Genomic DNA, 57,671 nt, shown 5'->3' with positions numbered 1-57,671 from the left:
GACCAGTTCACTGACGCGCAGGCCGGCCGCATACATCAGCTCAAGCATCGCGCGGTCGCGCAGGCCCAGCGGCGTGGCGATATCGGGCGCAGCCAGCAGCGCCTCGATCTGCGTCTCGGTCAGCGCCTTGGGCAGCGAGCGCGGCAGGCGTGGCGGGTCCAGCAATGCAGTGGGGTCGTCGCCGCGCACGCCATCACGCAGACACAGGCCGTAGAACGCACGCAGGGTCGACAGCAGCCGGGCATTGCTGCGCGGCGAATAGCGCGCCTCGGTGCGCCAGCGCAGATAGTCGAACAACACCGCCCGATCGACACCCAGCAAGCCGCCGCCGGCACCGTCGCGCCAACGCGCCAGCCCTTCCAGGTCGCGCCGGTAACTGTCCAGGGTCTGCCGCGCCACGCCCTGCTCGGCCCACAACCGGTCCAGAAAGCGTTCGATGGCGGCGGCATCGGCGGCCTGCACCGGCGGCAGGTGTTGCGCCAGTTGGCGGCGTTCGGCGGGACTGCTGGCTGACATCGCAACAGCATAGAGCGTGGCATGCGTTTTGCGGCGCGCCGTGTCCGCCAGGAGCGGGATTTGGCAACGCAGACTGCCTCGACATGCCACACGCCGCGTGGCTCTCAGCGCGACACCCAGGCCCCGCCTGGCACGGGATTGCCGCAGCGCGACGTTGCTCGCTCGCCTGCGCCGGCTATGCTCGCAGCATGACTTCGCCCCCCGCACCGCGCAGCGCGCGCGCACCTGCCCTGGTGGTCTGGCGACTGCTGGCCATGTGCTACGACGCCTGGCCGGTGCTCGCGCTGTGGATGCTGATCTCCGCCGCGTTCACGTTGGGATTTACGCTTGCCGGGCATCCGGCCCGCGAGAACATTGCCCCCTTCAGCGGCTGGCAATGGCTGTTGTGGCTGTGCTGCTGGATCGCGGCCGGGGTCTACGCCACCGTCAGCTGGCGACGTGGTGGCCAGACCCTGGGCATGCGTCCGTGGCGCTTGTCGCTGGTCGGGCCGCAAGCCTCGTGGCGCGCACTATGGATCCGCTATGCCGTTGGTACGCTGTCGCTGGCCCTGGCTGGCGTCGGATTCTGGTGGGCCTGGCTGGACCGCGATCGGCTGGCCTGGCACGACCGTGCCAGCGGCACCCGGCTGCAGCGCACGCCCAAGCGCTGAAACGCCTGGGCCGGCAGCTTGCCGACCTCCCCGGCAAGCAGTGCTGGAATGCGGCCGCCGTGCAAAGCCCTGGCAGCCACACGCGCAAACCGGTACCACCGGTTAGCGCAGGCAGCGCACGGTTCCGAAGACGCTGAACCGGCGCAGCCGCGTCAGCTGCTGCGCCGTCGGAACAACCACACCGACACGCCCAGCATCACCATCGGCGGCAGCGCATAGGCGATGCGGTAGTCCAGCTTGAGGGCACCGGCCATGCGGCCGAAGAACAGCTGCAGCAGCCAGAACCCCAGCGCGAACAGGATGCCCAGGAACAGGCGCTTGCCCAGCCCGCCGCTGCGCAGCGAACCGAACGAGAACGGGATCGCCGCCATGCACAGCGCCAGCACGTTGAGCGGGTAGAACCAGCGGCTCCAGTACTGATCTTCGTAGTCGCGCGCATCCAGGCCGTTGCGGCGGCGGTATTCGATGCTCTGCTGCAGATCGCGCGCAGACAGGTTGCGCGGCTTGGCCAGCCCGGCCGCCAGCGCTGCCGGGCTGAGCTGCGACTGCCACGCCAGCTCGGGGAAGGTTTCGCGCTGCACCGAGCGTTCCTGGAAGGTATCGCGGCGCACCTGGCGCAGCGTCCAGGTCCCGTTGCGATTCTCGGCCAACGCCGCGTAGGTCAGCTGCGCCAGACGGCCGCCGGCATCGAGGTGATACAGCCGCACATCGTGCAGATCCAATGCGGTGCCGCCGCCGTCGAGCAGCTTCTCTTCGCCGCTCAGCGCATTGAGGAAGGTGTCGCCCTCGCGCGCCCACAGGCCGGAATAGCGCGCCATTGCCATGTCGCTGTTGTAGCGGGCGCTGGTTTTCAGGGTATCGGCCTGGTTCTGTGCCCACGGCCCCACGGTCTCGCCGCTGATCACCATGGTGGCGGTCAGCAGCGCCATGGCCGCCACCACCGAAGCCGACATGCGCTTGCGCGACACGCCGAGTGCGCGCAGCGCGGTGAGTTCGGACGTCGCCGCCAGCTGGCCCAGGCCCATCAAGGCGCCGATCACCGCCGCGGTCGGAAACAAGGTGTAGGCCCGGCGCGGCACCGTGTAGGCCACATACGCGATCGCGTGTCCAAAGGTGTAGGCACCCTGGCCGATGTTCTTGGCCTCGCTGGCAAAGGCATTGACCAGGTCCAGGCCCAGCAGCACCGCCCACGTGAGCAACACGGTGAACAGCACCGCACGCCCGACGTACCAGTCATGCACCCGCGGCATCAGCCTCATGCGCGCACCCTCGGCCGACGCACGCGGCCATCGCGCGCATACGCCCAGATCGCCACCGCCAGCAGCGGCAAGGTCAGCCACCACAGACCGAGCGCAGCCGGGGTCTTGCCATTGGCGATCCACTGGGTGCCGACGATCATCAGATTGGTGCCCACCATGTAAGCCAGGAAGGCCAGCATGATCCGGCCGTAACGCTGTTGCCGCGGCGCGCTGCGCGACAGCGGCAGGGTCAGCAGCGCGAAGGCCAGCGCCAGCAATGGCGGCGCCAGGCGCTCATGCAGCTGCGCGCGCGCCGCCGGGCGCTGGTCCGAGAGCAGCTGCGTGGTCCACATCACTTCCGGATCGTTGGCATCGTGCACCTGGGCCCGGTCGGGCAAGGCCACGTCGTTGCTGGCGAACTTCATCAAACGGTAGTCCAGGGTGTTGCCGGCGGCCGGGCCTTCGATGCGGTAGCCGTCCTCCAGGCGCAGGTAACGGTCGGCCTTGCCTTCGAAGAACATCGCGCCGCGGTCGGCGGTGACCACGTCGATGCGGTCGTCCTTCTGGCGCTGCAGGAACACCTTGCCCAGGCCCTTGCCGTCGGCCGAGATCGTGGTCAGGTAGACCACCCCGCCGCCGGACAGCGGCGTGAACTTGCCCGATTCCAGGCCGGCCATCACGATGCTGCGGTTGGCGTCCTCCAGCATGGTCTCGGCGGTGCGGCTGGCCCAGGGGCCCAGCCACAGCGAGCACAACCCGATCACCACCACGACCGGCACCACCAGCATCAACATCGGCCGCAACATGCGCCGCGGGCCCACGCCGATGGCGGTGATGACCGCCATTTCTGAATCGCGGTACAGCCGCGCCAGTGCCAATAACAGCCCCAGCATCAGCGCCAGCGGCAGGATGATCGGCAGGTACGCCACGAATTGCAGGCCCACCTGGGACAGCAGCAAGCGAGCAGGGATGCGGCCATCGGCGATATTGCCGAGGATATCCACCAGCACACCGCCCACGCTGACGACCAGCAGCACGATCAAGGTGGCCAGGAAGCTCTGGGTGAAATCGCTAAGCAGGTATCGATCGAGCTTCGGCATGGGGTGGGCTTGTTTTAAACTCTCGGATTCGTTCGCGGCGGCGCCAGCCTAGTCCGGTTGGCGTAAACAGCCCGCGATTGTACGGATTTGCCTACGGAATCTGATCAATGGCCCTGCAATTCACCCTGAACCAAGACGCGCCGGCAAGCGCCGCCGTCGACTGCATCGTGGTTGGCGTGTTCGCCGACAAGACCCTGTCGCCCGCCGCCCAGGCGCTGGACAGTGCCAGCCAGGGCCGTCTGACGGCCCTGGTGGCACGTGGCGACGTGGCTGCCAAGACCGGCACCACCAGCCTGCTGCACGACCTGCCGGGCGTTGCCGCCCCGCGCGTGCTGGTGGTGGGCCTGGGCGAGGCCGGCAAGTTCGGCGTGGCGCCGTACCTCAAGGCGGTGGGCGATGCGACCCGCGCGCTGAAGACCGGCCCGGTCGGCACCGCCCTGCTCACCCTGACCGAATTGCCGGTCAAGGCGCGCGACAGCGCCTGGAACATCCGCCAGGCGATCATCGTCAGCGACCATGCCGCCTACCGCTACACCGCCACGCTGGGCAAGAAGAAGGTCGACGAGACCGGCCTGACCACGCTGGCGATCGCCGGCGACGACGCCCGTGCCCTGGCCGTGGGCGTGGCCACCGCCGAGGGCGTGGAATTCGCCCGCGAGCTGGGCAACCTGCCGCCGAACTATTGCACCCCGGCCTACCTGGCCGAGACCGCGGCCGCCTTCGCCGGCAAGTTCCCCGGCGCCGAGGCCGAGATCCTGGACGAGACGCAGATGGAGTCGCTGGGCATGGGCTCGCTGCTGTCGGTGGCGCGTGGCTCGGCCAACCGCCCGCGGCTGATCGTGCTGAAGTGGAACGGCGGCGGCGACGCGCGCCCCTATGTGCTGGTCGGCAAGGGCATCACCTTCGACACCGGCGGCGTCAACCTCAAGACGCAGGGCGGCATCGAGGAAATGAAGTACGACATGTGCGGCGGCGCCAACGTCATCGGCACCTTCGTGGCCACGGTCAAGGCCGAGCTGCCGATCAACCTGGTGGTGGTGGTGCCGGCGGTGGAGAACGCCATCGACGGCAATGCCTATCGCCCCTCCGACGTGATCACCAGCATGTCCGGCAAGACCATCGAGGTCGGCAACACCGACGCCGAAGGCCGCCTGATCCTGTGCGATGCGCTGACCTACGCCGAGCGCTTCAACCCCGAAGCCCTGGTGGACGTGGCCACGCTGACCGGCGCCTGCATGGTGGCGCTGGGTCACCAGACCGCCGGCCTGATGAGCAAGCACGACGACCTGGCCAACGAACTGCTGGCCGCCGGCGAGCACGTGTTCGACCGCGCCTGGCGCCTGCCGCTGTGGGACGAGTACCAGGGCCTGCTGGATTCCACCTTCGCCGACGTCTACAACATCGGCGGCCGCTGGGGCGGCGCGATCACCGCCGGCTGCTTCCTGTCGCGCTTCACCGAGAACCAGCGCTGGGCACATCTGGACATCGCCGGCGTCGCCAGCGACGAAGGCAAGCGCGGCATGGCCACCGGACGCCCGGTGGGGCTGTTGACGCAGTGGTTGCTGGACCGCGCCGCAGGTGGGAATTGAGAATCGGGAATAGGGAATCGTGAAATCCCTTTCCTCTCAGTCACCTCCGCGACCTTCGAGGTCGCGGCGATGCCGTGACCATTCCCGATTCCCCTCTCCCGAATCCCTGCCCTGATGCCCCGTGCCGACTTCTACCTGATCGCCAAACCGCGCTTCCTCAACGAACCGCTGCGGCTGGTCTGCGAGCTGGCGCGCAAGGCCAACGACGCCAACCTGCCCACGCTGATCCTGGCGCGCGACGCCGCGCAGGCCGAGGCATTGGACGACCTGCTGTGGGCATTCGACGACGAGGCCTACATCCCGCACCAGATTGCCGGCACCGACGAGGAAGACGAGCTGGCGCCGGTACTGATCGCCTCCCCGGAGTTCGATGCTCCCTCGCGCCCGCTGGTGATCAACCTGCGCGACGATCCCTACCTGGGCGCCTGCGACCGCGTGCTGGAAGTCGTCCCCGCCGACCCGGCGGCCCGCGAACCGCTGCGCGAACGCTGGAAGCAGTACAAGGCCCTGGGCCTGGAACTGACCAAGTACGACATGTGAGAGGGGCGGGGATTGGGGAGTTGGGATTGGGGATTCGTAAAAGCAGATTTTTGCGTCTCCAAGGACTGCATCCAATGACTAATCCCAAACGTTCGACCTTCGCTCCACGGCACCACCACTGACGTTGATGACTGGATGCCGGCGGTTCTCGCCGGCCCCATGACGCAACCAATCCCGAATCCCGAACAACGAATCCCCGCCCCACTATGACCACCCTCGCCTCCAGCTACGACCCCTCTTCCTTCGAATCGCGCCTGTACGCGCAGTGGGAGGCTGCCGGGTATTTCGTGCCGTCCGGCCAGGGTGAGCCGTATACGGTGCTGCTGCCGCCGCCGAATGTGACCGGTACGCTGCACATGGGCCATGCGTTCCAGCAGACGCTGATGGATGCATTGGTGCGCTATCACCGCATGCGCGGCTTCGACACGCTGTGGCAGGTGGGCACCGACCATGCCGGCATCGCCACCGAGATGGTGGTGTCGCGCAACCTGGCGCTGGAAGGCAAGGGCGAAACGCGCGACTCGCTGGGGCGCGAGGGCTTCATCGCCAAGGTGTGGGAGTGGAAGGCCGAATCCGGCGACACCATCGAGCGCCAGATGCGCCGCCTGGGCACCTCCAGCGACTGGTCGCGCAGCACCTTCACCATGGACCCGCAGCCGTCGGCCGCGGTCAACGAAGCGTTCGTGCGCTGGTACGAGCAGGGCCTGATCTATCGCGGCCAGCGCCTGGTCAACTGGGACCCGGTGCTGAAGACCGCGATCTCCGACCTGGAGGTGGAAAACGTCGAGGAAGACGGCTTCCTGTGGTCGATCCGCTATCCGCTGGCCGATGGCGTGACCTACGAGCACGTCGAGCACGATGCCGACGGCGCCGAGACGCTGCGCGAGACCCGCGATTACCTGGTGGTCGCCACCACGCGCCCGGAGACCATGCTGGGCGATACCGCAGTGATGGTGCATCCGGAAGACCCACGCTATGCCACGCTGCACGGCGCCCGCATCGTGCTGCCGCTGACCGGCCGGCAAGTGCCGGTGATCACCGACGACTATGTCGACCGCGCCTTCGGCACCGGCGTGGTCAAGGTCACGCCTGCGCATGACTTCAACGATTACCAGGTGGGTGTGCGGCACAACCTGCCGATGATCAACATCCTCACGCCAGAAGCAAAGATCATTGGTCTTTCTAGCTATCGTGAGCGTCGTGATGCTGAAAACCCCCGTGACCCAATTCTGACTCTGGATCGCGACGCCCTGCCTTTCGATATAGGAATTCCGGAGAAATACTGGAACCTTGATCGCTACGAAGCTCGCAAGCTTGTCCTAGCTGATTTGGAGGACGAAGGTCGACTGGTCGAAACCAAGCCACACAAGCTGCAGGTGCCGCGCGGCGACCGTACCGGCCAGGTGATCGAGCCGTATCTCACCGACCAGTGGTTCGTGAAGATGGACGCGCTGGCCAAGCGCGGCCTGGAGCTGGTCGAAAGCGGCCAGGTCAAGTTCGTCCCGCCGAACTGGATCAATACCTATCGCCACTGGATGGAGAACATCCAGGATTGGTGCATCAGCCGTCAGCTGTGGTGGGGGCATCGCATTCCGGCGTGGTTCGACGAGGCAGGCAAGTGCTATGTCGGCCATGACGAAGCCGAGGTGCGCGCGAAACACGGCCTGGGTGCCGACGTCGCGCTGCACCAGGACAGCGACGTGCTGGAAACCTGGTTCTCCTCGCAACTGTGGCCGTTCTCCACGCTGGGCTGGCCGGACGCGAACGCGATGGCCGAGCGCGGTTTCGCGCGCTATCTGCCGTCGTCGGTGCTGGTCACCGGCTTCGACATCATCTTCTTCTGGGTGGCGCGCATGATCATGGCCACCGACAGCTTCACCGGCCAGGTGCCGTTCCGCGATGTCTATATCACCGGCCTGATCCGCGATGCGCAGGGCCAGAAGATGTCCAAGTCCAAGGGCAACGTGCTCGACCCGCTGGACATCATCGACGGCATCAGCATCGAAGACCTGGTTGCCAAGCGCACCACCGGGCTGATGCAGCCACGCATGGCCGACAAGATCGAAAAAGCCACGCGCAAGGAGTTCCCGGACGGCATCATCGCCCATGGTGCCGACGCGTTGCGCTTCACCATCGCCGCACTCGCCACGCATGGCCGCGACATCAAGTTCGATCTGGGCCGCGCCGAAGGCTACAAGAACTTCTGCAACAAGCTGTGGAACGCCACGCGCTTTGTGCTGATGAACACCGAAGGCGCGCGCTTTGCCGGCGTGCCGCAGCCGCGTACCGAAGCCGAGCAATGGATTCTGGCGCGCCTGGACAAGGTGACTGCAGAAACCCACGCACACTACGCCAGCTACCGCTTCGATCTGCTGACGCAATCGCTGTACGAGTTCGCCTGGAATGCGTTCTGCGACTGGTTCGTCGAACTGGCCAAGCCCGCGCTCAACGGCCAGGACAGCGAGGCAGCCGCCAGCACGCGCCACACACTGCTGTACGTGCTCGAAGCGCTGCTGCGCCTGCTGCACCCACTCACCCCGTTCGTCACCGAGGAACTGTGGCAGCAGGTCGCACCGCGCCTGGGCATCAGCGCGGCCACGATCTCGTTGCAGGCATTCCCGCAGGCCGGCGATGTCGACACTGCGGGCTACACCAGCGCAGAGGCGGATGTCGAATGGCTGCAGTCGATGGTGTCGGCACTGCGTCGTGTGCGCAGCGAGTTGAACGTACCGCCGTCCAAGCAGGTGCGCCTGCTGCTGCAAGCCGGCACTGCCGACGATCGCGCCCGTGTCGGCCGCTTCGCCTCGCAGCTGTCGTTCCTGCTCAAGCTCGAAGCGATCGACTGGCTCGACGCCGGCCAGGACACACCTCCGTCGGCCACGGCCATCGTCGGCGAGCTCACCCTGCTGGTGCCGCTGGAAGGCCTGGTCGACATGGATGCCGAACGCACGCGCCTGGACAAGGAAATCAAGCGCGTGGAAGCCGAGATCGGCAAGTGCAATGGCAAGCTGGGCAACGCCACCTTCGTGCAGAACGCACCGGCCGTGGTGGTCGAGCAGGAACGCGCGCGCCTGAACGACTGGACCACGCAGCTGACCGGCCTGCGCGAGCAACGCGCCAAGCTCTAGGACCACCAATCACTGTTGGCCGAGACGGGGTCAACAGCCTGGTTAGTCGAGGGCGCGGTGCCCTCACCGCGTGCGGGACACGCCGTGAACCCGCCCCTGGGAGCTCGGTGGCGGCATCCATGCCGCTACACAGTCCCGCAACGGACAAGAACACCGCACCAGAGAGTCGGTCGGCGCCCATCTGAAAAGCTGTCTGTCGTGCGGTGTGCATTAGACGCGGGGCCGATACGTCACGATCGAACAGGGCGCATCCAGCACTGCTCTTCCATGCACACCGACCGTCTCGACTGGCCCTTGCCCGGCCATCGTCGCGGGACCTTGAGCGGCATGGATGCCGCGCCAGAGCCTACATGGACGTACTTGCGGCGTGTCCTGCGATGGTGGGCGGGCAAGGGCCCTGCAGCCAACGCGCAGCGTCGAGTGCGCGGTGCCCTCACCGCTCGTGAACCCGTCCCTGGGGGCTCGGTGGCGGCATCCATGCCGCCACACGGTCCCGCAACCGGCAAGGACACCACGCCAGACAGTTGGTCGGCTGCTTTACTGAAAACCATGCACACCGATCATCTCGACTGGTCCTTGCCCGCCAACCGTCGCGGGACCTTACGCGGCATCGATGCCGCGTAATGGTGGGCGGGCAAGGGCCCTGCATGGATCCTGCGCCCGGCTGCGCAGAGAACTGAAGACGCGTGATGCTGCGCGCACGCGCCACGGCGTCGAAACAGCGTATGTCGCCGGACAATGAGACATCGATAAGGACATTACGCAAACGCACAACGCCCACAGTGCTGCGGGCGTTATGGAAAGACGTGCAACGCTGCACGCATCGCGGCGTTGCGTACCGCAGGGGCCTTACAGCTTGCCCGCCCCGGCCTTTGCCTTGACGTCTGCCGCCACCTTGGTGGCGGCCAGCAGGCTGTAGGTATACGGCGGCTTCCAGCCGATGTTGCTGTTCCACGAGCAATTCAGCGCCTTGCCGTTGATCAGCGAACCCTGGTCACGATACACGCTGCCCTTGTAGTCGCCGGCGATCTTGTCGCAGCTGCTCACACCACCGATGTCGAACGCATTTGCAGTACCCGTCTTGCGGGCACTGCATTTGCGTGGTGCATTGATAAGGCTTACAGCTTTCCGGCGCCGGCCTTCGCCTTGACGTCCGCAGCGACCTTGTCGGCCGACAGCAGGCTATAGGTGTACGGCGGTGTCCAGCCGATGTTGCTGTTCCACGAGCACGTCAGCGCCTTGCCGTTGAGCAGTGAGCCTTGATCGCGATAGACGCTGCCGCCGTAGTCGGCCGCAATCTTGTCGCAGCTGCTCACTCCACTGATGTCGAACACGTTGCGCTCGGAGAAGATCTTCGACTCCTTGCCCACGCCATGCGCATGCGAGAACGGGTAGACCTTATTGCTGGTGCTGCCGACGTGGTAGTTGTTGTACAGATGCACCTGCCCGAAGCGCACCCGCGGTGCGCGTGCGGAGATGTTCTCGAACAAGGTGTTGTGGATGGTCACCTTGAGCTTGCCGCTGTCGGTGCTGGAGGCGCTGTCGCTGGAACCGATCAGGTCGTTCTTCTCGTGCGACTTGAACGCCGAGTAGGAAATGGTGACGAAGTTGGCGCCCTTCTTGACGTCCATCGCGCCATCGTGATGCTGCTTGGGACGACCGTTGGCGGTGCCGTTCTGATCGTCGGTACGACGACCGTCGGTGAAGGTGACATGGTCCACCCACACATTGGTTGCGCCCTCGACCGTCAGGCCGTCGTACTCGGCATTCCAGTTGCCGGCGCTGCCGTCATCCGGGTCCCAGACCGGCTGCGGATCCCACGGATTTTCGATGGTGAGATTGCGGATGATGACGTCGTTGGCCTTGACGTAGAAATAGCCTTCGCGGATCTCCGCATTGCTGGTGATGCCGATCAGCGTGGTCTTGGTGGGGATGTCCAACCGCGCGCGGCTCTTCATGTCCGAGGTCGTGGTGTACGGCTTGCCTTCGCTGATATCGATGATGCCGCTGATCTTGATGATGCGCCCGTTGCTGCCCACGCTGGCTTTCAGCGCGCTCTTCAGCTCGGCGGCAGTCTTGACCGTGTAGATGTTGGCTGCGGCCGCTTTGGAACCGCCCTTGGTCCCTCCGTTCTGTGTTGCCCAACCAGTGGTTGCAACTTCCAGTGCAGGATCGGCGCAGGCAACGCCAACAACCAGCAACGACCCGACAAACAGCGACGCGGCGGCCGCCGTTGAAAATTTCGGCTTCATCTTGATCTCTCCCTCGGATAGGTTCGATGCGCCGCGCGGCGGCACACCCCTCGTCTAGCAGGCGCGGAACATACTTTTCATCTCTGTAATGTTCAGTTCCGCGACGCCGATACTAGGAGCATCGCAATGGCTTGTATCTAGCCGATGCATCGATGTGCACGCGCAGTCACGCAAACGGTTGCGGGACATCCAGGAGAAGACAAAACGCTGTAATCAAGACACGCAGAGACAGGCATGAGGACACTGCAGCGCAGCATGCTCTGCATCGCAACGCAGACCGACACAGCTCCAGCACGGTGTGCCGCCGCCATCACATGCATGCATGTTTTTTTTCGGCGCGCACGGCAATTGCATCGCTATCGCAGTGCGCCTGGCACATGGACACAGTCGATTGGCGCTGCTGGAAAACACGGATGGCACGTGGCGGCATGATCACCGTCGCGGCTGCCGGTGCGCCCTGCCGGATGGCGCCGCGCAGGCGACACCTCGGGCGATGCAAATGGGAAAAACATTCACCCTGTTGCGATCGATTGCAGCGATGCGCAACAGCTCGGCGCACAGCGGGTGCGTTGCCTGATGACCTGATCGTGGTGCGTCACCACAACGCCGCTTCTGGGGCGAAACAGCAAGGCGCCGGCACAATCGCCTGGCGGCTATGCAGGAGCCGGGCTGGTGTCTCGGGCGGTGACGCGTGCCTCACAGATGCAACCGCGCGACGCGTATCAGGTGCGTCGGGGCAGAACCAGCCGGACGCGGGAGAACGCTTCCATCAGCCTCGGCCGATGAGGCTCAGGAGAACCCTTCGAAGGACAACTCGATCGCCATCACCAGCGCATCTTCGCGGCCGGTGTTGGAGGGGTAGTAGCGTGGGCGCCGCCCGATCTCATTGAAGCCTTCGGAGTGATACAGCGCAATCGCCGACGGATTGGATGGGCGCACTTCCAGAAACGCGCGCCGCGCGCCGCGATCGCAGGCACCCTTGATCAGCGCGCGCAACAGCACGCGGCCATGCCCGCGGGATTGCGCCTCCGGTGCGATGCAGACATTGAGCACGTGCGCCTCGTCGGCAGCGATGCTGATCACTCCGTAGCCAATGACCTGCCCGCCCTGCTCCATCACCCAGCCCGGATAGCCGGCCTGCAGGCAGTCGCGAAAGATGCTGCGCGTCCACGGGAACGGATAGGCCCGATGTTCGATGTCCATCACCACATCCAGATCGCTCTCGCGCATGGCGCGCAGCGAGGTGGGCAGCGGCGCGTTCAAGGCGCTCATGCCGGGTTCCGACGCCGCCGCAGCGCGCGCAGTTGCGGCCACAGCGCGCGCTTGGCGGCCGGGTTGCCGCGCAGCTCGGCCAGCGGCCAGGACGCCATCAAGGCTTGCGTATTCGGATCGCCGGGGTTGCAGCCGGAGGCGCGCAGCAACGCCATCTGCAGGCGATCGGGCATGCCGACCCGGCTGCGCCGCGGCGGCGCTGCCGGCGCAGTCGTGACTGCATCCGGCGCGTGGGCCGGCGCCACCGGTGCGCTGCGGCGGACCGCCGGCGCTACCGCTGGCGCCGGCATTGGTGGCGTGCGCTCCACGCGCGGCGGTGCAGCCGCCGGCGCACGCTCGATCGTCTCCTCAGGCACCGCCGCCGCGTCCACGGTGTCGCGGTCCAGATAGACGGTGTGTCCCAACGCCTGCAGATACGACACCTGCAGATCGGACCACATCGGCTCGGAGGCCAATTGACTCATGGCATCTGGCTCATGGCAGCTCGGGCGTACGCCGCCAGCGCCGCCACAGCCACATCACCGGCCCGGACAGTGCATACAGCACGCCGATCACCAGCAGCGAACGGGCCAGATCGATCACCAGCAGCGCGATCACCACCGTGGCGATCGCCAGCGCCAGGAACGGCACACGGTCGGCACGCGGACCACGCGCGCCGCCCTTGAAACTCCAGAACCGGATCCGGCTGACCATCAGCAAGGCCGATACCACCGTGACCGCCAGCGCCAGGTAACGCAGCTGCTCGCCATCGAAACCCAGGCTGTCGTCGGCAAACGCCCAGACGAAGGACATCATCAAGCCGGCGGCGGCCGGGCTGGCCAGGCCGATGAACCAGCGCTTGTCGACCACCCCCACTTGCGTGTTGAAGCGCGCCAGGCGCAGTGCCGCGCAGGCCGCATACAGAAACGCGGCCGACCAGCCGACCCGGCCCATCACGTTGCTGTCGTACTTCAGCGCCGACAGCGACCAGTGATACATCACCAGCGCCGGGGCCATGCCGAAGCTGACCAGATCGGCCAGCGAGTCGTACTGCACGCCGAACTCGCTGCTGGTATTGGTCAGGCGCGCGACCCGGCCGTCCAGCCCGTCCATCACCGCGGCCACGAACACCGCCATGGCGGCCTGGACGAATTGCCCGTTGGCGGCGGCGATGATGGCGTAGAAACCGGAAAACAGCCCGGCGGTGGTGAACAGGTTCGGCAGCAGGTAGATCGTGCGCGAGCGCGGGGGCGGTCTCATCTCATCCATCCGGCAAGTGTAGGGCCTGAGGTCCATCCGGCGGTAGCGCGCCGGCGGCGTGCAGCCTCACTTGCCAGCGCCGGCCGCGGATGCTGCAATCGCCGCGGGAATCATCCAGGGGAAGCCACATGCACCTATCGTCCGGGCTTTGCGCCCTGTTGATGCTGGTCAGCGCCGCCGCCGGCGCGACCGATCTGTACAAATGGAAGGACGCCAAGGGCGTCACCCACTACACCGAAACCCCGCCACCGTCCGGCCAGCGCTACGAAGCGCGCCGGATCGATGCACGCAGCGGCACCGCCGCCATCGCCGCGCCGGACACCACCACGCCCGAATCGGCCGACTGCCTGACTGCACGCCGCAACCTGGAGCTGCTCAGCGGCAAGGGCGAGGTCACCATGGGCGCCGGCGCCGATGGCAAGCCCGGCACCCCGCTGGACCCGGATGCCCGCGTGGCGCAACGCAACCTCGCCGAAGCGGCCGCCAAGGCCTATTGCAAGCCGGCAGCGAGCGGCACTCCGGCCTCCTGAGCCGGCCCGGGAGCGGCCACCTACCGGCCCATGCGTCCGGCCGATCGGCCGGCGCCACTGACCGGCAGGGCGCGAGACTGGCAAACTATGGGCTTTCCGCCCAAGCGAAGCCCGATGCGTCTTTCCCAGTTCCACCTGCACACCACCAAGGAAACCCCGGCCGACGCCGAGTTGGTCAGCCACCGTCTGATGCTGCGCGCGGGCATGATCCGCAAGCTGGCCTCCGGGCTGTACACCTGGTCGCCACTGGGTCTGCGCGTGCTGCGCAAGGTCGAGGCCATCGTGCGCGAGGAAATGAACCGCGCCGGGGCGGTGGAAGTGCTGTTCCCCACCATCCAGCCGCGCGAACTGTGGGATGCCACCGGCCGTTGGGAAAAGTTCGGCGGGCAGTTGCTCAAGATCAAGGATCGCAAGGAACAGGAGTTCTGCTACAGCCCGACCGCCGAAGAGGCCGCGGCCGAATTCGCGCGCCAGGAAATCAACAGCTACAAGCAGTTGCCGCTGAACTTCTTCCAGATCCAGACCAAGTTCCGCGATGAGATCCGTCCACGCTTCGGCGTGATGCGCGCGCGCGAATTCCTGATGAAGGACGCCTACTCCTTCCATCTCACCGATGCCGACATGGCGCGCGAATACGACAACATGCGCGCGGCCTACACCCGCATCTTCACCCGGCTGGGGCTGGAATTCCGCGCCGTGCAGGCCGACTCCGGCGCGATCGGCGGCGATGCCTCGCAGGAATTCCACGTCATTGCCGCTTCCGGCGAAGACTCGCTGGCATTCTCCACCGGCTCCGATTACGCCGCCAACGTGGAAACCGCCAGCGCCGCCCTGCCCGCCCCGCGCGCCGAGGCTGGCGAGGCGATGCGCCAGGTCGCAACGCCCACCCAGAAGACCTGCGAAGACGTCGCCGGGTTGCTGGGCATCACGCTGCAGCGCACGGTCAAGTCGGTGGCGGTGATGACCGAGGCCGGCTTCGTGCTGGTGCTGGTGCGCGGCGATCACGCCGTCAACGAGATCAAGCTCGGCAAGGTCGCCGGCCTGGCCGGCTACCGCCTGGCCAACGAGACCGAGATCCGCGACCACCTCGGCTGCGAGCCGGGCTTCCTGGGCCCGGTGAACACCGCCCGCCCGGTGCGCGTGGTGGCCGACCGCGATGTCGCGGCGATGGCCGATTTCGTGGTCGGTGCCAACGTGCCCGGCGAACACCTGGCAGGGGTCAACTGGGGCCGCGACCTGCCCGAACCTGACACCGTTGCCGATGTGCGCAACGTCATCGACGGCGAACGCGCGGCCGATGGCGGCGAACTGCGTCTGGCGCGCGGGATCGAGGTGGGCCATGTGTTCCAGCTCGGCGACCAGTATGCGCAGGCACTGCAGGCCACCGTGATCGACGAGAACGGCAAGCCCGCGGTGATGAAGATGGGCTGCTACGGCATCGGCATTTCGCGCATCGTGGCTGCGGCGATCGAGCAGAACCATGACGATGCCGGCATTGTCTGGCCCGCACCGATGGCACCGTGGCAGGTGGCGATCTGCATCATCAACCCCAAGCAGGATGCACAGGTGGTTGCCGCCGCCCAGGCATTGCTGGACGAATTGATCGCCGCGGGGATCGACGCGGTGCTGGACGATCGCGGCCTGCGCCCGGGCGCCATGTTTGCCGATATGGAACTGCTGGGCATTCCGCATCGGGTGGTGGTCTCCGAACGCGGATTGGCCGCCGGCACATTTGAATATTGTGCCCGCACTGCAGAGGCAGCAGAAAACCTGGATAAGGCCGGGTTATTCTCCCGCCTGGGTTGTTGATCAAATCAGCCGAAACTACTTGGATTGGATGAACACAAGGCGCCGAATTATTTCGGCGCATTTGTCACCCGGGTTTTCTGACATTATGATGGCCAGCGCTGCCACGGACCGGCATTCTTTTCTCTCTCATCCTCCGGAGTAGTGATGTCGATCGATCTTAGCGGCCTGTCGGCCAAGCAGTTGGGTGCCCTGATCAAAAACGCGAAGAAGCAGCAGACCGTGGTTGCCAAGCGCGCTCCGATTGCCAAGGTCCGCACGCAACTGACCCGCGCGGCAAAAGCCCAGGGTTATTCCATCGAAGAATTGTTCGGCACCAGCGCCGGCCCGGGTCGTCCTGCTGCCGCTGCCAAGCCGGGCCCGCGCGCCGGCCGCAAGCTGGGCAAGGTTCCGCCCAAGTATCGCAACCCCGCCAACCCCCAGGAAGCCTGGACCGGCCGCGGCAAGCAGCCGCGCTGGCTGGCCGAACTGACCGCCGCCGGCAAGAAAGTCGAAGACTTTCTGATCAGCAAGGTCAGCACCAAGAAGACTCCGGCCAAGAAGGCCGCCCCGCGCAAGGCCGCCACCAAACGCGCGCCCAAGAAGTCCAAGGCCGCCTGATTCACAGCAATAAAACCCCCGGCATTGCCGGGGTTTTTATTGCGCGTTTTTTATCTGTCATAAATTCTTGCGGGCCGGAATCAACAGATTGCCGAACAGCAATCCGGCCATCAAGGCCATCACGATATTGGTCACCGCCAATAGTGCGGCCTGCCCGACACTGACATCCTGTTGCTGTACCAGGGTCAGAAAGCCACGCAAGCTGACACTGCCCGGAACCAGCATGATGATGCCGGGCAAACGGATCAATGCACCGGGTTTTTGCACCACCCGCCCGAACAGATTACCGGCGGCGGTCAATGCCATCGCCGATGCAAAGACACCGGCCGGACCACCCCAGGCATGTCCGGCATAACGCGCAATGACATACCCGGACATGGCCGCTGCCATGATCCATAAATAATCGCGCCGATTGGCCTTGAACAACACCGCAAATGCATAAGCGGTCACCAGCAGCGAGGCCCATTCCACCCAGCTGGCCTGCGGGCGCAATGCGGCCACCTGCGGATGCAGGCCGACCACCTGGGTCAGCGTCACCGCGATCACCGCACCGACGGTGAGCTTGAGCACCGTGGTCACCGCACCGGCCAGCCGCGCCGTGCCCGAGACCCAGTGCTGGCTGGCCAGCTCGTTGAAGGCATTGGTCAACGACATGCCGGGCAGCAGCACCACCAGCGAGGCGATGATCACCGTATTGAGGTTCAACGGCCCGAGCAACGACGCCACCACCGCGGCCACGACCCCGGCCAACAGCCCGGCCAGCGCCTCGCCGGCCTCCTTGGTCGCCGGCCGCTTGTCGGTGTACTGGGTCAGCAGGCCGATCGACATCCCGATCGCACCGGCGGTGGCGATGTCCAGCCAGGGCAGTTTCCACAGCCCTGCCACGCCGGCGGCGGCCAGCCCGAATGCCAGCACCTGCATGGTCTTGCCGCGCCGATCGACCTCGCGGTCCAGCCGCCGCAGCGCGGTGTGGCCCTGCGCGATGCTCATGCGCCCGTTGGCCACGCTGTCGGCCACGTAATCGGCCACGCTGAGCTTGTACAGGTCATTCTCGCCCGGGGCCAGCCGGATCACCCGGGTGATGTCGCTGGAGCCGATGGCCTTGGTCGGATCGCTGAAGCTCAAGATGATCCCGGTGGGATTGGACCAGGGCTCGCAGTCCAGGCCCAGCTTCTGCGACAGTCCGACCACGGCGGCCTCCAGACGCTGCGCGGTGGTGCCGTAGGAATGCAGGCGTCCGGCGATTTCCGAAACAAAGGCGACGCGCTGGGCATAGGTGGCGCTGGCGGACGGTTGGACGACGGTGGCAGCGGACATGCGTGGCGGGTCGGATCGGAGAAACGCCGTCTGGCGAGGCCGCCAGTGTATGCCGCAGCGCCCCTGGCCGGCGTGCCGATCGTCTGTGCCGGGACCACAAGTGCGAAGCGTCCCCATCATTCGCTCACGCCGGGCGCGGTATGCTGGCGCCACGGACAGGCCACCCATGATCAAACCGCAACCTCCCCGCATCGACCAAGACTCGCAGGATCAGACCCAGCTCCGCCTCGCCGGCAGTTGGGTGCTGGCAACCGCCCTGTCCCAGGCAGAACAGCTGCAGGCCGTGCCCGACGGGGTGCGCCGCATCGACGCGCGCGGCATCGGCCAACTGGATTCGGCCGGCGTGCTGCAGTTGCTGCGCTTCGCCGGCCGCATGGGCCTGAAGGAAGATGCGATCGATTTCCGCGATGAGCACCAGGCCCTGGTGTGCACCATCGAGGAACTCAACGACGAACGCCCCAAGCCCAAACGCGACTACGGCTTTGTCGCCGCGCTGGACCGTCTGGGCCGCACCACCCATGGCGTCGGCCAGGGCATCCTGGAACTGAACAGTTTTCTGGGCGAGAACCTGGTCAAGATCGGGCGGCTGATCCACGAGCCGCGCCGCTTCCGCCTGACCGCCACCGTGCACCACATGGAGCAGGTCGGCCTGGATGCGGTGCCGCTGGTGGTGCTGCTGTCGTATCTGGTTGGCGCGGTGATCGCGTTCCTGGGCTCGACCATCCTGCGCGACTTCGGCGCGGAAATTTATGTGGTGGAGCTGGTGTCCATCGCCTTTCTGCGCGAGTTCGCGGTGCTGCTGACCGCCATCGTGCTGGCCGGGCGCACTGCCAGCGCCTTCACCGCGCAGATCGGTGCGATGAAATCACGCGAGGAAGTGGACGCGATCCGCACCCTGGGCCTGGACCCGATCGACCTGCTGGTGATCCCGCGCCTGCTCGCGCTGATCTTCACCCTGCCGCTGCTGACCTTCATCGCGATGATCGCCGGCCTGGCCGGCGGCGTCACCGTGGGCGCGTTCGACCTGGACATTCCGCCGCAGATGTACCTGGCGCGCATGCACGACACCATCCAGTTGCGGCATTTCCTGGTCGGGCTGTCCAAGGCGCCGCTGTTTGCGCTGGTGATCGGCCTGATCGGCTGCCTGGAAGGCCTGAAGGTCAGCGGCACCGCGCAATCGGTGGGCGAGCGCACCACCTCCTCGGTGGTGCAGACGATTTCCTTGGTAATCATCCTCGACGCGGTCGCCGCGCTGTGGTTCATGAAGATGGGGTGGTGATGGAGCCGGGATTGGACATTCGGGATTCGGGATTCGTGCAAGGCAGAAGCGCAGCTGGCGCCCTGACACCCGGGAGAGCTGTGCTGTGACCCATCCCGAATCCCCACTCCCCAATCCCGGCACAGAGGCCGAGGCCGACGACGACCAGCTGGCGATTTCCGTGCGCGGGCTGACCAACCGTTTCGGCAGCCAGGTCGTGCACGAGGACCTGGATCTGGACGTGCGGCGCGGCGAGATCCTTGGCGTGGTCGGCGGCTCGGGCACCGGCAAGTCGGTGCTGATGCGCAGCATCCTGGGCCTGCGCGAGCCGGATGCCGGCAGCATCCAGGTCCTGGGAGCGGATGCGCGCTCGGGCCGCTTCGCCGACCGCCAGCACATCACCCGCAATACCGGCGTGCTGTTCCAGGACGGCGCGCTGTTCTCGTCGATGACCGTCGGCGAAAACGTGCAGGTGCCGCTGAAGGAGCATCACGGCGAGTTTCCGGAGCGCTGGTATTTCGAGCTGGCGCTGCTGAAGATCAAGCTGGCCGGCCTGCCGGCCGATGCGCTGGACAAACTGCCCTCGCAGCTGTCCGGCGGCATGCGCAAGCGCGCCGGCCTGGCGCGGGCGCTGGCGCTGGATCCGCCGCTGCTGTTCCTGGACGAGCCCACTGCCGGGCTGGACCCGATCGGCGCAGCTGCCTTCGACCGCCTGATCCGCACCTTGCAGCAGGCATTGGGCCTGACCGTGTTCCTGATTACCCATGACCTGGATACGCTGTACGCCATCTGCGACCGCATCGCGGTGCTGGCCGATCACAAGGTGATTGCCAACGCGCCGCTGGCCGAGATCGAACAGGTCGACCACCCCTGGATCCAGGAATACTTCCACGGTCCGCGCGCCCGCGCCGCGCGCGCGGCCAAGACCGACTCCACCGAGACCGCCTGAGCATGGAAACCAAAGCCAATTACGTCCTGATCGGCGCCTTCACCATCGTGGCAGGCCTGGCCCTGCTGCTGTTCGGGCTGTGGGCCGCAAAGTATTCCTCCGACCGCACCTGGCAGCAGTACCGGGTGGTGTTCCGTGAGGCGGTGACCGGCCTGTCGGTCGGCAGCCCGGTGCAGTACAACGGCATCGCGGTCGGCTCGATCACCGAGCTGACGCTGGCGCCGAACGACCCGCGCCAGGTGGTCGCGCACGTGCGGGTGAACTCCACCACGCCGATCAAGAGCGATACGCGTGCCAAGCTGGCCATCACCAGCCTGACCGGCCCGTCGATCATCCAGCTCTCCGGCGGCACACCCGAGGCACCGTCGCTGACCACCATCGACAAAAGCGACGCGCCGATCATCCAGACCACGCCGTCGGCGCTGCAGAACATCACCGATACCGCCAACCGCATCGTCGAGCGCATGGACCAGATGCTCTCGGACAAGAACGTGGCCAGCATCACTGCCACCTTGCAGAACCTGGAAAAGATCAGCGGCGGCATCGCCGATCGCGACGAAGGCATGCAGGCGCTGATCGTCAGCGCGCGCGATGCCGCACGCAATCTGGACACCACCCTGACCACCACCAACGGCACCATCAAGCGGCTGGACCAGAACCTGGTGCAGCAGCTGCCGGGCATCCTGGAGAAGCTCGATGCCACCCTGGTCAAGCTGGATTCGGCTGCCGGCAACGCCGACAACATCCTTGGCGAGAACCGCGCGGCCATCAACAGCTTTGCCAACGACGGGCTGGGCCAGCTCGGGCCCACGCTGACCGAATTGCGCGGCCTGATCCGCGACCTGCGCCGGGTCAGCGACAAACTGGACAACAACCCTGCGCGCTACCTGCTCGGCCGCGACGCACCCAAGGAGTTCGAACCGAAATGACTGCCATGCGCCTGTTGCGTCCCGTGTTGTGCGTCTCCCTGCTGGCGCTGGGCGGCTGCTCGCTGCTGACCGGCGGCGACCAGAAGCCGGCCACCATCTACGCGCCGACCGTGCGGGTGACACCCAATCCGTCCTGGCCGCAGGTGACCTGGCAACTGGCGGTGGCCAAGCCGAGCGCGGCGCGCATCATCGACAGCCCGCGCATCAACGTGCGCCCGACCCCGAGCGAATTGCAGGTCTACCACGGCGCAGGCTGGGCGCAGCCGGCCACCGATATGCTCGAAGACAGCGTAGTGCGCGCATTCGAGGACTCCGGCAAGATCGCCGCGGTCGCCCGCATCGGCACCGGCATCCGCTCCGACTACAAGCTGGCGATCGACCTGCGCCGCTTCGAGTCCGATTACGCCGGCCAGGCGCTGCCCTCGGCCACCATCGAACTCAATGCCAAGCTGCTGCACGCCGCCGACCAGCGCGTGGTGGCCTCGCGCACCTTCCTGGTGGCACGCCCGTCCAGCGGCACCGACACGGCGGCAGTGGCAGCGGCATTCGAACAGGCGATGACGCAGGTCACCACCGAACTGGTTGGCTGGACCCTGCTCAATGGCCAGCAGGATAGTCAGCGCTTGCCGCGTCCGCTGTCACCGCGACAGCCGGACTAGCGCTTGGGGCCACGCGGGGCAATCTGGCGAAACGTCAGATTGATGCGCTCGCCGACCGGTTTTGCGGTGCGCGGCAACGCATGCTTGTAGTGGCGCTGGGTATCGCCTCCCATCAGCAGCAAATCGCCGTGCCCCAGTTCCAGCGCCTGCTTCAACGCCCCATCGTCGCGATGCCTGAAGGCAAAGCGCCGCGTCGCGCCCAGGCTCAGCGAAGCGATCAACGGCTGCGCGCCCAACTCCGGCTCGTCGTCGCTGTGCCAGCCCATCGCATCGTTGCCGCTGCGGTAACGGTTGGCCAGCACGCTGTTGAATGGCGCCCCGGTCTCGGCCTGCAGGCGCGCGCGTAGAGGCTGCAATACCTCCAGCCACGGCTGCGGCGCGAACTGCGTGCCCGAGTAGCGGTAGCTGGCGTCCGCATCGCCGATCCAACTGCTCAGACGCGGCGAATCCACCGTCCGCCCGAACATGCGGATGCGATGCACCTCCCACTGCACCTGCGTCAGCAGCACCTGCAGCAGCGCATCGGCCTGCGCGCGCGGCAACCAGCCGCGGTACCAGGCGATCTCTGCATGCGGCAATGCAACCCGAATCTTCATGTTTCAAACGCTAGCACGCTCCGGCTGCGTGGAGGCTGGGCGGTACGGATGAATCGATCCGATTTGCCGCCGTCACATCGAATCCCGGAAAATGCGCGGTAGCCATCGAGCCAACGGGAGCGGAGCAATGTCGGAAGCAGGAGTCGGCGCAAGTGCGCCAGAGACGGTCGAGCGCGACGTGATGGAGTACGACGTCGTCACCGTCGGCGCCGGCCCGGCCGGGCTGGCTTTTGCGATCCGGCTCAAGCAGCTGGATCCGGCCATCAGCGTCTGCGTGATCGAAAAATCCAGCACCATCGGTGCGCATATCCTGTCCGGCGCGGTGATCGAGCCGGGCCCGCTGGATGCCTTGCTGCCGGGCTGGCGCGACAACCCGCCGCCGATCTGCGTGGCCGCCACCGACGACGAGTTCTGGTTCCTCGGCAAGGACAGCGCGCGCAAGTTCCCGGTGGTGCCGCCGGGCATGCGCAACCACGGCAACTTCATCGTCAGCCTGGGCGCAATGTGCGCCTGGCTGGCGCCGCAGGCCGAAGCATTGGGCGTGGAGATTTACCCGGGCTTTGCCGCTGCCGAAACGCTGCACGACGACAACGACCAGGTCATCGGCGTACGTATCGGCGACATGGGCGTGGCCAAGGATGGATCGCACAAGCCCGGTTACACCGCCGGCATCGACATCCGTGCCAAGGTCACCGTGCTGGCCGAAGGCGCACGCGGGCACCTGACCAAGCGCCTGCTCAAGCGCTTCGACCTCACCGCCGACGCCGACCCGCAGGGCTACTCGATCGGCATCAAGGAACTGTGGCAGGTACCGGAGGGGCGCGTCAGCCCCGGCAAGATCGTGCATACGCTGGGCTGGCCGGCCGACAACCGCACCTACGGCGGCAGCTTCCTGTATCACCTGGACAACAACCAGATCGCGCTCGGTTATGTGAGCGGGCTGGACTACAGCGACCCGCAATACCAGCCATGGGAAGCCTTTCAGCAATGGAAGAACCACGCGCTGATCAAGCCGTTGCTGGAAGGCGGCAGCATCCTCTCGGCCGGCGCGCGCGCCATCGTCACCGGCGGCTGGCAGTCGCTGCCGAAGGTGGAAATGCCCGGCGCCCTGTTGATCGGCGACACTGCCGGCCTGCTCAACGTGCCCAAGATCAAGGGCACCCACCAGGCAATCCGCAGCGGCATGCTGGCCGCCGAACATCTGGTGCAATCGCAGCTGGCGCCACAAGGCTTCGACGCCAAGTTGCGCGCCTCCGATGCGATGGCCGAGCTCAAGCAGGTGCGCAACATCAAGCCGGGCTTCAAGAAGGGCCTGTGGTTCGGCCTGCTCAACGCCGCCTGGGAAACTGCGCTCAAGGGCGCCTCACCATGGACACTGAAGAACAAGCCCGACTGGTCGGCATTGCACAAGATCGGCGAGTACGAGCAACCCGCGCGCCACTACGGCACGCGCGAGCTCGCTCCGCGCGACCGGCTGCAGGCGGTGTACTTCGCTGCCACCGAGCACGACGAAGACCAGCCCGTGCATCTGAAGGTACTCGATACCGACGTGTGCGCTACCCGCTGCGTGCAGGAATACGACAATCCCTGCACCCGCTTCTGCCCGGCCAACGTCTACGAAATGGTCGCAGACGCCGGCAGCCCGTCCGGCAAGCGCCTGCAGATCAACGCTGCCAACTGCGTGCACTGCAAGACCTGCGACATCAAGGACCCGTACGAGATCATCACCTGGGTCACGCCGGAGGGTGGTTCGGGCCCGAACTACCAGAATCTGTGAGCAACTGTCGGCATACCGCGTGAGCGGCAGTCTCTCCAAACTCCTGGCCGCGGCACGTCGCTCGGTAGAGCTCCATGGCGGCGGTTTCGCCGGCGTAGCCGCGGTCGCAATACGGGCCTTCAAGGTCATCCGCGCCCTGGGCATACGCGGCCTGCTGGGGCGGCTGCAACTGGCCGGGCGTACGCAGCCGGCGGTCCATCACCTGTCTGACCAGGAACCTTTCCTCGCGCCTGCGCCGCTGTCGCAGCTGCGGCTCAAGACTGGCGTGATGCTGCACGTCTTCTATCCCGACCTGATCGACGAATTCGCACAGTCACTCCAGCACATGCCGGTGGGCTACGACCTGCTGGTATCGGTGATGGATGAAGCCGCCGCCGTCCAGGTGCGAGACCGTTTTTCAAGGTTGCCGCGGGTGGACAAGCTCGATATCCGCATCGTGCCCAACCGTGGCCGTGACATCGCGCCGCTATTGGTGACATTTCGCGAACAGGTCCTGGCATTGGATGTCGTTGGCCATCTGCACACGAAAAAGTCGCTGTATACAGGCAGCGAGCAAGGCCAATGGCGCCGTTACCTGGTGTCATCCCTGATGGGGAGCCCGGAGCGCATCGCCTGGCAACTGGGAATGTTTCAGGCCGAGCCACGGCTTGGCATGCTCTATCCCGAGAGTTACGAGCGGGTGTTGCTGTGGGCGCATACCTGGCTCAGCAATTTCAGCGTGTGTCGCGCGCTTGCCCAGCGACTTGGATTCGACATCAGCCCCTCGGAGTACATCGATTTTCCTGCCGGATCGATGTTCTGGGCAAAGGTGGATGCACTGCGGCCGTTGTACGCGCTGGATCTGGAACTCAAGGATTTTCCGGAAGAACACGGTCAGATCGATGGCACCCTGCACCACGCAGTGGAGCGCATCTTCGTCGCTGTTGTGCGCCATCAGCAGTATCGGATTGGCATATTGCCGCAAGATGGCACGCTGGCACTCAGCGGCGAAGGTGGACGCAACTGGCAGGCGGCGTTCGAAACACCGATCGCCACGCGGTTGACCCTGTCCTCTCTTCAAGCTCGGCTGGTGTCGCTGGATATCTTCGATACCTTGGTAGTGAGGCCGTTCCTGTTTCCAGCGGGTGCGCGCGCCTATCTTGCCCATCTGGTCGCGGACCGATTCGGGGTCGGAAATTTTCTCGAACTCCGCGAGCTTGCCGAGGCAAAGGCACGCCATCAACGTGGCGCCGATATCGATCTATCAAGCATCTACACCACGCTGTCTGGCCTGCCCGGTGCGGGAGGACTTCCCATCGGTGCCTTGCAGGCACTGGAAGTGGCGCTGGAGGCCAGATTGCTGCAACCACGGCGAGGCGTGATCGCAGCGGCGGCGCACCTGCAACAACGTGGCACCCGCCTGGTTGCGCTTTCGGACATGTATCTGGATAGCACGTTGCTGCAGCAGGTCCTGCCGGCCGACGTCAGCGCGTTGCCAGCTGCCTGGTATGTGTCGTGCGAGACGGGCTGGCGCAAGGATGCTGACAGCGCCTGGAAGGAACTGCCAGGCATCGAAAACATCGAGACATCGCACTGGCTGCATGTGGGCGACAACGAACATGCAGATGTCCAGCGTCCACAGATGCACAACCTGTTGACGCCGGTGCATGTGCTTCGCCCATCCGCGCTGTTTGAGGTGGTCCCCGCCTTGCGCCCGCTCAGACCACCGTCCGGTGACGCAACGCGGTGGCAGGACCAGTTGTGGCTTGGCCTATTGGCCAACCGGTTCGCCGATCTTGCCGACCGGCACCCGGAAACCTTGATGCCGCTGCCGATGCTTTCACCGGCATCTCTCGGCTACGTGGTCATCGGCCCGCTGATCTTCGATTATCTCGCCTGGCTGATCCGCATGGCGAAGCAAGCCAATATCGAAACAATCCTGTTTTTGAGCCGAGAAGGCCACCTGCTGGAGCAGGGTTTTCAGCTAGTAAGGCAAACCTCGCCTTCGCTGCAGCAGCTTCAAGGCAAGTATCTGCTGGCATCTCGGCGGGGAACCGGAACACCCTCGCTGCATGCGCCGGATGATCTTGCAGTGCTGCTGGACAGCACCTACACCGGCACGCTGAGCGGCCTGATACAGGCGCGCCTGGGAGATGCTGCCGCAGCTGTTCTGGAACGTCGCCTGGGGCGCCCGGTCATGCAACGCGATGTCTACCTGCCGGAGATGCATGCCGAACTGCTGCAACTCATTGCCCCAGCGATCAATGACCTGCTGGCGCTCGCCGAAACTGAAAGGACGGCCTACCTGCGTTACTGGACGGCGACCGCAGGCGACGGTGCCGCCATGGTGGCCGACATAGGGTACTCCGGCACCATCCAGGCCAACCTCGCGCGATTGACCGGGCAGCCGCTGGGTGGCGCGTATTTTGCACTGAACGGGCGCGCCACGAAGATCGCTGCCCAGAGCTGGGCCGCCGCCCGCTATTTTGATGGCCGTACCGAAGGTGCTCCGGAGCAGTCGACGATCCTGCGCCATGACCTGCTTCTGGAGACACTTCTCACCGCTCCTTCGCCGCAGTTTTCCTATTTTGCAGACGCCACCAACGTTCCGACTGCGGTCTACGCCAGTGCGGAGCTGTCGCCAGCGCAATGGGCGACGATCGCACAGGTGCACGAAGGTGCATTGGCGTTCATTGCAGACGTTTGCAAGGTTGCGCAGGACGAAAGCCATCTGCTGGACTTCGATCGAGCCGCGGTCCAGATCCCGTTGCAGTGCGTCGGCTCCGGACGCTGGCAGGCGCCGTGGCTGGCGGATCTGCAACTCGACGACCGTTTCACCGGACGCGGATCGGTTCGGGCCGGATGACCTGACGGCCATCCGGCCTGGCCTCACGGTTGAGGCGTCAGAAGTGCCACGCCGGTCTTCTGGCGCAACTCCTCCAGTTCTACCCCATCGGCCGCCTCCACCAGCACCAGCCCGCCATCGGTAACATCCAATACCGCCAGGTCGGTGATGATGCGATCCACCACGCCGACGCCGGTCAATGGCAGATCGCATTCGGGCAGGATCTTGTGGCTGCCGTCCTTGGCGACGTGTTCCATCAGCACCACCACGCGCTTGACGCCAGCCACCAGGTCCATTGCGCCACCCATGCCCTTGACCATCTTGCCGGGCACCATCCAGTTGGCCAGGTCGCCGCGGTCGGTGACCTGCATCGCACCGAGAATCGCCAGATCGATGTGCCCGCCGCGGATCATCGCAAACGAGTCGTGGCTGCCGAAATAACTGGCACCGGCACGCGCAGTCACCGTCTGCTTGCCGGCATTGATCAGGTCCGCATCCACCTCGTCCTCGGTGGGAAACGGGCCGATGCCGAGCAGGCCGTTTTCCGATTGCAGCCAGACGTCCATGCCATCGGGAATGTGATTGGCCACCAGCGTCGGCAGGCCGATGCCCAGGTTGACGTAGGCGCCAACAGTCAATTCGCGCGCCGCACGTGCGGCCATCTGGTCCCTGGTCCAGGCCATCAGTGCTGTCCTTCGCGCACGGTGCGCTGTTCGATGCGTTTTTCCGGCGTGGCGTTGAGCACCAGCCGGTCGACATAGATGCCGGGCAGATGCACCTGGTCCGGATCGATCGCGCCCACTTCGACGATCTCCTCGACCTCGGCAACGCAGACGCGACCGGCCATGGCACAGGCCGGGTTGAAGTTGCGCGCGGTCTTGCGGAACACCAGATTGCCGGCCGTGTCCGCACGCCAGGCCTTGACCAGCGCGACATCGGCCTGCAGCGCGGTTTCCATCACGTACTGTTTGCCGTCGAATTCGCGGGTTTCCTTGCCCTGGGCCACGATGGTGCCGTAGCCGGTTGCGGTGTAGAACGCGGGGATTCCCGCACCGCCCGCGCGCAGACGCTCGGCCAGCGTGCCTTGCGGGTTGAACTCCAGCTCGAGTTCGCCGGCCAGATACTGCCGCTCGAATTCCTTGTTTTCGCCCACGTAGGACGAAATCATCTTGCGGATCTGTCGGGTGGCCAATAATTGACCCAGCCCGAATCCATCGACGCCGGCGTTGTTGGAAATCACGGTCAATCCGCCGACCCCGCTCTCGCGCACCGCCGCAATCAGCGCCTCCGGAATTCCGCACAAGCCAAAGCCGCCGACCGCCAGGGTCTGGCCATCGGCCAGCACCCCATCCAGCGCCGCCCCGGCATCGGCATAGCGTTTGCCGCCTGCCGCACCACGCCCACCATTGCTCATCACCGCCCTCGCCTCGCTGATGTGAAGCGGCCATTCTAGCCGCTGACTGTTCCCTGTCCCCGATCGCAATTCCGCCACACCCAAGACACGGCGCAGCCGCTAAACTCGGGATTTCCCCCACCCCAGGAATTGCCCATGACGCTACCCGCCTTCAAGGCCTACGACATTCGCGGCCGCGTGCCGGATGAACTCAACGAGGACTTGGCGCGCCGCATCGGCGTGGCATTGGCGGCGCAGCTGGAGCAAGGACCGGTGGTCCTGGGCCACGACGTGCGCCTGGCCAGCCCCGGCCTGCAGGAAGCGCTCTCGGCCGGCCTGCGCGCCAGCGGCCGCGAAGTGATCGACATCGGCCTGTGCGGCACCGAGGAGGTCTATTTCCAGACCGATCACCTCAAGGCGGCCGGCGGCGTGATGGTCACGGCCAGCCATAACCCGATGGACTACAACGGCATGAAGCTGGTGCGCGAGCAGGCGCGGCCGATCAGTTCCGACACCGGCCTGTTCGCGATTCGCGACACCGTCGCTGCCGACACCGCCGCCCCCGGCGAGCCCACGGCAAGCGAGCACAGCCGCACCGACAAGACGGCCTACCTGGAGCATCTGCTCAGCTACGTGGACCGCAGCACGCTCAAGCCGCTCAAGTTGGTGGTCAACGCCGGCAACGGCGGCGCCGGCCTGATCGTCGACCTGCTTGCACCGCAGCTGCCGTTCGAGTTCGTCCGCGTCTTCCACGAACCCGATGGCAACTTCCCCAATGGCATTCCCAACCCATTGTTGCCGGAAAACCGCGACGCCACGGCCAGGGCGGTCAAGGAACACGGCGCCGATTTCGGTATTGCCTGGGATGGCGACTTCGATCGCTGCTTCTTCTTCGATCACACCGGCCGCTTCATCGAAGGCTATTACCTGGTCGGCCTGCTGGCGCAGGCGATCCTGGCCAAGCAGCCCGGCGGCAAGGTCGTGCACGACCCGCGCCTGACCTGGAACACCGTCGAGATGGTCGAGGACGCCGGCGGTATTCCGGTGTTGTGCAAGAGCGGCCATGCCTTCATCAAGGAAAAGATGCGCAGCGAAAATGCCGTCTATGGCGGCGAGATGAGCGCGCACCATTATTTCCGTGAGTTCGCCTATGCCGACTCCGGCATGATTCCGTGGCTGTTGATCGCCGAGCTGGTGTCGCAGTCGGGTCGTTCGCTGGCGGATCTGGTCGAAGCGCGCATGCAGAAATTCCCCTGCAGCGGCGAGATCAACTTCAAGGTGGACGATGCCAAGGCGGCGGTCGCCCGCGTGATGGAGCACTACGGCGACCAGTCGCCGGAACTGGACTACACCGACGGCATCAGTGCCGATTTCGGCCAATGGCGCTTCAACCTGCGCAGCTCCAATACCGAGCCGCTGCTGCGTCTGAACGTGGAAACGCGCGGCGACGCCGCACTGCTGGAAACGCGTACGCAGGAAATTTCCAACCTGCTGCGCGGCTGATTTAACATCGTCCCCCACTTTGACGCATTGGAGTTTCCCCCGCTCATGAGCGATGTCCTTCCGATTATTCTGTCCGGCGGTTCCGGCACGCGCCTTTGGCCGTTGTCGCGCGAATCCTATCCCAAGCAGTTCCTGCCGCTGGTCGGCGAGCACAGCATGCTGCAGGCCACCTGGTTGCGTTCTGCTCCGGTGGCGGCACACGCCCCCATCGTGGTGGCCAACGAGGAGCATCGCTTCATGGCCGCCGAACAGTTGCAGCAGCTGGGCGTGAAGCCGTCGGCCATCCTGCTCGAGCCCAAGGGCCGCAATACTGCCCCGGCAATTGCCGTCGCTGCGCTGGAAGCCACCCGTAACGGTGGTGATCCGCTGCTGCTGGTGCTTCCTTCGGACCATGTCATTCGTGACGAGGCTGCTTTCCAGGCGGCAGTCACCGTCGCAGCCGCCGCCGCAGAACAGGGCAAGCTGGTCACCTTCGGCATCAAGCCGACCGCGCCTGAAACCGGTTATGGCTACATCAAGGCCGGTGCCGGCACCGGCGCCACTGCGGTCGAGCGCTTCGTCGAAAAGCCCGACCTGGCCACCGCGCAGGGGTATCTGGCCAGCGGCGAGTATTACTGGAACAGCGGCATGTTCCTGTTCCGTGCCTCGCGCTACCTGGAAGAACTGCGCAAGTTCCAGCCAGCCATTGCCGATGCCTGCCAGAAGGCGTGGGAAGGCGGCAAGCGTGATGCCGACTTCACCCGTCTGGACAAGGATGCGTTCGCCTCCAGCCCATCGGATTCGATCGACTATGCGGTGATGGAAAAGACTGCCGATGCAGTGGTGGTGCCGCTGGATGCCGGCTGGAACGATGTCGGTTCGTGGTCGTCGCTGCTGGACGTCTCCGAACAGGACGGCCAGGGCAATGCACACCACGGCGATGTCATCCAGCTGGACTGCAAGAACACCTATGCGTATGGCTCGCGCCTGATCGCCATGGTCGGCCTGGAAGACGTGGTTGTGGTGGAAACGCCAGACGCCGTTCTGGTCGGTCACCGCGATCGCATCCAGGAAGTGAAGGATGTGGTCGGCCGGATCAAGGCCGACGGTCGCTCAGAGGCGACTTGGCATCGCAAGGTCTATCGTCCTTGGGGTGCTTACGATTCGATCGACATGGGTCACCGTCACCAGGTCAAGCGCATCACCGTCAAGCCCGGTGCCGTGCTCAGCCTGCAGATGCATCACCACCGCGCCGAACACTGGATCGTCGTCAGCGGCACCGCAGAAGTCACGCGTGGCGAAGAGGTGCTGTTGCTCACCGAGAACCAGAGTACCTATATTCCGCTTGGCGTGACCCATCGCCTGCGCAATCCGGGCAAATTGCCGCTGGAACTGATCGAAGTGCAGTCCGGCAGCTATCTGGGCGAAGACGACATCGTGCGTTTCGAAGATACCTACGGGCGTACCTGATCGGTCGCTTTCGGGATTCTGCAGTACATAAGCAAACAGCCGGGGATTCCCGGCTGTTTGCGTTTGCGGCTTGAATGCGTCGGCGGAAATATCGCCACCGGCCAGAGTCGCGTATCTAGTGCCTGGCAGCGGCGATTTCGGCAATCACGCGCTGCAGGCCGACTCGCCAGTCCGGCAACACGATGTCGAAATCGCGCTGCAGTTTGTCGATCGACAGCCGCGAATATGCCGGCCGCTGTGCGGGCGTCGGGTAGTCGTCGGTCGTGATCGGCACCACACGCGGCGCGCGCGGCAACAGGCCTGCGCTGACCGCCTCCTGGAAGATCGCCTCGGCAAAGCCATGCCAGCTGGTCTGCCCCGTAGCCGTGAGGTGCCATGTCCCCGAGGTGCCTGGTCTGCGTTGGCGCAGCAACTGCGCAGTGACATCGGCGATCAGGGCCGCGGGCGTCGGTGTTCCGACCTGGTCGGCCACTACCCGCAGCTCATCGCGCTCGGCACCGACACGCAACATGGTGCGCAGGAAATTCGCGCCATGCGAGGCATACACCCATGCCGTGCGCAGGATCAGATGCTGCGCGCCGGAAGCACGGATGGCCTGCTCACCCGCAAGCTTGGTCTCGCCATACACACCCAGCGGCGAGGTCGGCGCGTCTTCGAGATACGGTGCGGTACCCCGACCGTCGAAGACGTAGTCGGTCGAGTAGTGCACCAGCGGTACGTCACGGGATGCGCACCAGGCGGCAATGACGCCAGGCGAGATCGCATTGGCGCGCAATGCGCTGGCGCGATCCTGCTCGGCGCGATCCACCGCGGTATAGGCGGCGGCATTGACCACATGCGACGGGGAAACCCGGTCCAGCAAGGCAGTTAGCGTTTGCGGTGCGTCGAAGTCCGCCGTCTCGCAGGCGCTGCCGTCAGGCAGCTGACCACTGCGTGTTGTTGCCTGCACCGAGCCATCGGCGGCCAATGCGCGCAACAGTTCCGCACCCACCTGCCCGTTCGCACCAAACACCAACGTGGTCACGGCATATACACCGGCAGTCGGTCGGCTGGCACCTCATCCAGGAACGGCGCCTTGGCGTCCTTGGCCGACAGCAATGGATCGCTGATCGGCCAATCGATACCGATCGCCGCATCGTTCCAACGCACGCCTGCATCTGCTTCCTTGACGTACACGTCGGTGCACAGATAACTGAACAACGCTTTCTCTGAAAGCACTGCAAAGCCATGTGCAAAGCCTTCAGGTATCCAGACCTGGCGTCGGTTTTCTGCGCTCAGTAAAACGGCGGTCCAACGCCCGAAGTGGGGAGAACCGGCGCGGATATCCACCGCAACGTCGTAGACCTCACCTTCAAGCACGCTCACCAGTTTGCCCTGTGGCCGAGGCCACTGGTAATGCAGACCGCGCAGCACGCCCCTGGTGGACGTGGAGACGTTACTTTGCACAAAACTCGTCGGCAGCCCATGCTGCCCGAAGCGCTCTGCATTCCATGTTTCGAAGAACTGACCGCGCTCATCGCCGAAGACCGCAGGCTCGATGACGACGCAGCCGGGCAATGTCGTTTCGATCACGTTCAATGGACGACCCCACGCTTGGCTAATGCAGTCAGATACTTGCCGTAGTCATTCTTCAACAACGGCGCCGCCAGGCGCTCCAGCTGCTCGGCATCGATCCAGCCCTGGCCAAATGCGATTTCCTCCGGGCAGCACACCTGCAGACCCTGGCGCATCTGGATGGTCTCGATGAAATTGGCCGCTTCGTGCAATGACTGGTGCGTCCCGGTATCCAGCCATGCATACCCGCGCCCCAGTGGCTCCAGGTGCAGGTTGCCGGCTTCGAGATAGCAGCGATTGAGATCGGTGATCTCCAGCTCGCCGCGCGGCGAGGGCTTCAATGCAGCCGCGTAGTCGCTGGCCTGGCCGTCATAGAAATACAGGCCGGTGACCGCGTAGTTGGAACGGGGCTTTGCCGGCTTTTCGGCAATGTCGATGACCTTGCCTTGCTGATCGAATTCGGCAACGCCGTAGCGTTCGGGATCGTTGACCCAGTAACCGAAGACGGTGGCACCCTGCTCGCGCGCATCGGCGCGGCGCAAGGTGTCGGTCAGACCATGCCCATGGAAGATATTGTCGCCCAGCACCAGGCAGCTCGGCTTGCCGTCGATGAACTCGCGACCGATCAGATAGGCCTGCGCCAGGCCGTCAGGGCTGGGTTGCACGGCATACTGGAGATTGACGCCCCACTGGGAACCGTCGCCCAGCAGCGACTGGAACAGCGCCTGCTCGTGTGGGGTGTTGATGATCAGGATGTCGCGGATGCCCGCGAGCATCAGCACGCTCAGCGGGTAGTAGATCATCGGCTTGTCGTACACCGGCAACAGCTGCTTGCTGACGCCCTTGGTGATCGGGTACAGGCGCGTGCCGGAGCCGCCCGCCAGAATGATGCCTTTACGTTGTGTCATCAGGGTGTCCTGTTGAGGCCCGCACACGCAGACATGCGCGGGCGCTTGCTAGGGGGTCGCGTCAGGCCGCGGCGCCGATCCGTTCGAGCCGGTAGCTGCCATCCAGCACGCCCTGGACCCAGGCCTGGTTGGTCAGGTACCACGCCACCGTCTGCGCGATGCCCTGCTCGAAGGTATATGCCGGCTCCCAGCCCAGCTCGTTCTTCAGCTTGGAGGCATCGATCGCGTAGCGACGATCGTGTCCGGGGCGATCGGTGACATGGGTGATCTGGCTTGCGCGCGGCTTGCCATCCGCACGCGGGCGATGCTGATCCAGCAACGCACAGATCGCCTGCACGACCTCGATGTTCTGGCGCTCGGAGTTGCCGCCCACGTTGTAGGTCTCGCCGACCTTGCCCTTGGCCAGCACGGTGCGGATCGCCTCGCAGTGGTCGCTGACGAACAACCAGTCGCGCACCTGCTTGCCATCGCCGTACACCGGCAACGGCTCGCCGGCCAGCGCCTTGGCGATCACCAGCGGAATGAGCTTTTCCGGAAAATGGTAGGGGCCGTAGTTGTTCGAGCAGTTGGTGGTCAGCACCGGCAGCCCGTAGGTGTGGTGGAACGCGCGCACCAGGTGATCGGAGGCCGCCTTGGATGCCGAATACGGGGAATTGGGTGCATACGGCGTGGTTTCGGTGAACTTGCCGGTCTCGCCCAGCGTGCCATAGACCTCGTCGGTGGACACATGCAGGAACCGAAAGGCCTCGCGGCGCGCGTCCGGCAGCGCTTTCCAGTAATCGCGCACGGCCTCGAGCAAGGCCAAGGTGCCGACCACGTTGGTCTGGATGAACGCGCCGGGGCCTTCGATCGAGCGATCCACATGGCTTTCGGCAGCGAAGTTCAGCACCGCATCCGGCTGATGTTCCTGCAGCAGCCGGGTCACCAGCGCGCCGTCACCGATGTCGCCCTTGACGAAGACATGGTCGGCATTGCCCTCCAGCGACGCCAGCGTGTTCAGGTTCCCCGCATAGGTGAGCGCGTCGAGATTGATCACGCGGACCCCGCGCGCGACTGCCTCAAGAACAAAATTTCCGCCGATAAAGCCGGCCCCGCCGGTTACTAGCCAAGTCGCCACTGTCTACCCCTCCTGGTCGCGCGCGCGCGGCGCCGCATTTTCAAACCACACAGGATATACGGTCCGGGCAATACCGGGCCTAAGCACTGCCCAAACACTGCGCCAAGCTGTTGCGCCGCAGCATCCATACGCCATCGCATGGTACTGCTTGCCCGGTTAGAATGGCCCCACTCCCGAGCCTGCCGCCGCGGCCGGGCCTTCCCGCAACAGCTGAAGGATCTCGTACACGATGAAAATCCTCGTCGCCTACAAGCGCGTGGTGGACTACAACGTCCGCATTCAGGTCAAGCCCGATGGCTCCGGTGTGGTCACCGACGGCGTCAAGCTCTCGCCGAACCCGTTCGACGAAATCGCCCTGGAGGAGGCGCTGCGCCTGCGCGACGCCGGCATCGCCACCGAGGTGGTGGTCGCCACCCTGGCGCCGGCCGATGCGGCCGCGCATCTGCGCAACGGGCTTGCCATGGGCGCCAACCGCGCCATCCACGTGGTCACCGACGCGGCGATCCAGCCGCTGACCGCCGCGCGCGCCCTGCTCAAGCTGGTCGAAAAGGAACAGCCGGACCTGGTCATCCTGGGCAAGCAGGCGATCGACGACGACGCCAACCAGACCGGTCAGATGCTCGCTACGTTGTGGGGGCGCCCACAGGCGACCTTCGCCGGCAAGCTGGTGGTCGCCGATGGCAAGGCCACGGTGACCCGCGAGGTGGACGCAGGCCTGGAAACGCTGGAAGTGGACCTGCCGGCGGTGATCACCACCGATCTGCGCCTGAACGAGCCGCGCTTCATCAAGCTGCCGGACATCATGAAAGCCAAGAGCAAGCCGCTGGAAACGCTGGCCTTTGCCGATCTTGGCGTCGCTGCGCACGACAGCCTCAGCACCACCCACTATGCGCCGCCGTCCAAGCGTAGCCGCGGGGTGATGGTCAAGGATGCCGCCGAACTGGTGGCCGCACTCAAGCAGAAGGGGTTGCTGTAATGGCCAAGGTTCTCATCGTTGCCGAACATCTCAACGGCCAGCTCAACGCGGCCACCGCCAAGACCCTGAGCGCCGCGCTGGCCGTGTCGGCCGAGGCCATCGACGTCGTCGTGCTGGCGGCCGACCCAGCCGCGGTTGCGGCGCAGGCCGCGCAGCTGGCGGGTGTTGCCCGCGTACTGACGGTGGCAAACGCCGCCAACGAACATGCCATCGCGCAGGTCCTGGGGCCGCAGATCGCCCAGCTCGCCGGCCAGGGCTACACCCACGTGTTCGGCCCCTCGACCACCTTCGGCAAGGACCTGATGCCGGTGGTGGCCGCGCTGCTGGGCGTCAACCAGGTCTCGGACCTGATGGCGGTCGAAGATGCCTACACCTTCAAGCGCCCGATCTACGCCGGCAATGCGATCATCACGGTGAAGGCACCGGCCGACCAGGTCGTGGTCGCAACCGTGCGCAGCGCCTCCTGGCCGGAAGCGGCAGCCGGTGGCAGCGCAACGATCGAGTCCGTCGCTGTGGATGCCGCGCTGCCGACCCACACCCGCTTCATCGGGCTGGCCGCAGGCAGCTCCGACCGCCCCGACCTGCAGAGCGCCAAGCGCGTGGTCTCCGGCGGCCGCGGCGTCGGCTCGGCCGAGAACTTCCAGCACATCTACAGCCTGGCCGACAAGCTCGGCGCCGCCGTGGGCGCCTCGCGTGCCGCCGTGGACGCCGGCTACGTGCCCAACGAACTGCAGGTCGGCCAGACCGGCAAGATCATCGCCCCCGAGCTGTACGTGGCGATCGGCATCAGCGGGGCGATCCAGCATCTGACCGGCATCAAGGACGCCGGCACGATCGTGGCGATCAACAAGGACCCGGAGTCGCCGATCTTCGAGATTGCCGATATCGGGTTGGTGGGGGATTTGTTCACGCTGTTGCCGGAGCTGGAACAGGCCTTGGGCTAACGGCTACTCTCAAGATTACGATGGCCGCCACGGCTGACGGTATACTGCGCCGTCAGCGTGGCGGCGCCACTCTTCGCCGCTTGCATGCCTGATGGGGACACGCCGCGGCCGAAGCAAGTGTTGGCCCGGGACGATCGTATGGCGTCGGCGGCCTTGTAGTTGTCCAGCGCTGCATCAAGGACAACGTCGATAAATGGGAATTGGTAATTAAGTGATCATCGGTAATGGCCTGCTGGCCAGATCCTTCGCAGCAGATAGGCTCGCTGAGCTCAACGCCACGGTATTCGCCTCCGGGGTGTCCAATTCATCCGAGACCGATCCGGCGGCATTCGAAAGGGAAGCACGTCTGCTGGTCAAGGCTCTGGACGAGGCGCGAGGCCGGTTTGTGTACTTCAGCACGTGCAGCGTGACAGACCCCGACCGCGCGGAAACCCATTACGTCCGCCACAAGCTGAGAATGGAACGGCTGATTGCGGAACGCGACGAGTATCTGATCCTGCGCCTGCCTCAAGTCGTGGGACGCACTGACAATCCACACACCCTGTCCAATTACCTTGCCAGTGGTATTCGCAATGCGGAGCCGCTACGCATCTGGGTCAAGGCAGTGCGCTGCCTGATCGACGTAGAAGATGTTGCCCGAGTGACCCTTCATCTGGTGGAGCGCCGCCTCGAAACCAATGCCGTGCTGGATCTGGCTCCGCCAGAAAATGTCACCCTGCTCGAGCTGGTCTCGATGCTGGAGGCCACGCTGGGCAAGAAGGCAAGCATCGACTTTGTGGACCGTGGCGGCGGTGCCATGCCTGATCCAGCGCCATTTGTTCGTTATGCAAACGCCATCGGCATTGATTCCTCTCCCGGATACATCGCTAGGCTGATTCGCAAATACTACGGAACGAGCGATGCAACCTGATATTTCCGTCGTCATCCCGGTCTATGGCAGCGCCACCATCCTGCCCACGCTTGTCGAGAAACTCGAGGAGTCGCTGACTGCGCTCACCGACAAGTTCGAAGTCGTACTGGTGTACGACTGCAGCCCGGATAACTCCTGGCAGGTCATAACAGGGCTGTGCACCTCCCGGCCCTGGTTGAAGGGAGTCCGCCTGCGCAAGAACGCGGGGCAGCACAATGCATTGATGGCTGGATTCGGTGTGGCACGCGGCCGCTACATCGTCACCATGGATGACGATCTGCAGCACTCGCCGTCCGACATCGGGCGCGTCGTGGCCGAGCTGCGAAGTGGAGCCGATGTTTGCTACGTGCAGTTCAAAAGCCGGCGGCACGCTCTCTGGAAGCGCCTCGGCAGCCAGTTCAATGACCGCATGGCGTCGTGGCTGCTCGCCAAACCTCGCGGACTGTATCTTTCGCCATTCCGCGGCTTGATCAGCGAAGTTCGTGACGAGATATTGCGCTACGGCGGCCCCTTCGTCTATGTCGATGGCCTTATCGTTCAGAGCACCAGCAATATCACCACCATTGAAGCGGAGCACCACGCCCGAAGCGACGGCAAGTCTGGATACAGCCTGCGCAAGTCGATCTCACTGTGGATGCAGATGGCGACAAGCTTCTCGATCACACCATTACGGGTAGCGTCGCTGACAGGAATCGTCTCATCCGGCCTCGGCTTTCTGTGCGCCATCGTGCTGATCCTGCAGAAGCTGCTTTGGCCGCACACCGTCATCGGCTGGACGTCATTGATCATTGCGGTATTGATCATGGGCGGCATCCAGCTACTCGCGCTGGGCGTGGTGGGCGAGTACGTAGGGCGCGTGCTGCTCAACGTCAGCAATCGTCCCCAATACATAAAGGGCCAACAGCTCAACGTAGGCCAAGAGCAAGAGACCGTGAAGTGATATCACAGCGCCATCGCGCCCTGGCCGCACGCTTTCTGCGCTTTTGCATCGTTGGTGGCGCCAGTACCGTCGCCTTCAGTGTGCTTACCTGGGTGGCTGTATCAAAGCTTGGCATGCAGCCAACCATGGCCACGGCGCTCTGCTACCTGGTGTTGGTGCCAATCAATTTCGTCGCGCACCGCAGCTTCACGTTCGTGTCCTCTGGTCATCTGAGTTCGGAAGGCTTGCGCTTCATTTTGCTGCACAGCTTCAACCTCGCCTTGTCCATCATCGGGATGGGCGTGGCTGTGAACAGTCTGCACTTGCATTACGCGTGGGGCATTGCGTTCTCGGCCGTCGTCGTGCCTGTCGTGGTGTTTCTCGTGATGAATTTCTGGGTGTTCAACCGGGACCGACGTCGCGATCACGTCTAAATCCAACCTACGCCGCAACTGCAACCAAACAAGCCATCGAATGTCCAATCCCCTAATCCGCAACGACGCTTCCCAGCGCACCATGTTGTTCATCGCTTGCTCCACAGCGATCGTCATGCTGCTTTGGCTTCCCTTCGGCTTCAACATGATGGGACATATCGAGGAATGGGATCTTCTGAACCTGTTCACTCGCCACGGCGTGTTCTACGTGGTTGGTGAGGGTGGGCCGCTTCCCAGCCACCGCATGCGGCCCCTCATGCTGTTGCCGAATGCGATCGCGTACCAACTATCGCCAAACTCCTTTTTCGCCATGCATCTGTTGCAGATGCTGGCCTTGGTGTTGAAGGGTGTTTGCGGCGGAATCCTGGGGTGGTGGCTGCTGCGCTCGCGGCTCTATGCCGTGTTGCTGGCGCTGCTGGTGGTCATTTATCCCGCAGATACAATGCAGCTGTCGTTCCGCTCCTTCCATATCAACTGGTCTGTCTTGCTGGCATTTGCCGGCGTGACAGGGATAGTGCACGCATATGGAAGTCAATTGATGGGCAAGGGCAGGGCGATCCTGGTATCGCTTGTGTCTACCGCAATGTTGGTTGTTGCAACGCTGATCTATGAAGTGGCATTGGCATACGCCATCTTGCCTCTGCTGTTGCTCTGGTGCCGATTCGGATTGGTGGAGACGGTCAGACTTCCCCTCCGTCGCTGGTATGTTTCGCTGGTCTGGTGCATAGGCATATTGGCTTGCTTAGCCTATATCTACTACGTTGCCAAGACTGGCTCGACCTACCAAGGGCATCTGTTAGAGAGCCAGGCCGGTGGCATTGCCCTGCTTAAAGAGCGCGCCCTGGTGATGTTTTACACGGGCATCGGCCGAAGCGTAGTGGGCGGTTGGATCGACGCCGGAAGGATTCTCTTCGTCGAATACCGCAGCTTCTGGTACCTGTCGGCCATTGCGTTGATGGCGTTGGCTCTGCTCCGCTACATACGCGAACCCTTTTCCGCACCACCCCCGGAAAAGCAAATCGGCGTGCGTTGGTCGCTACGGGTGCTCGTTACCGGCGTGGCATTTGCCGCCGTCGGCTATCTCCCCTTTCTTGCATCACCCGCGCATACCAGCATCAGTCAACGCACCTTCCTCTTCGCGACTCCAGGCGGAGCATTGGCCACGGTGGCTCTGGTCATGCTGTTTTCTGGAGCCCGTCGAACCCTGGCAATGGTGTTCGGCACCGTATTGATCGTACTGGGCATGGCGGCACAAATGTTCCAGTTCCATCACTACTCACAGATTTCTGATACAGAACGCAAAGTCCTCCAGGACGTGGCTGTAAGCCTGCCGGATATCGCCAACGACCGCGATCTTCTCATTCTCGATGGCTCCCACCTTATCAACAGCGTGTGGATGCTCCGGGAAAACATGATGAACGCGCTAACCTATTTGTACGGCAAGCCGATCGACGTGGTACAGATCTGCAATCAACCTGAGAACGACTGGCAACACGCAGATGAAAGAGGCCGCACCGGCCGATGCGCAGAATACCCTGACCACTGGGAGTTCAGTTCAGGCCCAGCCATTGATGGACCAGACTATACGTCGCCGCCGCAAAGCGTTCTGTATCGCGCAGACAAGAGCAGGACGCAGATCGTGCGCATTCCCGAAGAGGGCGTTGTACCGCTAAGTGATGCGCGTAAAGACGAGCTTTCGTTGCGCAACGACGCCGTTTCGCGGCGCTATCGCGCCATGCTCGCGCCGTCTCCCTGGCCTCTGGCTTTCGATCAGTTCCGCCACAGGGAACGGGAGGCAGGCTTTAGGTGGGATTTCGGCCGCTGGTGGAATTTGGACGTGCCTGCGCCGGGACGCGGATGGCAGGATGCCCAGTGGCAACATGAAGGACGTATGGAACATGCTTCATTCTCGTGGACCGTCGTTGAGAATCCATGGCTTCAATTCCAGCTAAAACCAACTGGCCGGGTTTATCGAGTTCGGGGAAAGGTCATGTCCATCGCCCCCGGCATACACCCTGAGAAGCTCGCGATTTCAGTGAACGGCCATGTGGTCCCGGTCCGCTGGATCACTTCCAATGAGTTTTATGGAGAATTGCCCTCGTCCTTCCTGAAAGATGGCAACAACAGGGCCACCTTCCTGCTTCCGGTCGACAATCACTCTTCTGGATTCGGCATGGCGTTCGATTGGATCAAATTCGCTCCGATCGAGTCGACTGACTGACCGAACGAAATATGCGTCGCCTCAGCACAACTGGCATACGGAATTCAAAATGATTGCCATCAATCGCGACATTAAGGCTGCACTTCTAGCTTCCGTCTTATGCCTGTTACTTCCAGGCTGTACGGCAAGAGAGACCGAGTCCTCCCTGGATGCTGCTTCAACCAGGTCCGCGGTTATTTCGGCAGGTGATAGGATAGGTCCTGCTGACCTGAGGCCATTTCTGACAAATGGCTGGTCAACAGATGAACCCTTCGGAGTATGGTCCGTCGGCGAGGATGCAGGCCTTTTGATGCGGATGGAAACGTCGGCAGACGCAGGCGCTCGACTGGTCATGCAGGCTGGTGGCCTTTGGGCTCCACGACGCCAATCCATGGATGTTGGTATTCGTGTGAATGGTGGCAACTGGCAGCACCAAACCCTCACAGCAGCGGCTCCAGAGCCGCAACTGATCACTATTGCCCTGCCAAAATTGGCGGCTGGCGATGAAGTCAGGGTCGAACTGCACTTCGATCGTCCAGCCTCACCAGTCGAGCTTGGAATATCTTCGGATGCGCGCGCTCTGGGCATTTCACTCAGGTCTATGCAGCTGTTGGGCCGCACACCCTAGCAGTCACTGGCCGCGGGCGGGCAAGCCAGCAAATGCAATCAGGCCTTACGTTACCTGACCCGTATCAGGTGCGCGCCTCTGCACGTGGTTGACAGCACGCGTCGCGGAATCATGTATCTCAGATCGACCATTGATCGCATGTCTACCAAGCAACCTACGTCACGTCATATCCAACGTGACGTAGGCTGTCTGGCCACATCAGTCACCGCACCTCAGACTTCTGCGTGCGCATACGCGTAGATGGATCACGAAGCCAGCCAGCTGCCAGCATTTCGCGAGGCCGAACTTCACTCAGCCTTCTTCGAGCATCCATTCCAGGGTTTTCCGCAACGGCGGAGACGTCCAGCTCCCGGTGAGCTCCTGCAGCAATCGATTATCGCCGCATAGCATCTTGACTTCATTGCTACGCACAAACTTCGGGTTCACAGAGACTTCCAACGAATGGCCAGTGATCTGTGTGCACAGGTCGATCACTTCCCGAAGGGAATAAGCCGTTCCGGAGCACACATTGACTGTACGACCGATGGCGTCGGCTGATTGCAACAGCTTGCCATAGGCCGATGCCACTGCCCTGACGTCACCGAAGTCACGCGACACATCCAGATTTCCCAACTCGATCCGTGGCTCTCGCCGGACAAAGTGCGAGACAATCTTGGGAATGAGGAAGTTTTCCGACTGCCCCCTACCCGTGTAGTTGAATGGTCGGACTACGGTGACAGGCAGCCGACCCTGCCAAAGCCGAACCACGTACTCCATGCTCAGCTTGCTGATGGAGTAATCGTTTGTTGGTGCCGGAGCAACCGACTCATCCAAACGCCCTTCCGAGGAGTTGCCATAAACATTGGCACTGCTGGCGATGAGGAGCCGCTCGAGAGAAATTTCAGCCTCTTCCACTGCCTGCAGCAAATGACGCGTGCCAATCAAATTTACGTTGTAGAAATCATCTGCACTCCCGTGACCGACAAACGCAAGCGCAGCCAAGTGAATGATAATGTCCGGACGGGTAGTCTTCAGCACCTCACGCAAGGCATCCTGATCGAGCAGGTTGACTTGATAATGACGGTCGACAGAGGCCAGGCCGCTAGCCCAGTCCGGTGCGGAGTGATCGGAGCCGCCAAGCCCCAGCACCTCGCAGCCTAAATTTTTCAGTTCATCAGCCACATAGCGGCCGGTGAAACCGGACGCGCCAGTGACTAGAACCCGCTTACCGTTCAGATCAGAACGAGAAGCCATGCGCGTTCCTCTTGAGATCGGCCTCGACCATCATCTGGCAGAGCTGCTCCAGCGTGGTTTCAGGCTTCCAGCCGAGGACGCGCGTTGCCTTCTCGGGATCGCCGATCAACAGATCCACTTCTGCAGGACGGTGGAATTTCGCATTGATGCGCATCACCACCTTGCCGGTAGCGACATCCACTGCAGTTTCATCTGCATCCTTGCCGCGGAATTCGACGTCGATTCCGGCCCCCTTGAAGGCCATGCTGACAAAATCACGGACGGTTTCAGTGCGATTTGTCGCCAGAACAAAGGTATCCGGCTCATCGGCCTGAAGCATGCGCCACATCCCTTCCACGTACTCGCGCGCAAAACCCCAATCGCGCTTGGCATCCAGATTGCCCAGCTCCAGGCATTCCAAGCGTCCAAGTTTGATCTTGGCCACCGAGTCAGTGATCTTGCGCGTCACAAATTCGCGGCCGCGCAGCGGGCTTTCATGATTGAACAGAATTCCGCTGGAGCCGAAGATGCCATAGCTCTCACGGTAATTGACCGTCATCCAATGCGCGTACAGCTTGGCAACGCCATAAGGGCTGCGAGGATAGAACGGCGTGCTTTCGATCTGCGGGACCGCCTGCACCTTGCCGAACATTTCCGATGTCGAGGCCTGGTAAAACCGGATGTCCTTGTTCACCTGCCGAATGGCTTCCAGCAGGTGGACCGGGCCGATGCCGGTGATGTGCGCGGTCGTCGTCGGCTGGTCGAACGATACGCCCACGAAACTTTGGGCCGCCAGGTTGTAAACCTCGGTGGCGCCCGTGCTCTCGAGCATGCGGATACTCGAACCGAGGTCGGTCAGGTCGTACTCGATCAGATGCAAATTAGGGTGATTTGCAATTCCCACCTCTTCGATCCGCCAGAAATTGACCGAACTGGTACGGCGGTATGTGCCGAACACGCGGTAGCCCTTATCCAACAACAGCTGGGCCAGGTAGGCACCGTCTTGGCCGGAAATGCCGGTAATCAACGCAGTTTTCATCATCCCTCTCTTGGTTACTTATAAGTTACGGAATCGAGCCGGGATTGAACGCGGCTCGTTCCGATGATCATTGAGTCTCAGCGCGTGGCCAAAGGCTTTCCGCCCGCACCACAAACCGTTTCCTTGCCCTGGTCCTGGCACGAAGTCAGGGGGCCATAGTCGAGCGAATCCACCTTGAAGTCGCTGTACCACGCCACCGATTCCTGGACGAGGCCGAATCGCAGCGTTTTCCCGATCACCGCCTGGCTGGGCACATCTGCGACCACTTCAGCGGAGCCACCCGCCGGAATGCCCTCGGCAGGAAGCGGAGCGCGCAGGAAGTCCCGGTTCGAGACATTGCCGGAATCATCCACTAGGGAGATGGCGAGATTGACCGGCAGTGTGCCCTTTGAGTTGATGGCGACCTTACCCGAATTGGTGACAGACACTGCAACCCGTACCAGCTCGCCGTTGTTGACCAGTACCGGCTCCGAGGCAATGGCGTAGCGTGCGCCAACCTGCTCCTGCGTCAACGGAGTCGACATGCCGCCTGCTTCGGTGGTCTGGGCGGCCTGCTGGGGTTCGGCCTTCGCTGGCTGTTCTGCCTCCGGGGCTTTCGAGCAGCCGGTGAACGCAATCACCGTCGCCAGGACGGCGACGGAGCCGAAGGAAACAGGAAATTTCATACTATTTTTCATGGATAAGGACCTGTGGTGGATGAGCACGCCGCTCATTATTGAGCGGCTTCTACTCGAATGAGAAGTCGGGCCGGTGAAAAGCCACGGCTTTTGAACCAGCAGACCGACTCCTGGACTAGATCAATCTCCAGGTAGTAGTCACCTGCGACTGCCGGAGCGCGGACTGTGAGATCGTGAACTGCAGAAGACATCGGCGCGACCGCATCGTGAATAAAATGGCGAGGTTGTTCGGCTACCGCCGTCGGTGTTTCGGCATGAATCCAGAAGTGTCCGAGATAAATGCCGAACGGCCGCAATGCGTGACCGAGCGGACTGAACCAGGAGTACTCGCTGTTGTTGGTCAATTCGACACGCAACGAGATTATGCTGGACGGCTCGGCAACCAGCACCTCCTGCTCAGCAACGGCAGCCTGCCCCTGAAAGGCCTCTTCCGGCAACGGCTCACTGTAGGGATAGGGTCCCACTGTTGCCCCAACCACACGCGCATGCGAATCCAGCTCCTGATCCTTCAATGCTGCCAGGGCCGGATTAACCCAGCGATCTCCGCGCAGGCTGCTCAGCACGTCGATTCGATGCAGCTCCTCGGCAAGCGGAGAATCGATGTCGACCTTCAGGCTTGCGACCGCATCAGCCACACAGTCCTTGAAATCGGAAACAACCCGATGGCGTCTCAGCAGCCGCGCATATCCTTCCGCGGCTGCATAAGGATCAAGCGCCAGCCGTCTTGATGCATCGGAACACTCTTCGGCCCAAGCGGCATAGGTTGCAGGGTCGCGCGTCAATTGACGCAGCAACGCTGCCAGAGCGTCCGGGCATTCTGCATCCGGCGCGACTTTTTTTACCGAAGCGGGCAGCTCTGCATACCAACCGTGATCCGATACGATGACGGGGAGACCCGCCTGCATCGCTTTGCATACGACAGCCGACGCCTCGCCCATCGTTGGCTGGCGCAGGGCAATCATCAGATCCGCACGCTCAAATACCTTACTGAACTGATCGTCGTCCAGATGGCCATGATTGATCAGCTGCACGTTACGCAGGTCTGCAATACTCTCCAGCTGATCGAGTACGGCTGCTTCTACCTGACCAGCGATTTCCAACGTGATCGACCCATTCAGTTCGGAGTCGATCTCCGACAGCGCCTGCACAATCCAATCGAAGCGACGATTCGTATGCCCACCGCCCAGCAACGCGATGGTGCGCAGATTGTCACGAATGCGATGCTGAGCGACCGTCGGGTACAACTGCGGCACCACCGTCACGGGGAGCCAGGGAAAGTCCTTGCCGATCTGATCGGCTGCATAGCGTGAGTGCACCACTACCTCAGTGGCCAGTTTGGTGGCCACTTGATGCAGCGGAAAACGCACCACATCTTCCCGATTCCAGACGGGCGATCCGCTACGAAGCGCCAGTTTGGCGCTCCTTATATCGGTACCGGAATACCACTTTTCCAGAAGATTGAAATAGTCGCCATTGAGAAGGCGGCCTTCTTCATTCAGAACGCCAGCAGCCATATGATGCAATACAAGGTCATGCAGATGCACGATTCCCGGCGCTGCTGCCATCAACGGAAGCATCCATCCATGGAACGCTGGATGGTTACCCATTTGGTAAACGATCGCATCCGCTCCAAGCAGTCTGTGGACGGTGTTGTTCATCCCGAGGCGAACAAGATCGGCATGTGCAATCGCATCGACCTGCAGCCCCTGATCTCGCAGCAGGTCCGACAGACCTGCCGTGTACTCTGCAATGCCTGAGCGCTCCGGAGGATGCGGCCCGACCATCGCGATGCGAAACGGCGTACTCAAAGCCGGCTCTCCACCAGATTGCTTATCACGCGATCCCAGGTAATGGAGGTACTCATGTGCTGACCAGCCTCGGCCAATGCACGCAGTTGCGCCGGTTCTTTCGCATAACAATCGAGCAGGCTTTCAGCGATCGCCTCTGGCGTGGGACTTGTGACCCAACCGCTGCCGGTGGACTCGACGATCCTGCCCACCTCACCGCTATCGTCAACCGTAATGACCGGCTTGTAGGCGGCGAAGCTCTCCAGCGTCGCAAAACCGTAGTCCTCATCCACCGGCGAGTAGAAGACCGCACGGCAGTTGGCAATCAGCTCGAGCAGCTTCTCGTCTTCCACGAAACCTGCAAGCTGGACGCGATCCGTCAGGCCCAGCTCGCGGATCAGCGGTGCCAGGGAGTGGGCATACTCGCTGGCACCGGTTCCGGCGATGACCACCTTGGCATGGGGGACATGCTTCGCGGCCCGGATCAGCAGGTCGGGACGCTTCATCACCTCAAGACGACCGATACACAGCACGTAGTCGCCATAGTCTCCCGAGGTGATGAATGGCGCCAGCTTCGACGGCGGATAGAGAACCTCAGAGCCCAGACCGCTGTATTGCTGCAGCCGATCGGTAACTGTTTGAGAAATGGTATACCGAGGCTCGATCTCCGCCAGCAGCTCCCGATCGGACGCCCGCAGGGCATCACGCACCGCCGAATCCTTCGCGGTCAGGTGGGGCTGATCGAAGCGCGTACGTTCCAGGTCATAAAGCACTCGATGCTGATGCACGAGCCAAAGCGCCTTATTGGCATGCGAGGCGGCATAGGTCGGATACTTGGTGCAAATGCACAAGTCGATTTTCTGACCATTGCTTTCGTTCAAATTCAACAACCTCCATGCGAGCATGGAAGACAGAATTTCTGTTTCTGGATACCACTTATAGGGCAACTGCACCAGCTCTGCGACGACCTGGCGCTGCTTGCCCCACAGATTGATTTGCTTGACTAGCTCTTCGTTAAGCAGCTCCGCGCCGCCTCTGACAAACGGCACTTGCGCGCCAAGCACAATAACTCTCTTCACCTACATTCCCCTTCATGATGTCCTTGCCGGTACATGGCAATCCCTGTCCTTATTTCTTCGATTTCCTGATCCGGCTACCCAACTGATCCAGCGCTGCCAGCTGCTTGTCGATGGCCACATCGGCGGGCGTTGCCACCTCGTCCTCCGCAAGCACAGGCTCTGTGCGCTCCAGCCGCTGCGGCGCATGAACCACGAGAGGTCCGCCACGCTTGGTCACCTTCATGGTGACCCATCTCAAAGGTGCTGTCACACGCCATGAGCGGCTCGTATGAAGCTCTCCGATCTGGCCCTCCAGCATATCCACTGCCAACTCAAGTTCACGAATGCGGCTACGTGCGTCCTCGAGGGCCTGCAAGCGATGGGACAGATCCAGCTGCAGCTCTTTCACCCTGCGTGCGTCCGCGGCGCCGGCAGTCTCCGACCTATTGACGCGCTGAACCAGCGAAACAATTTTCGCCTGCAGTTCGTCGATGGTTGACTGCTGCTGCGTGTTGACGCGCTCCATCTCCGACATGCTGACCTGCATGCCATCGCGCTCTTCGACCAGTCGACTGAGGTCAGCGGCAAGCAGTTCCGACAGTTCACGAACGCGTTGACGCTCTTCCAGCTCGGACTCGAGCACCGAAATCTGCGAGACGAGCCTTGCATTCTCGGCCTCCCGATCCGCCAGGCCCTTGTTGAGCTGTTTCTCCCTGTCCTCGGCTTCGGCAGTGCGCCTTTCCAGATCTTTTGCCCACTCCTGCAGTTCGCTACTCACCTTTTCCAGATCGCGGTAGCGGTTATCGGCCGTCTCTGCTTCCAGCTGAAGGGTTGCAAGCTTGTCCTGGGCCTGCTGAGCACCTACCTGCAGGCGCTCAATCAAGGATGCGCGTGCCGCGAGCTCAACACGGTCATGCTCGTTCTGCGTATAGAGGGCGCCAAGGCGCGTGTTGTAGCTCAGCAACGCCTGTTGCATGTGGCTGTAAAGCGATGTCCACTCGGGCGCATGCAATGCGACCGGTTCAGAGCGCGCCAGGCACTCTTGCAGCTCTGCAAACGTCCAGCGTGCCTGGTCTCCCCCAAATGCCTGGATGAAGGCATTGCGATAACGAGGAGGAAGCGTCATGAAGTCCAAAGCCGGCTCGCGACCGGGACTGGCCGGAACAATGCGACGTTGCAGGATCTCCTTGACCGTAATCAGGAAAGACAGCAACAAGTCGCCCAGCCAGGAGCAATCGGTGGCTTCGGCAGAAATGGCGCCGTAGTCGATCAGAATGGCCTTGCCTTCCTGCGACATCAGAACATTCCAGCAACGCACGTCATTGTGATAGAGACCCACGCGCTCGAGCATTACCAATTGCTCAAGCAATTCGGAGACTACTTTGTCCGGATCGTAGGGCGAGCCGTCGTCGATCAACTCCGAAAGCAGGCGTCCGCCGGACATCTCCCTGACGAGGAACAAATCCGATGCATCGTCCAAGGCCGCAATCAGCCGTGGTACGGGATACGATGCAGGAGGATTTCTGAGAAACTCGACCTCGTTATTGAATTCCTGCCAATTGATTTCGGCGCGCCCACCGATGCCCATCGTCATCTTCTTGACGAACACCTTGTCGCCGAAATAATAGCGCCTGCTGTACTGATGCGTTCCGCGCCCATAGGCATGCGCCTCGCCCGACCAGGAACTGAACCTGCCGACAGCCTCGCCCACGTACCAGAACTTGCTGCTGGCGAAGTACAGCGGCCTGGAAATCGAAGACAGATGGGTTGCCTGCCTCGACAACAATCTGGTGAAGGCATAATCGGTCAACAACTCCGCAGGGTCGTGCGGCAGAGAAGGCCCCCAGTACAGCGGCTCCTCACGCAATGCCAGCTCGAAGATCCCGGCGTCGGTGACCTCTGAGAGCTTGCGGCATAATCCCGCCACGCGCGCAATTCCCTGGGAATGCACCAGATGATGGAAGACACTCAGCCCCAGGACAAGGTCGTACTGGTCTGGATCAAGCCGCGCGATGACGTCTTCCACGGTCCCGTGCTCGAATGACGCAGCGAACGTCGGGTGCTCCTGGGCCAACGCCTGGCACACATCGACATTGAGATCCAGAAAATCCACACCGTGGACCTGATGCCCCTCGGCCGCCAGGCTCAATGAAAAAAATCCCTGGGCGCAGCCGAGATCCAGCACCCGCAGTGGGCGACCAAGCTCTCCCTGGAGCCTTTGCGCACATTCGCGAATCAGCACAAACCTGTCTTCGCAGCCGCGCGAACTTCCCTCCGAAAGCTCGGGGTGTCCGAAAATCGGCTGATATTTCTCAGGCAGAGCGGCCACGCGCGCGCCAATATGCATTGTTTCAGTCATGACTGATGTTCTCTGATGTGATGGTAGATCCTGACGCCGTCATGACAACGCTTCTACGATTTCGAAATCGGCCTTGAGGTCCATCATCCCCCAGAATTGCATCCCTCTTGCGACGTTCAGCACGATGGCGTCGTAACGACGATCCAGCGGCGTCAATTCCACAAGCGGGTCACCACTGGAAATGCCGAGCGAGACCAGATAGTTCGCTTCATTGAGGTCGAGAGGCATGCTGAACTTGCAGACGATGACCTGTCCCGCTTTTACCGAAATCCCGGACCGCCCCTCACTGGAAAGGAAGGAGTTGGTGCCGTAGAGGAATAGACCCTCGAGGGTTTTAATCAAAAACCCGGGCACTACACTGTCAAAATCCTGATCGAAGGCGATCTTGACGTAAAATACCGTCCTGGTACCGCTCTCTACGCGAGCAGGAAACTCCTCCCCGCCGCTGACAACGACATAATCGAGTATTCGCGCACCGCCCTGCCCCCAGCGATGTTCACCGGCATTGTAGTAAGGGCGCGTATGAAAGATATCCTCATCGCCAGCGTGCATCTGGCCTGGCGCATCATCGGCCTGTGCCTGAAGCGATGCAGGCTTCTTGCCGAACAACTCGTCCAGATAAAGGTTGGAGACCTCACGCGAGGGCCCATCGGCATGCACGCTACCGTCCTTGATCAAAATGGCACGATCGCAGTGTTTGACAACATCTCCGACCGCGTGACTGACGAGGATGAGCGTCATGCCCTCGTCCTTGTAAGACTGGATGCGCTTGAAGCACTTCGCCTGAAAATACGCATCGCCCACCGACAATGCTTCGTCGACGATGAGGACATCGGGCCGAAATGCGGTGGCCACCGCAAACGCGACGCGCACCTGCATACCGCTTGAGTAGGTGCGTACCGGCTCATCGAAGTACTCTCCGATCTCGGCAAACTCCTGTATCTCGGGCAACACCTTGTCGATTTGTTCCAATGTGTAACCCATCAGCCCGGCAGAATGTCTGGCATTCTCCCTGCCACTCAGGTCCGGATTGAAACCCATGCCGAGCTCGAGAATCGCGGCGATACGGCCATGCCGGATGATGCGTCCTTCGGTAGGTTGCGAGGTACCGGTGATCAGCTTGAGCAATGTGCTCTTTCCGGCGCCATTGCGCCCCATGATCCCGATCGACTCACCCGGAGCGACCGAAAACCCGACATTCCGCAGAACCCAGTGCTCCTCTCGCGGCTTGACCTTCAACCCGAACCAGCTGGCGGCGCGTAGCCACTCGCTACCCCAGACACGGTAGGACTTCCCCAGCCCCTCAACCATCAACACAGGGCTCATAGGGCATCCACCATTTCGGCACTCGCGCGGCGAAAAACGACCAACGACAGGACACACAGGACGAGGGTCGCCAGCATGAGCGGGACAAGCTCGATCCACGCCGGGGAACGCCCGTAAAGAAGTACTCCCTGATAAGCGCTGACAAGCGGGAACAGCGGATTGAGCTTGAAGAGTTCCTGGGTCTGCGCGGGAAGGATATCGATGGTGTAAACGATAGGCGTCACCCAGAACATTGCCTGCAGAACGACCGGCACGACCTGCCCGATGTCACGCACGAAGACATTGAAGACGCCGAGCAGCAATCCGATCGACATCGCGAAAGCCAATGTCAGCAGCATCAGCAGCGGCAGCCAGGCTGCCTGCGGCCCCAAGGTGTGCCCCAGAATCGCGAACACGATGATGATTGCCAGGAACAGCAGCAGGTTGTTCACCATGACGGTGCCGCCGGCAATGAGTGGGAGACATATCCGCGGGAAGGCCTGCTTCTTCATCAGATTGCCGTTATCCACGAACAATGAAACACACTTGCCAATGCATTCGGCAAACAGGGTCCAGCAAAGCGTTCCGGCCATCAGATACAGGGCGTAAGCAAACTTGTTATTGACGCCTGGCAGCTTCGCGGCCAGCACCTCGGAAAGAATCGTCGCAAAGATCAGCACCTGCATGAGCGGGTGGATGATCATCCACAATGCGCCGAGTTTGCTGCGCAGGAAGCGCAGACGCAGGTCATTCCTGATCGACGACAGGATGAAGTATCGGAAGGCCCATACGGACCGGATCATGTCCAACGTTGCTACCTCTGAAAGTGTTCACTACTTTGGTGAAGCGGGGTAACCAGATCGCTACATCACAGGGTCGACAAAAGCAGCCACCGTCAGTGCGCTGACGCGACCACCTTCGCAGCCCTTGCCAGCAGGTGCTCCGCTACGCTTCGGGGAGCAAGCCTTGCGCAGATATCGTCCCTGGCTGCTTCGCCCAGCCGCCGCGCCTGTGACGGGTCGTCCGCAAGCCGACGCATCGCAGCTGCGGCAGATGCGATGCGCGGCTCTGCCCAGCGCGCGCCATCCGACTCCGGATATCGGCCCGCAACCGGCACCAGGTCGTAGTCTACGAGGCAGGAGTTGCTGTCCGTCATGAACTCCATGTTGCCCGACCAGCCCGTTGCAATGACCGGCTTACCGAGTGACATGCACTCGGCAAGCCCCAACCCGAAGCCTTCGGCCCGATGCAGCGATACATACACGTCACAGCATCGCTGCAGCGCGCGCACATGCATCCTGTCGATCACCTCGTCCCGCAGCAGGATCCGCTTGTCAGCTGCGACCAGGCTCAGGAGTTCCGCCATCTGTTCGGGGTACATATGCCCATTGCTTGACTTCACGACCAGACGCACATCGTTGCGATCGACGGGAAACGCATGCCTGAATGCATTGACCACGGCCTGGGGATTTTTCCTGGCCACGAAGGAGTGGAAATCAAACGTGAAAAGAAAGACGAAGGTTTCCGGGTCCAGCCCGAAGTCGTGTCTCTGCAAACCGCTATCAGGCTGGTCAGAGAGCGGCAGCGGAAGTCGCATGATCGGTTTGTCGGTCACGCTGCGGAACGCATCCTCGATGAATCGTGAGGCCACAATGATCTCGTCCACCAGCGCAATGGCACTCAGCCAACTTGGCGGAATCACTTCAAGTTCCCAGAACCAGCACGCAATGACGTAATGCCCGTCCATGCGGGCCCGGCCGATCTTCTCGAACGCGGCTTGGAGGTAGTCGGGGTTGACGAAGACGACGGTGACCTGGTGCGGCATGCGCTGGTCGATGAGGCCATCCAGGCTCCGGTCGTCCCAGGAGTGCGCAAGTCCCATGTCCAGGTCATACAACGACACGGGAACGCGTGCGCTGATCAGCGCACGCGCATACATCCTTGCGCTCTCCGCCAGCCCGAATTCGCCACGGAGATAGCCGACAATGTTGATCCCCACCGATGGAATCCGGGTGACGGAGATATCAGCGTCCATCGGCAAGCAAGCGTCAGCGCCTTTCGCGCACAGCTCCCAGGCGGCGGTGCGCTGAAACCGCGTTTGAACCAAAGAGCGGGCGGACAGCGTGGAAGAAACGCGGTCGCGCCAACGCTGCGGGAAAATGCGATAGATACGCTGCAACCAGGACTGTTGGCGTACCCACGACTGCAGGCGAAGGCCGGCCAGCCCACTCCGCCAATACGCGAACACGTCCTGTCGTTGCGGCGAAGCAGTCATGAAGAACGAGACGCCTCAAGGGCACGTTCCAGATCCCCGCGCAAATCCCCCACATCCTCAACCCCCACGCTCAACCGCACCAGCGCGTCGCTGATGCCGAGCTGGTCGCGGCGGGCCACCGGGATGGAGGCATGGGTCATGACGGCGGGATGGTTTACCAGGCTTTCTACACCGCCCAGGGATTCGGCCAGGGTGAACAGCTCGGTCTTCTCGCAGAAACGCTTGGCCGCGTCGAAGCCGCCCTTGAGGACGATCGAGACGATGCCGCCGAAGCCGGACATCTGGCGCTGGGCCAGGGCGTGCTGCGGGTGCGAGGCCAGGCCGGGGTAGATCACCTTTTCGATCGCGGGGTGGGTATCCAGCCACTGCGCCAGCGCCAGCGCGTTGTCGCAATGCGCGCGCATGCGCAGCGGCAGGGTCTTGAGGCCGCGCAGGGCGAGGAAACTGTCGAAGGGCCCCTGCACGCCGCCGATGGAGTTCTGCAGGAAGGCCAGCTGCTCGGCCAGTTCGGCGTTGTCGCCGACCACCGCGATGCCGCCGACCATGTCCGAGTGGCCATTGAGGTACTTGGTGGCCGAGTGCACGACGATGTCGGCGCCCAGGCTGAGCGGGCGTTGCAGCATCGGCGAGGCGAAGGTGTTGTCGACCACGATCAGCAGGCCGTGCTTGCGCGCGATCGCGGCAATGGCGGCGATGTCGACCAGCTTGAGCATCGGGTTGGTCGGGGTCTCGATCCACACCATCCTGGTCTCGGGGCGGATCGCAGCTTCGAAGGCGGCCGCATCGGTCAGGTCGACGAAGCTGAAATCCAGGCCGGCGGTGCGGCGACGCACGCGCTCGAACAGGCGGAAGGTGCCGCCGTACAGGTCGTCCATCGCCACCACGTGGCTACCGGCATCCAGCAGCTCCATCACCGTGGAGGTGGCAGCCATGCCGGAGGCGAACGCGAACGCGCGCGTGCCGCCTTCCAGCGACGCGACGCAGCGCTCATAGGCAAAGCGCGTGGGGTTGTGGGTGCGCGAGTATTCAAAGCCCTGATGCTCGCCCGGGCTGGACTGCGCATAGGTGGACGTCGCATAGATCGGCGGCATCACCGCCCCGGTGCTGGGATCCGGCGACTGCCCTCCATGGATCGCCAGCGTCGCCAGCGACAGTGCGCGCTCGCCATCGTGGCTGGGTGGGGTGCGATTGGACATGGAGGTTCCCGGAAAAAGTGGCGGATTGTAGCAAGCAGGTCTGAATGGCCGGTGCCGCGCGTCTCATCCGGGCGCGCGGCGCTACCCGACACTGCCTGCGATCACTGCACGCGGCGGCGCAGGTAGTTCAGCAGGTCGATACGGGTGATCAGGCCGAGGAACTGGTTGCCGTCCATGACGATGGCGACCTGGCCGCGGTCGAACACCGGAAGCAGCGCTTCGATCGGCGAGGCGACATCCAGGCGATCGAGCTTGCTGACCATGGCGGTGGAGATCGGGTCGCGGAAGCGCGCCTCGTCACCGTACACATGCAACAGCACGTCGCTCTCGTCGACGATGCCGACCAGCTCACCGTCATCGATGACCGGCAGCTGCGAGACGTCGTACAGCTTCATGCGCTGGTAGGCGGTGGTCAACAGGTCCTTCGGCCCGACCACCACGGTGTCGCGCTTGTTGTACGGGCGCAGGATCAGGTCGCGCAGGTCGCCGTGCTGCGGACGCTCCAGGAAGCCGTTGTCCAGCATCCAGTAGTCGTTGTACATCTTGGACAGGTACTTGTTGCCGGTATCGCAGACGAACACCAGCACGCGCTTGGGCGTGGTCTGCTCGCGGCAGTACTTCAGCGCGGCGGCCAGCAGGGTGCCGGTGGACGAGCCGCCCAGGATGCCCTCCTTGGCCAGCAGCTCGCGCGCGGTGTGGAAGCTTTCCGCGTCGGTGATCGAATAGGCCTTCTTGACCCGCGAGAAGTCGGAGATATCCGGCAGGAAGTCCTCGCCGATGCCTTCGACCAGCCAGCTGCCGGATTTCTCGCTGACCGTGCCCTCTTCGATGTACTGGGTCAGGATGGAGCCGACCGGGTCGGCCAGTACCAGCTCGGTCTGCGGCGATGCGGTGGCGAACGCGCGCGACAGGCCGGTCATGGTGCCGGAACTGCCGCAGCCGAACACGATCGCGTCCAGCTTGCCGTCCATCTGCGCCAGGATTTCCGGGCCGGTGCCGAATTCGTGCGCGGCCGGGTTGTCCGGGTTGCCGAACTGGTTGATGAAGTAGGCGCCCGGGGTCTCGGCGGCGATCTTGGCGGCCAGGTCCTGGTAGTACTCCGGGTGGCCCTTGGCCACGTCCGAACGGGTGAGCACCACCTGGGCGCCCATGGCCTTGAGGTTGAAGATCTTCTCGCGGCTCATCTTGTCCGGCACCACTAGGATCAGCGTGTAGCCCTTCTGCTGGGCGACCAGTGCCAGACCCAGGCCGGTGTTGCCGGCAGTGCCTTCGACCAGGGTCGCACCAGGGCTGAGGTCGCCGCGCTGTTCGGCCGCTTCGATCATCGACAGGCCGATGCGGTCCTTGATCGATCCGCCGGGGTTGGCCGCCTCCAGCTTGAGGAACAGCTCGCAGACGCCGGTGTCCAGGTGCTGTGCCTTGACGATCGGCGTGTTGCCGATCAGTTCGAGTACGGAGGAATGGATCGCCATCGGAATATCGTCACTGCGTCGCGCGGGGCTTGGCCGCCCATTATCCGACGAACAGCTGGGGAATGCTCATTCAGACTGGAACCGATCGCGCCGGCCCGTGAACGGGCGGGCCCAACGCGCGCTGCCATGACCTGACTGTCCGGCCGCGGAGCGGACGTTGGCGCCATCTTGCCCCACCGCGTGACCCACGGGTTGCGCATAGAAAGACGCGGACGGTGGCAAGCCGACGAGGAGGCCGCCACCGCCCGCGACGGTGAACTTGTTCTAACGGTGGGGAAGGATCAGTGGGTGAGCTGGTCGTACATCCGGGTGAGCTTCTCTTTCGCCTGCAACTTCTCGCGCTTCATCTGGCCCAAGGTCACGTCGTCGATGGGGAGCACCCCGAGTTCGGCATCCATGCATTTCTTGTTCAAGAGCTTGTGGCGTTGGTACAGCTGCTTGAACTCGGGATCGGACTTGACCAATGCGTCGATTTCGGTCTGCGGTTGCCCTTCGAACATGGCGTTACCTCCTTCACTTGAAACACTTAAAACAAGAACGCCCCGGCCGCGGGCGGCACGGGGCGCTGCTTGGGGATGGAAGACTCACGGATCACAATGGCAGGCGCACTGGCGGAACCCACACGCTGCCCGCCGAATTGCGTTGATGCGTGCCCTTGCGTCACTGGCCCGGCCCTCCGTACGTCCAGGCAGCGGAGTGCTGCCCGGGAGTACGACCCTACGCCGGTCGCGGAGGGGGTTCAAGGCCGGAACGGCCGCTTTTGCCGTTCCCTGTGCCAATCAGTGACCGCGGTTCAACCAGGCGTCATGCCCGGGTTAAAAGACCTTAACTTCCAACCACTTGCATCACGGCGAGACAACGACCTCGGCAGCGCGCGTCTTGCTGGCAGCGGCCTTGGTGCCATTGACCTGCAGACGCGCGCTGGCCACGCCGGCAGCCACCAACGCGTCGCGCAGCGCTTCGGCCCGCTTCTTGGCCGTGGCCGCATCGCTGTCGTAGCCGACGATGCTGACCCGGCCCTTCTTGCCGATGTTCAGGTATTCGGCCAGCGCCTTGGCCTGCCCTGCGGCATCGCCGGACAGCGCCGCCTTGCCACCAAACGCGCCACTGCCCAGCGAAAACACTTCGCCGCGGCTGTCGAACCTGGCGGATGGCAACTTGGCCCCGGCCACCAGCTCGGCTTCTTCATGCGCCAGTTGCACGGCCTTTTGCTGGGCCGCATTGAGCTTGGCGGTCTGCTTGCCGGCCACGCTGGTCAGCGCCAGCTCGGCGTCCTGGCGGGCCAGGGTCTCCTGCTCGGCCGCCTGCCGCATGCGCTCGGCCTCCTCGGCCTGGATCTGCGCCTGCACGCGCAGACGCTCGGCCTCCTGGCGCGCACGCGAGGCGTCACGGCGGCTGGCTTCGATCAGCAGGTCGTTGCGGGTGCCCTCCAGCCGATCCAGTTCGCGCCGCGCCAGCGCGGTGCGGGCGGTGAGTTCGGCGATTTCGACCCGGCGGTCGGCCAGGAACACCAGTTCGTCGCGGTCGCGGCGCTTGGCCTCGGCCAGCGCCGCCACGCTTTGCTGCGCCTGCAGCCGCTCGTAGCGG

The 57,671-nt window shown here is 63.3% G+C and carries 50 protein-coding genes and 1 pseudogene (2 of these 51 running past the window's edge); 21 read left to right on the top strand and 30 right to left on the bottom strand.

Going from position 1 to position 57,671, the window contains the following annotated elements:
• Positions 1-516 carry the 5' portion of a site-specific tyrosine recombinase XerD gene (xerD, locus tag CPBF1521_RS18875; RefSeq protein ID WP_115677913.1) on the bottom strand. Its footprint begins 456 nt before the window's first position, so only the first 516 of its 972 coding nucleotides appear in the window; it begins with the start codon at positions 514-516; its stop codon lies off the left edge, out of view.
• Between the two features lie 188 nt (positions 517-704).
• On the opposite strand from xerD, the gene CPBF1521_RS18870 reads away from it, so the two are divergent.
• Positions 705-1,166, top strand: coding sequence for an RDD family protein (locus tag CPBF1521_RS18870; protein ID WP_115677912.1), 462 nt, complete (start codon positions 705-707; stop codon positions 1,164-1,166).
• 152 nt (positions 1,167-1,318) lie between these two features.
• On the opposite strand, the gene lptG is transcribed toward CPBF1521_RS18870, so the two are convergent.
• On the bottom strand, positions 1,319-2,425 hold the full coding sequence (gene lptG / locus CPBF1521_RS18865; protein WP_104585972.1) for an LPS export ABC transporter permease LptG: 1,107 nt from the start codon (positions 2,423-2,425) through the stop codon (positions 1,319-1,321).
• On the bottom strand, positions 2,422-3,504 hold the full coding sequence (gene lptF, locus CPBF1521_RS18860) for an LPS export ABC transporter permease LptF (protein WP_104585974.1): 1,083 nt from the start codon (positions 3,502-3,504) through the stop codon (positions 2,422-2,424). Before lptF ends, lptG begins: the two co-directional genes overlap by 4 nt.
• A gap of 107 nt (positions 3,505-3,611) precedes the next feature.
• On the opposite strand from lptF, the gene CPBF1521_RS18855 reads away from it, so the two are divergent.
• From CPBF1521_RS18855 to CPBF1521_RS18845, 3 genes are all read left to right on the top strand, one after another.
• Positions 3,612-5,093, top strand: coding sequence for a leucyl aminopeptidase (locus CPBF1521_RS18855; RefSeq protein ID WP_115677911.1), 1,482 nt, complete (start codon positions 3,612-3,614; stop codon positions 5,091-5,093).
• A gap of 114 nt (positions 5,094-5,207) precedes the next feature.
• Positions 5,208-5,633 (top strand): DNA polymerase III subunit chi, encoded by a 426-nt coding sequence (locus CPBF1521_RS18850; protein ID WP_104535058.1) that lies wholly within the window; start codon positions 5,208-5,210, stop codon positions 5,631-5,633.
• A 206-nt stretch (positions 5,634-5,839) separates the two neighbouring features.
• Complete coding sequence (locus CPBF1521_RS18845) at positions 5,840-8,761, top strand: valine--tRNA ligase (protein ID WP_115677910.1); 2,922 nt, start codon at positions 5,840-5,842, stop codon at positions 8,759-8,761.
• An 849-nt stretch (positions 8,762-9,610) separates the two neighbouring features.
• On the opposite strand, the pseudogene CPBF1521_RS18830 reads toward CPBF1521_RS18845, so the two are convergent.
• The 5 genes and pseudogenes from CPBF1521_RS18830 to pssA all read right to left on the bottom strand — a co-directional run.
• A pseudogene (locus CPBF1521_RS18830) lies at positions 9,611-9,829 on the bottom strand (pectate lyase family protein); the annotation flags it as partial.
• Between the two features lie 50 nt (positions 9,830-9,879).
• Entirely contained in the window at positions 9,880-11,013 is a 1,134-nt protein-coding gene (locus CPBF1521_RS18825) for a pectate lyase family protein (RefSeq protein ID WP_104583309.1), read from the bottom strand.
• Between the two features lie 789 nt (positions 11,014-11,802).
• Positions 11,803-12,285, bottom strand: a complete 483-nt coding sequence (gene rimI, locus CPBF1521_RS18820; protein ID WP_164739833.1) for a ribosomal protein S18-alanine N-acetyltransferase — start codon at positions 12,283-12,285, stop codon at positions 11,803-11,805.
• Complete coding sequence (locus tag CPBF1521_RS18815) at positions 12,282-12,749, bottom strand: alanine acetyltransferase (RefSeq protein WP_115677909.1); 468 nt, start codon at positions 12,747-12,749, stop codon at positions 12,282-12,284. Before CPBF1521_RS18815 ends, rimI begins: the two co-directional genes overlap by 4 nt.
• A 10-nt stretch (positions 12,750-12,759) precedes the next feature.
• Positions 12,760-13,533: a CDP-diacylglycerol--serine O-phosphatidyltransferase gene (pssA, locus tag CPBF1521_RS18810; RefSeq protein WP_104583307.1), complete on the bottom strand. Its 774-nt coding sequence runs from the start codon at positions 13,531-13,533 to the stop codon at positions 12,760-12,762.
• 119 nt (positions 13,534-13,652) lie between these two features.
• Between pssA and CPBF1521_RS18805 the strand changes: the two genes are divergently transcribed.
• From CPBF1521_RS18805 to CPBF1521_RS18795, 3 genes are all read left to right on the top strand, one after another.
• On the top strand, positions 13,653-14,054 hold the full coding sequence (locus CPBF1521_RS18805; protein WP_181901288.1) for a DUF4124 domain-containing protein: 402 nt from the start codon (positions 13,653-13,655) through the stop codon (positions 14,052-14,054).
• 114 nt (positions 14,055-14,168) lie between these two features.
• Positions 14,169-15,863, top strand: a complete 1,695-nt coding sequence (locus tag CPBF1521_RS18800) for a proline--tRNA ligase (protein ID WP_115677907.1) — start codon at positions 14,169-14,171, stop codon at positions 15,861-15,863.
• A 144-nt stretch (positions 15,864-16,007) separates the two neighbouring features.
• The gene (locus CPBF1521_RS18795; RefSeq protein ID WP_104583304.1) at positions 16,008-16,460 is read left to right on the top strand and encodes an H-NS histone family protein; all 453 of its coding nucleotides are present in this window, start codon (positions 16,008-16,010) and stop codon (positions 16,458-16,460) included.
• 57 nt (positions 16,461-16,517) lie between these two features.
• Here the strand turns inward: CPBF1521_RS18795 and CPBF1521_RS18790 are convergent, their stop codons facing one another.
• Positions 16,518-17,777, bottom strand: coding sequence for a threonine/serine exporter family protein (locus CPBF1521_RS18790; RefSeq protein WP_115677906.1), 1,260 nt, complete (start codon positions 17,775-17,777; stop codon positions 16,518-16,520).
• 49 nt (positions 17,778-17,826) lie between these two features.
• Between CPBF1521_RS18790 and CPBF1521_RS18785 the strand changes: the two genes are divergently transcribed.
• The 4 genes from CPBF1521_RS18785 (at position 17,827) to CPBF1521_RS18770 (ending at position 21,572) form a co-directional block, all read left to right on the top strand.
• The gene (locus CPBF1521_RS18785) at positions 17,827-19,056 is read left to right on the top strand and encodes an ABC transporter permease (RefSeq protein WP_180496775.1); all 1,230 of its coding nucleotides are present in this window, start codon (positions 17,827-17,829) and stop codon (positions 19,054-19,056) included.
• An 85-nt stretch (positions 19,057-19,141) separates the two neighbouring features.
• Positions 19,142-19,984 (top strand): ABC transporter ATP-binding protein, encoded by an 843-nt coding sequence (locus tag CPBF1521_RS18780; RefSeq protein WP_104649397.1) that lies wholly within the window; start codon positions 19,142-19,144, stop codon positions 19,982-19,984.
• A gap of 2 nt (positions 19,985-19,986) precedes the next feature.
• Positions 19,987-20,913: an MlaD family protein gene (locus CPBF1521_RS18775; protein ID WP_011035876.1), complete on the top strand. Its 927-nt coding sequence runs from the start codon at positions 19,987-19,989 to the stop codon at positions 20,911-20,913.
• On the top strand, positions 20,910-21,572 hold the full coding sequence (locus CPBF1521_RS18770; RefSeq protein ID WP_104583300.1) for an ABC-type transport auxiliary lipoprotein family protein: 663 nt from the start codon (positions 20,910-20,912) through the stop codon (positions 21,570-21,572). The genes CPBF1521_RS18775 and CPBF1521_RS18770 overlap by 4 nt, the downstream gene beginning before the upstream one ends.
• Here CPBF1521_RS18770 and CPBF1521_RS18765 read toward each other — a convergent pair.
• Positions 21,569-22,168, bottom strand: a complete 600-nt coding sequence (locus CPBF1521_RS18765; RefSeq protein WP_115677905.1) for an alpha-ketoglutarate-dependent dioxygenase AlkB family protein — start codon at positions 22,166-22,168, stop codon at positions 21,569-21,571. The genes CPBF1521_RS18770 and CPBF1521_RS18765 overlap by 4 nt on opposite strands.
• A 127-nt stretch (positions 22,169-22,295) precedes the next feature.
• On the opposite strand from CPBF1521_RS18765, the gene CPBF1521_RS18760 reads away from it, so the two are divergent.
• Together CPBF1521_RS18760 and CPBF1521_RS18755 are read left to right on the top strand one after the other, a co-directional pair.
• Positions 22,296-23,945 carry an electron transfer flavoprotein-ubiquinone oxidoreductase gene (locus CPBF1521_RS18760; RefSeq protein WP_115677904.1) on the top strand — a complete coding sequence of 550 codons (1,650 nt, stop codon included), beginning with the start codon at positions 22,296-22,298 and terminating at the stop codon, positions 23,943-23,945.
• 109 nt (positions 23,946-24,054) lie between these two features.
• Positions 24,055-26,790 (top strand): rhamnan synthesis F family protein, encoded by a 2,736-nt coding sequence (locus tag CPBF1521_RS18755; protein ID WP_115677967.1) that lies wholly within the window; start codon positions 24,055-24,057, stop codon positions 26,788-26,790.
• 23 nt (positions 26,791-26,813) lie between these two features.
• Here CPBF1521_RS18755 and CPBF1521_RS18750 read toward each other — a convergent pair whose 3' ends face one another.
• Positions 26,814-27,452, bottom strand: a complete 639-nt coding sequence (locus tag CPBF1521_RS18750) for a CoA transferase subunit B (RefSeq protein WP_115677903.1) — start codon at positions 27,450-27,452, stop codon at positions 26,814-26,816.
• Positions 27,452-28,183, bottom strand: a complete 732-nt coding sequence (locus CPBF1521_RS18745) for a CoA transferase subunit A (protein WP_115677902.1) — start codon at positions 28,181-28,183, stop codon at positions 27,452-27,454. Before CPBF1521_RS18745 ends, CPBF1521_RS18750 begins: the two co-directional genes overlap by 1 nt.
• 135 nt (positions 28,184-28,318) lie before the next feature.
• Here CPBF1521_RS18745 and CPBF1521_RS18740 point away from each other — a divergent pair, with 135 nt between their 5' ends.
• Both CPBF1521_RS18740 and CPBF1521_RS18735 read left to right on the top strand, forming a co-directional pair.
• Positions 28,319-29,665: a phosphohexomutase domain-containing protein gene (locus tag CPBF1521_RS18740; protein WP_104583295.1), complete on the top strand. Its 1,347-nt coding sequence runs from the start codon at positions 28,319-28,321 to the stop codon at positions 29,663-29,665.
• Between the two features lie 45 nt (positions 29,666-29,710).
• On the top strand, positions 29,711-31,114 hold the full coding sequence (locus tag CPBF1521_RS18735; protein WP_104535074.1) for a mannose-1-phosphate guanylyltransferase/mannose-6-phosphate isomerase: 1,404 nt from the start codon (positions 29,711-29,713) through the stop codon (positions 31,112-31,114).
• Positions 31,115-31,229: 115 nt separating this feature from the next.
• On the opposite strand, the gene rfbD is transcribed toward CPBF1521_RS18735, so the two are convergent.
• The 4 genes from rfbD to rfbB form a co-directional block, all read right to left on the bottom strand.
• Entirely contained in the window at positions 31,230-32,138 is a 909-nt protein-coding gene (rfbD, locus tag CPBF1521_RS18730) for a dTDP-4-dehydrorhamnose reductase (protein WP_115677901.1), read from the bottom strand.
• Entirely contained in the window at positions 32,135-32,692 is a 558-nt protein-coding gene (gene rfbC / locus CPBF1521_RS18725) for a dTDP-4-dehydrorhamnose 3,5-epimerase (protein WP_104583293.1), read from the bottom strand. The genes rfbD and rfbC overlap by 4 nt, the downstream gene beginning before the upstream one ends.
• Positions 32,689-33,576 carry a glucose-1-phosphate thymidylyltransferase RfbA gene (rfbA, locus tag CPBF1521_RS18720; protein ID WP_104583292.1) on the bottom strand — a complete coding sequence of 296 codons (888 nt, stop codon included), beginning with the start codon at positions 33,574-33,576 and terminating at the stop codon, positions 32,689-32,691. The genes rfbC and rfbA overlap by 4 nt, the downstream gene beginning before the upstream one ends.
• Positions 33,577-33,637: 61 nt before the next feature.
• Complete coding sequence (gene rfbB, locus CPBF1521_RS18715; protein ID WP_104583291.1) at positions 33,638-34,693, bottom strand: dTDP-glucose 4,6-dehydratase; 1,056 nt, start codon at positions 34,691-34,693, stop codon at positions 33,638-33,640.
• Between the two features lie 229 nt (positions 34,694-34,922).
• Between rfbB and CPBF1521_RS18710 the strand changes: the two genes are divergently transcribed.
• The 6 genes from CPBF1521_RS18710 to CPBF1521_RS18685 all read left to right on the top strand — a co-directional run bounded on the left by CPBF1521_RS18710 (position 34,923) and on the right by CPBF1521_RS18685 (position 41,097).
• The gene (locus tag CPBF1521_RS18710) at positions 34,923-35,669 is read left to right on the top strand and encodes an electron transfer flavoprotein subunit beta/FixA family protein (protein ID WP_104583290.1); all 747 of its coding nucleotides are present in this window, start codon (positions 34,923-34,925) and stop codon (positions 35,667-35,669) included.
• Positions 35,669-36,613: an electron transfer flavoprotein subunit alpha/FixB family protein gene (locus CPBF1521_RS18705; RefSeq protein ID WP_115677900.1), complete on the top strand. Its 945-nt coding sequence runs from the start codon at positions 35,669-35,671 to the stop codon at positions 36,611-36,613. The genes CPBF1521_RS18710 and CPBF1521_RS18705 overlap by 1 nt, the downstream gene beginning before the upstream one ends.
• Positions 36,614-36,824: 211 nt before the next feature.
• Positions 36,825-37,523, top strand: a complete 699-nt coding sequence (locus CPBF1521_RS18700; RefSeq protein WP_115677899.1) for an NAD-dependent epimerase/dehydratase family protein — start codon at positions 36,825-36,827, stop codon at positions 37,521-37,523.
• Entirely contained in the window at positions 37,513-38,463 is a 951-nt protein-coding gene (locus tag CPBF1521_RS18695) for a glycosyltransferase family 2 protein (RefSeq protein ID WP_115677898.1), read from the top strand. The genes CPBF1521_RS18700 and CPBF1521_RS18695 overlap by 11 nt, the downstream gene beginning before the upstream one ends.
• Positions 38,460-38,876 carry a GtrA family protein gene (locus CPBF1521_RS18690; protein ID WP_164739832.1) on the top strand — a complete coding sequence of 139 codons (417 nt, stop codon included), beginning with the start codon at positions 38,460-38,462 and terminating at the stop codon, positions 38,874-38,876. Before CPBF1521_RS18695 ends, CPBF1521_RS18690 begins: the two co-directional genes overlap by 4 nt.
• Positions 38,877-38,916: 40 nt before the next feature.
• Positions 38,917-41,097 (top strand): hypothetical protein, encoded by a 2,181-nt coding sequence (locus CPBF1521_RS18685; RefSeq protein WP_115677896.1) that lies wholly within the window; start codon positions 38,917-38,919, stop codon positions 41,095-41,097.
• A gap of 235 nt (positions 41,098-41,332) precedes the next feature.
• Here the strand turns inward: CPBF1521_RS18685 and CPBF1521_RS18680 are convergent, their stop codons facing one another.
• The 14 genes from CPBF1521_RS18680 to CPBF1521_RS18615 form a co-directional block, all read right to left on the bottom strand.
• A complete protein-coding gene (locus tag CPBF1521_RS18680) occupies positions 41,333-41,602 on the bottom strand; it encodes a hypothetical protein (RefSeq protein WP_146009944.1) in 270 nt (89 codons plus the stop codon).
• Between the two features lie 393 nt (positions 41,603-41,995).
• A complete protein-coding gene (locus tag CPBF1521_RS18675; RefSeq protein ID WP_115677895.1) occupies positions 41,996-42,937 on the bottom strand; it encodes an NAD-dependent epimerase/dehydratase family protein in 942 nt (313 codons plus the stop codon).
• Positions 42,921-43,955 carry a GDP-mannose 4,6-dehydratase gene (gmd, locus tag CPBF1521_RS18670; RefSeq protein ID WP_012439287.1) on the bottom strand — a complete coding sequence of 345 codons (1,035 nt, stop codon included), beginning with the start codon at positions 43,953-43,955 and terminating at the stop codon, positions 42,921-42,923. Before gmd ends, CPBF1521_RS18675 begins: the two co-directional genes overlap by 17 nt.
• A 77-nt stretch (positions 43,956-44,032) precedes the next feature.
• Positions 44,033-44,620 carry a glycosyltransferase gene (locus CPBF1521_RS18665; protein WP_235858485.1) on the bottom strand — a complete coding sequence of 196 codons (588 nt, stop codon included), beginning with the start codon at positions 44,618-44,620 and terminating at the stop codon, positions 44,033-44,035.
• A 47-nt stretch (positions 44,621-44,667) separates the two neighbouring features.
• Positions 44,668-46,416: a glycosyltransferase gene (locus CPBF1521_RS18660; protein ID WP_115677894.1), complete on the bottom strand. Its 1,749-nt coding sequence runs from the start codon at positions 46,414-46,416 to the stop codon at positions 44,668-44,670.
• A 20-nt stretch (positions 46,417-46,436) separates the two neighbouring features.
• Positions 46,437-47,498, bottom strand: a complete 1,062-nt coding sequence (locus CPBF1521_RS18655) for a glycosyltransferase family 4 protein (protein ID WP_104583286.1) — start codon at positions 47,496-47,498, stop codon at positions 46,437-46,439.
• Positions 47,499-47,547: 49 nt separating this feature from the next.
• Positions 47,548-49,836 (bottom strand): methyltransferase domain-containing protein, encoded by a 2,289-nt coding sequence (locus tag CPBF1521_RS18650; RefSeq protein WP_235858484.1) that lies wholly within the window; start codon positions 49,834-49,836, stop codon positions 47,548-47,550.
• 39 nt (positions 49,837-49,875) lie between these two features.
• On the bottom strand, positions 49,876-51,162 hold the full coding sequence (locus CPBF1521_RS18645) for an ABC transporter ATP-binding protein (RefSeq protein WP_102580569.1): 1,287 nt from the start codon (positions 51,160-51,162) through the stop codon (positions 49,876-49,878).
• The gene (locus CPBF1521_RS18640; protein ID WP_042827951.1) at positions 51,159-51,944 is read right to left on the bottom strand and encodes an ABC transporter permease; all 786 of its coding nucleotides are present in this window, start codon (positions 51,942-51,944) and stop codon (positions 51,159-51,161) included. The genes CPBF1521_RS18645 and CPBF1521_RS18640 overlap by 4 nt, the downstream gene beginning before the upstream one ends.
• A gap of 92 nt (positions 51,945-52,036) precedes the next feature.
• Positions 52,037-53,416, bottom strand: coding sequence for a glycosyltransferase family 4 protein (locus CPBF1521_RS18635; RefSeq protein WP_115677893.1), 1,380 nt, complete (start codon positions 53,414-53,416; stop codon positions 52,037-52,039).
• Entirely contained in the window at positions 53,413-54,612 is a 1,200-nt protein-coding gene (locus tag CPBF1521_RS18630) for a cystathionine gamma-synthase (protein WP_104583284.1), read from the bottom strand. The genes CPBF1521_RS18635 and CPBF1521_RS18630 overlap by 4 nt, the downstream gene beginning before the upstream one ends.
• A 101-nt stretch (positions 54,613-54,713) precedes the next feature.
• A complete protein-coding gene (locus CPBF1521_RS18625) occupies positions 54,714-56,084 on the bottom strand; it encodes a pyridoxal-phosphate dependent enzyme (protein WP_104583283.1) in 1,371 nt (456 codons plus the stop codon).
• A 281-nt stretch (positions 56,085-56,365) separates the two neighbouring features.
• Positions 56,366-56,584, bottom strand: a complete 219-nt coding sequence (locus CPBF1521_RS18620) for an HP1242/YdcH family protein (protein ID WP_002814034.1) — start codon at positions 56,582-56,584, stop codon at positions 56,366-56,368.
• Positions 56,585-56,929: 345 nt separating this feature from the next.
• A protein-coding gene (locus tag CPBF1521_RS18615) for a coiled-coil domain-containing protein (RefSeq protein ID WP_115677892.1) crosses the window boundary here: on the bottom strand, positions 56,930-57,671 show its 3' portion. Its footprint extends 149 nt past the window's final position; 742 of the gene's 891 nt are visible here — the last part of the coding sequence; the start codon falls outside the window, past its right edge; its stop codon occupies positions 56,930-56,932.

The organism is Xanthomonas euroxanthea (assembly GCF_900476395.1).
Lineage (GTDB): Bacteria > Pseudomonadota > Gammaproteobacteria > Xanthomonadales > Xanthomonadaceae > Xanthomonas > Xanthomonas euroxanthea.
This window is presented reverse-complemented; position numbering and strand designations above follow the sequence as displayed.

What these genes read in the sequence shown, in the direction of transcription:
- CPBF1521_RS18870 (WP_115677912.1), top strand. Translation starts at nt 705, where the DNA reads ATGACTTCGCCCCCCGCACCGCGCAGCGCGCGCGCACCTGCCCTGGTG.
- lptG (WP_104585972.1), bottom strand. Translation starts at nt 2,425, where the DNA reads ATGAGGCTGATGCCGCGGGTGCATGACTGGTACGTCGGGCGTGCGGTG.
- lptF (WP_104585974.1), bottom strand. Translation starts at nt 3,504, where the DNA reads ATGCCGAAGCTCGATCGATACCTGCTTAGCGATTTCACCCAGAGCTTC.
- CPBF1521_RS18855 (WP_115677911.1), top strand. Translation starts at nt 3,612, where the DNA reads ATGGCCCTGCAATTCACCCTGAACCAAGACGCGCCGGCAAGCGCCGCC.
- CPBF1521_RS18850 (WP_104535058.1), top strand. Translation starts at nt 5,208, where the DNA reads ATGCCCCGTGCCGACTTCTACCTGATCGCCAAACCGCGCTTCCTCAAC.
- CPBF1521_RS18845 (WP_115677910.1), top strand. Translation starts at nt 5,840, where the DNA reads ATGACCACCCTCGCCTCCAGCTACGACCCCTCTTCCTTCGAATCGCGC.
- CPBF1521_RS18825 (WP_104583309.1), bottom strand. Translation starts at nt 11,013, where the DNA reads ATGAAGCCGAAATTTTCAACGGCGGCCGCCGCGTCGCTGTTTGTCGGG.
- rimI (WP_164739833.1), bottom strand. Translation starts at nt 12,285, where the DNA reads ATGAGCGCCTTGAACGCGCCGCTGCCCACCTCGCTGCGCGCCATGCGC.
- CPBF1521_RS18815 (WP_115677909.1), bottom strand. Translation starts at nt 12,749, where the DNA reads ATGAGTCAATTGGCCTCCGAGCCGATGTGGTCCGATCTGCAGGTGTCG.
- pssA (WP_104583307.1), bottom strand. Translation starts at nt 13,533, where the DNA reads ATGGATGAGATGAGACCGCCCCCGCGCTCGCGCACGATCTACCTGCTG.
- CPBF1521_RS18805 (WP_181901288.1), top strand. Translation starts at nt 13,653, where the DNA reads ATGCACCTATCGTCCGGGCTTTGCGCCCTGTTGATGCTGGTCAGCGCC.
- CPBF1521_RS18800 (WP_115677907.1), top strand. Translation starts at nt 14,169, where the DNA reads ATGCGTCTTTCCCAGTTCCACCTGCACACCACCAAGGAAACCCCGGCC.
- CPBF1521_RS18795 (WP_104583304.1), top strand. Translation starts at nt 16,008, where the DNA reads ATGTCGATCGATCTTAGCGGCCTGTCGGCCAAGCAGTTGGGTGCCCTG.
- CPBF1521_RS18790 (WP_115677906.1), bottom strand. Translation starts at nt 17,777, where the DNA reads ATGTCCGCTGCCACCGTCGTCCAACCGTCCGCCAGCGCCACCTATGCC.
- CPBF1521_RS18785 (WP_180496775.1), top strand. Translation starts at nt 17,827, where the DNA reads ATGCCGCAGCGCCCCTGGCCGGCGTGCCGATCGTCTGTGCCGGGACCA.
- CPBF1521_RS18775 (WP_011035876.1), top strand. Translation starts at nt 19,987, where the DNA reads ATGGAAACCAAAGCCAATTACGTCCTGATCGGCGCCTTCACCATCGTG.
- CPBF1521_RS18770 (WP_104583300.1), top strand. Translation starts at nt 20,910, where the DNA reads ATGACTGCCATGCGCCTGTTGCGTCCCGTGTTGTGCGTCTCCCTGCTG.
- CPBF1521_RS18765 (WP_115677905.1), bottom strand. Translation starts at nt 22,168, where the DNA reads ATGAAGATTCGGGTTGCATTGCCGCATGCAGAGATCGCCTGGTACCGC.
- CPBF1521_RS18760 (WP_115677904.1), top strand. Translation starts at nt 22,296, where the DNA reads ATGTCGGAAGCAGGAGTCGGCGCAAGTGCGCCAGAGACGGTCGAGCGC.
- CPBF1521_RS18750 (WP_115677903.1), bottom strand. Translation starts at nt 27,452, where the DNA reads ATGGCCTGGACCAGGGACCAGATGGCCGCACGTGCGGCGCGCGAATTG.
- CPBF1521_RS18745 (WP_115677902.1), bottom strand. Translation starts at nt 28,183, where the DNA reads ATGAGCAATGGTGGGCGTGGTGCGGCAGGCGGCAAACGCTATGCCGAT.
- CPBF1521_RS18740 (WP_104583295.1), top strand. Translation starts at nt 28,319, where the DNA reads ATGACGCTACCCGCCTTCAAGGCCTACGACATTCGCGGCCGCGTGCCG.
- CPBF1521_RS18735 (WP_104535074.1), top strand. Translation starts at nt 29,711, where the DNA reads ATGAGCGATGTCCTTCCGATTATTCTGTCCGGCGGTTCCGGCACGCGC.
- rfbA (WP_104583292.1), bottom strand. Translation starts at nt 33,576, where the DNA reads ATGACACAACGTAAAGGCATCATTCTGGCGGGCGGCTCCGGCACGCGC.
- CPBF1521_RS18710 (WP_104583290.1), top strand. Translation starts at nt 34,923, where the DNA reads ATGAAAATCCTCGTCGCCTACAAGCGCGTGGTGGACTACAACGTCCGC.
- CPBF1521_RS18705 (WP_115677900.1), top strand. Translation starts at nt 35,669, where the DNA reads ATGGCCAAGGTTCTCATCGTTGCCGAACATCTCAACGGCCAGCTCAAC.
- CPBF1521_RS18695 (WP_115677898.1), top strand. Translation starts at nt 37,513, where the DNA reads ATGCAACCTGATATTTCCGTCGTCATCCCGGTCTATGGCAGCGCCACC.
- CPBF1521_RS18685 (WP_115677896.1), top strand. Translation starts at nt 38,917, where the DNA reads ATGTCCAATCCCCTAATCCGCAACGACGCTTCCCAGCGCACCATGTTG.
- CPBF1521_RS18675 (WP_115677895.1), bottom strand. Translation starts at nt 42,937, where the DNA reads ATGGCTTCTCGTTCTGATCTGAACGGTAAGCGGGTTCTAGTCACTGGC.
- gmd (WP_012439287.1), bottom strand. Translation starts at nt 43,955, where the DNA reads ATGAAAACTGCGTTGATTACCGGCATTTCCGGCCAAGACGGTGCCTAC.
- CPBF1521_RS18665 (WP_235858485.1), bottom strand. Translation starts at nt 44,620, where the DNA reads ATGAAATTTCCTGTTTCCTTCGGCTCCGTCGCCGTCCTGGCGACGGTG.
- CPBF1521_RS18660 (WP_115677894.1), bottom strand. Translation starts at nt 46,416, where the DNA reads ATGGTCGGGCCGCATCCTCCGGAGCGCTCAGGCATTGCAGAGTACACG.
- CPBF1521_RS18650 (WP_235858484.1), bottom strand. Translation starts at nt 49,836, where the DNA reads ATGACTGAAACAATGCATATTGGCGCGCGCGTGGCCGCTCTGCCTGAG.
- CPBF1521_RS18645 (WP_102580569.1), bottom strand. Translation starts at nt 51,162, where the DNA reads ATGAGCCCTGTGTTGATGGTTGAGGGGCTGGGGAAGTCCTACCGTGTC.
- CPBF1521_RS18640 (WP_042827951.1), bottom strand. Translation starts at nt 51,944, where the DNA reads ATGATCCGGTCCGTATGGGCCTTCCGATACTTCATCCTGTCGTCGATC.
- CPBF1521_RS18635 (WP_115677893.1), bottom strand. Translation starts at nt 53,416, where the DNA reads ATGACTGCTTCGCCGCAACGACAGGACGTGTTCGCGTATTGGCGGAGT.
- CPBF1521_RS18630 (WP_104583284.1), bottom strand. Translation starts at nt 54,612, where the DNA reads ATGTCCAATCGCACCCCACCCAGCCACGATGGCGAGCGCGCACTGTCG.
- CPBF1521_RS18625 (WP_104583283.1), bottom strand. Translation starts at nt 56,084, where the DNA reads ATGGCGATCCATTCCTCCGTACTCGAACTGATCGGCAACACGCCGATC.
- CPBF1521_RS18620 (WP_002814034.1), bottom strand. Translation starts at nt 56,584, where the DNA reads ATGTTCGAAGGGCAACCGCAGACCGAAATCGACGCATTGGTCAAGTCC.